The following is a 56,302-nucleotide window of genomic DNA, read 5'->3' as shown; positions in this document are numbered from 1 at the left end:
ATTCAGACGAGGCGAGCGCCGGGTCCTTTACGCCAGGATCGTCGGGAGGGCGTCCGAAAAAGGGCTCGACGACGACAGAGTCCGCGGCGGGCGCGCTCTCCTTCGTTGCCATCACAGGTGTGTCCGGTTTGGCAGGCTTGGTCTCCTTGCTCGGCTTTACCGGGGCGTCGGCCTCGATGACGAGGCTGTCGGCTTCGACCACCTTGGGCTTCGGGGCCTCGATCGTCGGCTCGGGCTGCGATGGCATTTCGGTCCTGGCTACCGGAGGAAGTGCTGCAAGCGCTCTTTCCCCTTCGGAAAGGGTGCCTTCCTCGATCGGTCCAGCCAACTGGTCGAACGGCGTCTTCCACTCAAAGGCGTCAAGGCGGCCGGTAACCGGTGAAATGGGCATCCAGCGCTCGGAGACATGACCGTCGGCCACCCAGGCTGGATCGCGCGGTGCTTTGAGCGCCTGGCCCATCCAGTGGCGGATGCGACCCTGATCGCCTGTCTCGGCTTCCTCGATATCGGCGAGCAGGAGATAGACCCGCTCGCGGGAGGCCATACGCGCTGCGGCCTCGGCCTTGGCTCGGGCCTTCTTGAAGTCCTGCGCGTCGAGCGCCGCTTCCGCGACGGCGAGCAGAGATTCGTAATTGTTGGGTTTCAAGGCCTCCAGCTTGTCGGCCTTCTTCAGTCTATCAACTGCGCTGTCGCCAAGGCGGGCGCGGACATAGGCGCGGGCAACCTCCGGATGCGGCTCAATCTTCCAGATCTGTTCGAGCGTGCTGGATGCCTTGCGCAAATTGTCCTCGCGGACATAGGCCTTGGCGGCGACGATCGCCGCCGGGACCAGATCCTTGGCGAGTTTGAGTGCCTTCAGGGCGCTGTCGCGGGCCGCCGTCGGCTCGGCTTCCAGCTGATCCTCGGCCTTGGCCGTCAAGAGTACAGCTTTCAGGCGGTCGGCCTCGTGACGCTCCAGAACATGGGCAATCTTCTGCTGGTCGAGCAGGCGGATCGCGTCATCCCAATGGCCGGCGCGGCAGCGATATTCCAGGGTCGCCTTGGCCGCCCAGGGAAGGTAGGGGGCGGCTTCGGCCGCGGTCTCGGCATATTGCCGCGCCGCCTCGTGAGCGCCGAGGCGATTGGCCTCGACATAGAGGCCGCGCAGGCCGAGTTCGCGCGTTTCCGGATCCTCCGACATTTCCTGGAAGAGGCGGCGCGCCTCGTCGTGGCGTCCCTCGATCAGCGCTGCCTGGGCGTCCAATACCCGGATCAGCGGTTCCTGGTCGGCGCGAATGAGGCTGCGGGCACGGGCGCTCATTCGGCGCGCGAGGAGGGCATTGCCGGCGCCGGCCGCGATGAGGCCAGTCGAGAGCGCCTGATATCCGCGGTCTCTCTTGCGCGCGCGGAAAAAGCGGCGGACCGAATGCGGCGAGGTCCACAGCGTGCGGAGCAGCCACCACGACAGCATGACGGCAGCAACGGTCGCCACCAGTGCGGTCACAGCGACGATGAGATCCGTCTGATAGCGCTGGCCCTCCCATTCGAGCCAGATGTCCCCCGGGCGATCGGCGACCCAGGAAAAGCCGAAACCAAGCGCGAGGATGAAGCCGAAGAAGAAGAGGATCTTGAAGATGGTTGTCATGCGTCAGCCCCCGTTTCCGGCCACGGTCTGGGAAAGGGCAGCGGAAACGCTCTCCTCGGCCTCGATCCTGTTCTTCAGCTTGGTCGCGAAGTCGGATGATGCCTGCTTGCCGTCACCGGGCAGCAAATCCCATTCGAGCGCAGCACCCTTGAGGTCACCGTTCTGGAGCTTGTTTTCGACGCGCGCGACGATCGCTTCCGGTGTGTCGCCCTCGACATTGCCGACGGGGCGGACCTTGACGAGAGAGCGGGCGCTCGACAGGAGACGGTCCGTCCATCCTTCGCCGGCAGTCGGCTGGTTGATCGCTGCGAGAATGTCATCCGCGACCTGGCCGAATTCTCGCGCAAGATGCGACCGGGAAGGGATGCCGACGCTGGCCAGAGGCGTCAAGGACGCGACAGCCGGATCTTCGGGTGAAACGCTCTTCAGGGCGTCGAGCTCAGACAGGAAGGGGCCGCCGCGATCGATGGCTGTCTTCAATCCGGCAAGGGCAATGGCGCGGGCCATTTCGACGTCGCTGCGCGGCTCTTCCAGCTTGCGCTCTGCCTCCGTCAGGCGCGAGGCACTCTGGTCCAGCGCCTGCTTGTTGCTGACGATCTCGCTGCGCAAGGATTCGATCGCCTGTTCCGCGGCGACGAGCTGTGTCTTCAAGGCTTCGACAGCTGCCGCGTCTGCGGTTGGTGCGGAACCAGTCTCGGCGACACTCGCCTCCAGTGCTGCGAGGCGCTCGGCGATGGCCGGATCGGTCGCGGCTGGCGCGGGCTGTGCCGCAAGTCGGGCGACTTCTGCCTTGAGAGTCTCGATTTCCGCCGTGTCGACTGCAGGAGCCTCAACGGTCTGCTCCGGACCCAGACCCGGCACGATACCTGCATATTGCATGCTGCCAGCCAGCGCGAGTGCCACGAGACCACCGACTATGCCGGATGCCACCAGCGTCGAAGTGGCAGGTGACTGGAGGGGCGGTTGTGCGGATGCTGGCGCCTCTGCGGCTGTCGTGTCGTCGAGCGCCTGTGGAGGCTCTTCGGTCAGGGGTGGCGTTTCCACCGCGTCTGCCTTTGGGGTCCACGGATCGGAGGGTGTGTCTGCCAAAGACTCGCTCGTGTCTGACGAGCTCGTCACCATCTCGTCCGTCACGGGTGACGAAGCAGGGGGTTCCGACTTCCGCGTTTCAGATGCGCCGGCATCGTCGAGCGTTTCGGTTTCCTTGGCAGTCAGGTCGATCGTCACCGGTTGATCCGGGGCTTTCGATCGACGGGGTGGCTTTCCGGAAACCATGGCAACCTCTTCATTTCGTGCGTGCCCTTAAACCTAGTCAGTCCTCGTGGCGAAGGAAAGGCCTGAGGTTCCATTTCACGCGGCACTGCATCACAGCAGAAGAAGGAGCAGATCCTCGCTAGGTTCCATCGGCCATTGGCTCATGCGATGAAATTTTGCAGGAAGGGCGTTTGCGATCTTCTGGCTTAGACAAAGAAAACGTGTCTTCTGCCAGTCTAGAGACCCATGCATCTTCGCGTGGATCTCGCCGAGACGCCTTGCCGTCTCTGACGAATAGACCAGAATCGCGTCCGGCATTGGCGTGAGCTGCCGGATGATCTCCTCACCTTCATGGGCGACCGGGTGCATGTGATAACATTCCCGTATGTCGAGGGAGTGGGCCGTATCGGCCAGCGCTGCTTCGAAGTCCTGGGAGCGTGGCGTGCCGGTGAGGTACAGGATCGGTGAGGCCGAAGCCTGTCCGGTTTTCACAATGAGTAATTTCGCCAGGGACCTACCGTCGCCATCGGCGACCGAAACGTTGCCGAATCCCGCTTCGCGCGCCGCCCGCGCAGTGGCGTGGCCGACCGCAAAGAGCGGCAGGGCGAGAAAGGCCTCTCTGGCTTCTTCCGGAAGTGTCTGCAGCGCGCGCATCGCCTCTGCACTGGTCACGGCGAGCGCGGGCGTGCCGGGTCGGGGCGCCCGCATCAATGCTTCAGGCCGATGGACCGCCTGCATCAGCGGCAGCAGGACCGGTACATGGCCACGGCGCTCGAGCTCGGCGGCGGTTCTGGCCGATGCCGGCTCGGGGCGCGTTACCAGAACGCGCATGGCCTAATTCCAGCTGTCGAAGAAGTCGCTGCCGGCCTTGGTTCGAACCGTACCGCCGGCCCTGGCGCCGAGCACTGCGGCTTCCGTCCTGCTTCCTTCGATCTCCACATCGTGCCAGCGGCTGCCGTCGGGGGTGAGGATCATGCCGGCAAAGCGGATCGCGTCGCCCTCCACCGTTGCAAGGCCCGCGATCGGGGTCCGGCACGAACCGTCGAGGGCGCCGAGGAAGGCGCGTTCGCAGCTGACGGCGTCAAAAGTGTCGTGGTGATTGATGGCCTCGAGCAGGTCGTTGACCCTCGCATCGCCAATCCTGCTCTCGATGCAGATCGCGCCCTGTGCCGGTGCCGGCGGAAACTCGCTGGGGTCAAGCAGTTCGGTCGGGATCTCGGGCTTGCCGAGACGGCGCAGGCCGGCATAGGCGAGCAGTGTCGCATCCACTTCACCTTCGGCGAGTTTGCGCAGGCGCGTATCGACCAGGCCGCGGAAGGTGATGACGTTGATGTCAGGGCGGATGCGGCGGATGAGGGCCTGGCGACGCAGTGAAGACGAGCCGACGGTCGCGCCGTGCGGGAGGTCTTTCAGCGTTGGTGCCGTGCGTCCGACGACCGCGTCGCGAACGTCCTCGCGGGGCAGGAAGGCGGAAAGGAAGAGGCCCTCTGGCAGCTTGGTCGGCATGTCCTTGGAAGAGTGCACGGCGAAATCGAGGTCACCCGCGAGGAGTTGCTCTTCGAGTTCCTCGGTGAACAGGCCCTTGCCGCCGATCTCGGATAGCGCACGGTCAGTGATCCGGTCGCCCTTGGTGGAGAGCACCACGATCTCGAACATGTCTTCCGGCAGGTCATGCGCCACCATGAGGCGAGCGCGTGTCTCGGAAGCCTGGGCGAGAGCGAGCGGGCTGCCCCGCGTGCCGATGCGAAAAGGTTTTGTTTGCATCCGAACTTGTCCGTTGTTACCGACAGATTTCGTAGACCGGTTTCTCGGCGACCGCAATCAATGAACAGGTTCCATGACATCCAAACTGCGTATCCTCGGCATCGAAACGAGCTGTGACGAGACGGCGGCGGCCGTCGTCACGCGGCTTCCCGACGGGTCTGCCGTCACCGAGGCTGATGTCGTCTTGAGCCAGCTCGACGAGCACAGCGCCTATGGCGGCGTGGTGCCGGAGATTGCCGCCCGCGCCCATGTCGATGCGCTGGACACGCTGATCGAGGAGGCACTGACCCGAGCCGGGATCACGCTTGCCGAGGTTGATGCCATTGCCGCCACCTCCGGCCCCGGCCTGATCGGTGGCTTGCTGGTCGGCCTTATGACCGGAAAGGCGATCGCGCGCGCGACGGACAAGCCGCTCTATGCCGTCAACCATCTCGAGGGTCATGCGCTGACGGCGCGGCTGACGGATGGCGTGCCTTTTCCCTATCTCATGCTGCTGGTCTCCGGCGGCCACACCCAGCTCGTACTGGTCAAGGGCGTCGGCAAATACGAGCGCTGGGGCACGACGATCGACGATGCGCTGGGCGAAGCCTTCGACAAGACCGCCAAGCTGCTCGGTCTGCCCTATCCCGGCGGTCCCGCCGTCGAGCGCGCGGCTGCCAAGGGAGACCCGAAGCGTTTCGCCTTTCCCCGGCCGCTCGTCGGCGAGGCGCGGCTGGATTTTTCCTTCTCGGGCCTGAAGACCGCGGTGCGCCAGGCAGCAGAGGGGATCGCGCCGGTCACCGAGCAGGATATCGCCGATATTTGCGCTTCCTTCCAGCATGCCATTTCGCGCACGCTCAGGGATCGCATCGGCCGTGGTCTCCAGCGCTTCAAGGAGACGTTTCCGGATGTCGCCGAACCTGCGCTGGTCGTGGCCGGTGGCGTCGCCGCCAACAAGGAAGTACGCCAGACGCTCGATACGCTCTGCGCCGAGCACCACTTCCGCTTCGTGGCGCCGCCGCATCACCTGTGCACCGACAATGCCGTGATGATCGCCTGGGCTGGACTTGAGCGCATGGCGCTTGGCATGCCCGCGGATGATCTGACCGTTGCACCCCGGTCGCGCTGGCCCCTTGACCAGGGCGCCAAGGCCTTGCTCGCCTATGGAAAGCGCGGGGCCAAGGCATGAGCGATAGCCAGCACATCGCCGTGATCGGTGCCGGTGCATTCGGGACGGCGCTCGCCGCCGTGGTGGCTCAGACGGGCAGGGCGCAAGCCGTGCTGATCGGACGAGACGCGTCCGTGATCGCGGATCTCGCTGCAATTCGGGTCCACGAGGGTGCATTGCCGGGGATCCGGCTGCCTGATGCGCTTGTCTTTTCCGCCCGGGCGAAGGATCTCGAGGGTGCGGATATCGTGCTCTTTGCCATGCCGTCCCAGGCGCAGGTGGCCGCGGCCGAAACCTATGGACCATATTTGAAGCCCTGTGTGCCTGTCGTCATCTGTGCCAAGGGCATCGAGAGGCAGACTTCCCGGCTCCTGACGGAGGTTCTAGAAGCGGCATTGCCTGGCCATCCGGTCGCCATGCTGTCCGGGCCCGGTTTCGCAGCTGATATCGCCAAGGGCCTGCCCACGGCCATGGCGATCGCCGCAAAGGAGCTTTCGCTCGCCGAACAGCTTGCCAAGGCGATTTCCGGCCAGACTTTCCGCCTCTATGCATCCGATGACCGGATCGGCGTCCAGCTCGGCGGCGCTTTGAAAAACGTGCTGGCGATCGCTTGCGGCATTGTCGAGGGCATGGGGCTCGGCGATTCGGCACGGGCTGCCCTGATCGCCCGTGGTCTCGCGGAAATGTCGAGGCTCGTTGATGCGATGGGTGGGCGAGGCGATACGGTCCGGGGCCTGTCTGGCCTCGGTGACCTCGTTCTGACGGCAACCAGCCATCAGTCGCGCAATCTGCGCTTCGGCATCGCGCTCGGCCAGGGCGAGCCGATCGCCGCCCAGCATGGCGCGCTGGTCGAGGGCGCCTTTGCCGCTGCCGTTGCCGCTCGCCTCGCCGAAAGTCACCAGATCGAGATGCCGATCACGCAGGCCGTTGCCGCCATCATCGATGGCAGCCTGGATATCCCCACCGCGATTACCCAACTGATGTCGCGACCGATCACCACCGAGTAGGCCCCCACTTAGAGACCCCAAGGAGAGACAAGATGCTGTTTGCCGTCATCTGCGCCGACAAGCCCGGCCACCTGAACCTTCGGATGGACACACGTCCGCCGCATGTCGAGTGGCTGAACGGGCTCAATGCCGCCGGCCAGCTCAAGATTGCGGGGCCTTTCCTTGATGCCGACGGCAAGCCATGCGGCTCGATGCTGCTGATCGCGGCCGACGATATTGAAGGTGCGAAGGCACTCGCCGCACAGGACCCCTATGCCAAGGCCGGGCTGTTCGAGACTGTCGAGATCAAGCCGTATAACTGGGTCTTCAACAATCCCGAGGCGTAAAGACAATGGCATTCTGGCTCTACAAATCCGAACCCTTCAAATGGTCCTGGGAAATGCAGAAGGCCAAGGGCGAGGCCGGCGAGGAATGGACCGGCGTGCGCAACTACCTCGCGCGCAACAACATGCGGGCGATGAAGATCGGCGACAAGGGTTTCTTCTACCACTCGAACGAGGGGCTCGAAGTCGTCGGGATCGTCGAAGTCTGCGCGCTCTCGCATCCGGATTCGACCGCCGAGGGGGACGCCCGCTGGGACTGCGTCGACATCCGCGCCGTCTGCGACATGCCGAAGCCCGTCAGCCTCAAGGACGTCAAGGCGAACGAGAAGCTCTCGAATATGGCGCTCGTCACCTCGATGCGGCTCTCGGTCCAGCCGGTGACCGAGGAGGAATATTTCGAAGTCTGCCGCATGGGCGGTCTCGACAACCCGCCGGTCTGATCTCCTCGTGAACACAGATCCCGATCGCTTCATCCGTCAAAACACGAGTGTGCTCTCGCCGCCGCATGTGCCGGAAATCCGGCTTCATCTGGCGAGCGAAGTGCATGATCTCTGGCTGAAGACCGAAGAGGATCTCGAGGCGATCGGATTGCCGCCGCCGTTCTGGGCCTTTGCCTGGGCAGGAGGGCAGGGGCTCGCGCGTTACGTGCTGGATCATCCGGAGATCGTTCGCGGAAAGCGCGTGCTGGACTTCGCCAGTGGTTCGGGGCTCGTCGCGATCGCCGCGGCTCTTGCGGGCGCGGAGGAAGTTCTGGCCGCCGATATCGATCCCTGGGCGAAAACGGCGGTGCGGCTGAATGCCGCTCTTAACACGGTCAGCGTCTCGTTCACCGGCGAAGACCTGATCGGCCGGTCAGTCGATGTCGACGTGATACTCGCCGGTGACGTGTTCTACGACAGCGATTTCGCCCGAGCTCTCGTCGCCTGGTTCGGCGTCATGGCCAAGAACGGGTGTCTCGTCCTTGTCGGCGATCCAGGCCGCAGCTATCGCCCCACGGAGCATCTGGAGGCGCTCGCGACCTATGAGGTGCCGGTTACGCGCGTGCTGGAAGACAGCGATGTCAAGAAGACGACGGTCTGGCGATTTCTCTAGTTTTTCGGGCGGATGACGCAGACACCAGCTTCGAAGGAGCAGGCCTCGTCCGGTTCTTCCGCTGAAATTTCAATGATTTTCGCCTTTGGTGCCTGATAGGTCACGACTTTCGGTCCCGGTGCCCGGTCGATGGCGAAAAACACGCCGTTACCCTTGACCCGCCGACCCGAGATGCTTCCCGCAAAGGTGCCGATGCCGGGGATGACGGAGGGGAGGCCATTGCTGCCGATGATCGGTTCGCGCCGTCCGTGATCGTGGCCATGATGATGCCCGTGATGCCGGCCATATCGTTCTCCGGCCTCGGAGATCCCGATGGGAGAGCCGAGGACGATGGCCAAAGCCGCGAGGGCGAGACGATACTTTAGCATGGGGCGACCTCCGGAACGCGGTTAACAAATCGTTAACGCAACATGCCGCAAGTGGTTGCTAAAGTCATCCACTTCCATGCTTTTTTCGTATCGGAGGTAATCGTTGCGCGAGACGCTAAAGGTCTATTCACGCGAATCGATTAAATTGAATTCGTCAAGCGAATGTGCTTGTCGTCCGGGAGTTCGAGGATTAAACGTCGCCCTGATGCAATGCACCACGAACGTAATGACGCATTGCAAACAGTATGTCCGTATGATCGGACCGCATCGAGACGCCGCGAGGTTTAGATGGCGAATGTGACTAAAAACCGGCCCCTGTCGCCGCACCTGCAAATCTACAAGCCTATTCCCACGATGATCATGTCGATCGTGCACCGCATAACCGGTGCGGCGCTCTATTTCGGCACGATCCTGATTGCGTGGTGGTTGGTGGCGGCCTCGACGGGTGCCGACTACTTCGAGTGGGTCAACTGGTTCATGGGCACCATCATCGGCCGCCTGATCCTGATCGGCTACACCTGGGCGCTGATCCATCACATGCTCGGCGGTCTACGCCACCTGATGTGGGATGTCGGCTACGGCTTCGACAAGCATTTCTCCACGAAGCTCGCCAAGGCCAACATCATCGCATCCGTCGTCCTGACGATCCTCATCTGGGTCGTTGCCTATATCATTCGCACCTGAGGCACCATTTCATGGATATGCGCACTCCGCTCGGCAAGGTCCGCGGTCTCGGCTCGGCCAAGGAAGGCACAGAGCATTTCTGGCGTCAGCGACTGACGGCCGTATCGAACATTCCGCTTCTCCTCTTCTTCGTCGGCTTTCTGGTCATGTACAACGGCGCACCGTATGCCGAGGTGGTTGGCGCATTGTCGCACCCGCTGGTCGCGGTCGTCATGGCTCTGGTCGTGCTTTCGGCTCTGATCCATATGAAGCTCGGCATGCAGGTGATCATCGAGGACTATGTTCATACCGAGATCACCAAGCTCCTGCTTCTGATGCTGAACACGTTCTTCGCGATCCTGATTGGTGGCCTCTGTCTTTTCGCCATCTTGAAGATCGCTTTCGTAGGGTAAATCAACATGGCAACCATTCATAACTTCGCCCAGACCGGCAAGGCCTACACCTATGTTGACCATTCCTACGACGTCGTGGTCGTCGGTGCCGGTGGCGCCGGTCTGCGTGCGACGCTCGGCATGGCCGAACAAGGCTTCAAGACGGCCTGCATCACCAAGGTTTTCCCGACCCGCAGCCACACGGTCGCGGCACAGGGCGGTATCGCCGCCTCGCTGAACAACATGACGCCGGACTGCTGGCAGTGGCACCTTTATGACACCGTTAAGGGTTCCGACTGGCTCGGTGACGTCGATGCCATGCAGTATCTCGCCATGGAAGCGCCGAAGGCGGTCTATGAGCTCGAACATTACGGTGTGCCGTTCTCGCGTAACGAGGAAGGCAAGATCTACCAGCGCCCGTTCGGCGGTCACATGCAGAACTACGGCGAAGGCCCGCCGGTCCAGCGCACCTGCGCTGCCGCCGACCGTACCGGGCATGCCATCCTGCACACGCTTTACGGCCAGTCGCTGCGCAACAATGCGGAATTCTTCATCGAGTATTTCGCGCTCGACCTGATCATGTCGGACGATGGCAGCCGCTGCACCGGCGTCGTTGCCTGGAACCTCGATGACGGTACGATCCATCGCTTCTCGGCAAAGATGGTCGTTCTGGCGACGGGCGGTTATGGCCGCGCCTATTTCTCGGCAACGTCAGCGCACACCTGCACCGGTGACGGCGGCGGCATGATCGCCCGCGCGGGCCTTCCACTGCAGGATATGGAATTCGTCCAGTTCCACCCGACCGGTATCTACGGCGCCGGCTGTCTGATCACCGAAGGCGCGCGCGGCGAAGGCGGTTACCTGGTCAATTCCGAAGGCGAGCGCTTTATGGAGCGTTATGCTCCCTCGGCCAAGGACCTTGCCTCGCGTGACGTCGTTTCGCGCTGCATGACGATGGAAATCCGTGAAGGCCGCGGCGTCGGCAAGAACAAGGATCACATCTTCCTGCATCTCGATCACCTTGATCCTGCCGTCTTGCACGAGCGCCTGCCGGGCATCTCGGAATCGGCGAAGATCTTCGCAGGCGTCGACGTGACCCGCGAGCCGATCCCGGTTCTGCCGACCGTTCACTACAACATGGGCGGCATTCCGACGAATTACTGGGGCGAAGTGCTGAACGCCGATTCGAACAATCCGGAACGGGTCATCCCGGGTCTGATGGCGGTCGGCGAAGCCGGTTGCGCCTCGGTGCACGGTGCGAACCGTCTCGGCTCAAACTCGCTGATTGACCTCGTCGTCTTCGGCCGTGCGGCTGCCATCCGCGCTGCGGAAGTCATCGACCGTACGTCGCCGATCCCGGCGCTCAATACTGCCGCCTGCGACAAGATCATGGATCGCTTCGACGGCACGCGCCACGCGTCCGGCCAGACGCCGACCGCGGTTCTGCGCGACAAGATGCAGCGCGCCATGCAGGACGATGCGGCAGTGTTCCGCACGCAGGAATCGCTGGAAAGCGGTTGCAAGCGCCTGTCGGCGATCTGGAAGGAACTGCCAGACATCAAGGTCACCGACCGCTCGATGATCTGGAATTCGGATCTGGTGGAGACGCTCGAACTGCATAACCTGATGGCTAACGCCATCACCACGGTCTATGGCGCGGAAGCGCGCAAGGAAAGCCGTGGCAGCCACGCCCGCGAGGATTACGTCGATGGTCCTTTCGGCGGCCGCGACGACGTGAACTGGCGCAAGCATACGCTTGCCTGGGTCAGTGAGGCTGGCGATGTGAAGCTCGACTACCGTCCTGTCCACACGGAACTCATTGCCGAAGGCATCGATCCCTACAAGATCGCGCCGAAGGCACGTGTTTATTGATTTGAGAGGAATTGGACATGGTTGAACTTGCTCTTCCCAAGAACTCTCAGGTCACCGAAGGCAAGGTCTGGCCGAAGCCGGCCGGTGCCAAGAACGTTCGGGAATACCGGGTCTATCGCTGGAGCCCGGATGATGGCGCGAACCCGCGCATCGATACCTATTACATCGATGTCGACGATTGCGGCCCGATGGTTCTTGATGGTCTCTTGTACATCAAGAATAATATCGACCCGACGCTGACGCTGCGCCGTTCCTGCCGTGAAGGCATCTGCGGTTCCTGCGCGATGAATATCGACGGCACCAATACGCTGGCCTGCACCAAGGGCATGGACGAGGTAAACGGGACGGTGAAGGTCTATCCTCTGCCGCATCTGCCGGTCGTCAAGGATCTCGTGCCGGATCTGACGAATTTCTATGCCCAGCACCGTTCGATCGAGCCCTGGCTCAAGACCGTTTCGCCTGCGCCGGCCAAGGAATGGAAGCAGAGCCACGAAGACCGCCAGAAGCTCGATGGTCTCTACGAGTGCATCCTGTGTGCCTGCTGCTCGACATCCTGTCCCAGCTACTGGTGGAACGGCGACCGTTATCTCGGTCCGGCCGTCCTGCTGCAGGCCTATCGCTGGCTGATCGACAGCCGCGACGAAGCGACGGGCGAGCGCCTCGACAACCTCGAGGATCCATTCCGCCTCTATCGCTGCCACACGATCATGAATTGCGCCCAGGCCTGCCCGAAGGGCCTGAACCCGGCCAAGGCGATCGCCGAGATCAAGAAGATGATGGTCGAGCGCCGCGCCTGAGCGACATTGTCAAAAGTTTGAGAGGCCGCCCGGGAACTGTTTCGGGCGGCCTTAATTTATCCGTATAGTGCCGGCTATGGATCCGACTCGATATGGAACTTGATTAACCCTATTCGCGTAACATATTTGTAACCCAGTTGTACGGCAGGTTGCGGCGCAGGTCGCGAGAGCGGGAGTATAATGATGAAATTCAGCCATGCAGTCACCGGAGCAGCCATCCTTCTGGCGCTCGCAGGGTGCCAGCGCACATCCTATAGCAGTATGAATTCTGCCAATAGCGCGCTTCCGCCGTTGCAAGCGCAGCCGGTGCCATCGGTACAGTCGGGTCAGCTGCCGCCTCCCGGTGCAGCGGGGTCCGCTCAGTTTCCGGCTGCGCCCGCAACGACGACCGCAGCCCTCGACCCGGCCGCCGGTGTGCCCGCGACCGCGCTCGATGTCACCAAGGAATCGATGGTCGGCAACTGGCGCGTCCAGAGTGCCGGATCGAGCTGTGACATGTTCCTGACGCTCACCAATCTCGGCAGTGGCTCGCGTGGCGGCACGCGTGGTTGCGCCGGCGAACTCACGGCGATGGGATCCTGGGAAGTGTCGGGCAAATCCGTTGTTCTCAAGGACCGCAGCGGCAATACCATCGGCAGCCTCTACAAAACTGCTGACGCCCGCTTTGACGGCAGCACCGCTTCCGGTCAGCCGGTCAGCCTGAGCCGCTGATCTACTTCTCATCCCAGCGGTGGCCCCGGTCGGGCCACCCTCCCGGCGGGACGTCATTCCATGCAGCCAGTTCCTGACTACGGGCTCAGTGTCGCCGAGCAGTTGCGCGCGATGACGGAGGCGGGGACACTTCAGCCCGACCGCTACCAGTTTGATGTCGCCGAAAAGCTCGATCGCATCCTGAAGGAAATCAAGGCCCGCAAACCCGCAGCCAAGAAGAGTGCGCTGGGCTGGATGTTCGCGCAGAGGCGAAAGCAAGAGATCCCGATCAAAGGACTTTACGTCCATGGCAGCGTCGGTCGCGGCAAGACCATGCTGATGGATCTGTTCTTCAAGCTCGCCCCTATCGAGAAAAAGCGCCGCGCCCATTTCCATGAATTCATGGCGGACGTGCATTCGCGCATTCATGCGCATCGGCAAAAGCTGAAGGCCGGAGAAACAAAGGAGGCGGATCCTGTGCCTCCGGTGGCATCGGCCCTGCGCGACGAAGCCCAGCTTTTGTGCTTCGACGAGTTCACGGTCACCGACATCGCCGATGCGATGCTCCTCGCGCGCCTTTTCACCGAACTTTTCGCGCGCGGATGCACACTGGTCGCGACCTCCAATGTCGAGCCGGACAATCTGTACCGCGATGGTCTCAATCGTGGTCTCTTTCTGCCCTTCGTCGATCTTCTCAAGAAGAACGTGCATGTGTCGACGCTCGACTCGCCGACAGATTATCGTCTTGAGAAAATGGAGGGTTTGCCAGTCTACATCGCGCCGCTCGATGATGCTCCCAAGATGATGGATATTGCCTGGCAGCGTGTGACCAAGGGTACTCCAGAGGCTCCCGCGTCGATCCAGATGAAGGGTCGGACGATCGAAATCCCTCGTGCGGCCGGGCGCTGCGCTCGTTTCGCTTTCCGCGATCTCTGCGAGAAGCCACTGGGCGCGTCCGACTATCTCGCCATTGCCAAGCGTTTCGATGTCGTCTTCGTCGAGAACATTCCCCATCTCGGGCCGGAGAAGCGCAACGAGACGAAGCGTTTCATCATTCTGATCGACACCCTCTACGATGCCAGCGTCCGGCTGTTCGCGTCGGCCGTGGCAATGCCGGAGGCTCTCCTGACGGAGAAGAAGGGTACGGAAGGCTTCGAATTCGATCGTACAGTTTCACGGCTTTTCGAGATGCGAAGCGCAGATTACCTCGAACTGCATCAGTCGAAACGTGACAAACATGACGAAGCTGTGACGTAATTTTTGACGTTTACGTAAGAATTTTATCTTCTAACCGATTGAAATTGATACACCGAAAATTATCGTTTGCGGTTTAGACCCTTTGGAGCTATGCGGTTTGTCCACAAGGGCAGGCTAACACTCGCCCTCGGCCTTGGTCGCGGATCCAAAAGGAAGTCTACAATGGCGCGCAAGAAGATCGCTCTTATCGGTTCTGGAATGATTGGTGGAACGCTGGCGCATCTCGCCAGTCTGAAGGAACTGGGCGACATCGTCCTGTTCGATATTGCCGACGGTATCCCGCAGGGTAAGGGCCTCGACATTGCGCAGTCCGGCCCGGTCGAAGGCTTCAATGCCAAGCTTTCCGGCGCGAGCGATTACGCCGCCATCGAAGGTGCTGACGTCTGCATCGTCACTGCCGGTGTTGCCCGCAAGCCCGGCATGAGCCGCGACGATTTGCTCGGCATCAACCTCAAGGTCATGGAACAGGTCGGCGCCGGCATCAAGAAGTATGCCCCGAACGCCTTCGTCATCTGCATCACCAACCCGCTCGACGCGATGGTCTGGGCTCTGCAGAAGTTCTCCGGCCTGCCGGCCAACAAGGTTGTCGGCATGGCCGGCGTACTCGACTCGGGCCGCTTCCGCCACTTCCTCTCGGAAGAATTCAACGTGTCCGTCCAGGACGTCACCGCTTTCGTTCTCGGCGGTCATGGCGACACGATGGTGCCGCTCGCTCGCTATTCGACCGTCGGCGGCATTCCGCTCACCGATCTGGTCAAGATGGGCTGGGTCACCAAGGAACGCCTCGAAGAGATCATCCAGCGCACCCGTGACGGCGGCGCCGAAATCGTCGGCCTCCTGAAGACCGGCTCGGCCTACTACGCCCCGGCCGCCTCTGCCATCGAGATGGCGGAATCCTACCTCAAGGACAAGAAGCGCGTCCTGCCTTGCGCCGCCTATCTCACCGGCCAGTACGGCGTGAAGGACATGTATGTCGGCGTGCCCGTCATCATCGGCGAAGGTGGTGTCGAGCGCATCATCGAAATCGACCTGAACAAGGCCGAGGAAGAAGCCTTCCAGAAGTCGGTTGGCGCCGTCGCCAGCCTCTGCGAAGCCTGCATCAACATCGCGCCGGCTCTCAAGTAATTGCCATTTCGCCCAAAACAGGGACACGACAATGAACATTCATGAATACCAGGCCAAGGCTCTTCTGAAGAGCTTTGGTGCACCGGTCGCCGAAGGTGTGGCGATCTTCTCTGCGGAAGAAGCCGAAGCTGCGGCAAAGCAGTTGCCGGGTCCGCTTTACGTGGTCAAGAGCCAGATCCATGCTGGTGGCCGTGGCAAGGGCAAGTTCAAGGAACTCGGCCCGGACGCCAAGGGCGGCGTACGCCTCGCCTTCTCGATCGACGAAGCCAAGTCTCACGCCAAGGAAATGTTCGGCAACACGCTGGTGACCGCCCAGACCGGCGACGCCGGCAAGCAGGTCAACCGCCTCTACATCGAAGACGGTGCCGACATCGCCCGCGAACTCTACTGCTCGCTGCTCGTCGACCGCTCCGTCGGCCAGGTCGCCTTCGTCGTCTCGACGGAAGGTGGCATGGACATCGAAGCCGTCGCCCATGACACGCCGGAAAAGATCCACACGATCGCGATCGATCCGGAAGCCGGCGTCACGGACGCAGACGTGGCTGCCATCTCTGGGGCACTCGAGCTTTCGGGTGCCGCTGCTGAAGATGCCAAGTCGCTCTTCCCGATCCTCTACAAGGCCTTTGTCGAGAAGGACATGGCGCTGCTCGAGGTTAACCCGCTGATCGTCATGAAAAATGACCATCTGCGCGTGCTCGACGCCAAGATGTCCTTCGACGGCAATGCGCTGTTCCGCCATGACGACGTCAAGGCGCTGCGCGACGAGACCGAAGAAGACGCCAAGGAAATCGAAGCTTCCAAGTGGGACCTCGCTTACGTGGCGCTCGACGGCAATATCGGCTGCATGGTCAACGGTGCCGGTCTCGCCATGGCGACGATGGACATCATCAAGCTGTACGGCAAGGAGCCGGCAAACTTCTGCGACGTCGGCGGTGGCGCCGGCAAGGAGAAGGTCGCGGCTGCCTTCAAGATCATCACGGCTGACCCGAAGGTCGAGGGCATCCTCGTCAACATCTTCGGCGGCATCATGAAGTGCGACGTTATCGCAGAAGGCGTCGTTGCCGCTGTGCAGGAAGTCGGCCTCAAGGTTCCGCTCGTTGTTCGCCTCGAGGGCACCAATGTCGAGCTCGGCAAGAAGATCCTCAACGAATCTGGTCTTGCGATCACCGCTGCTGACGACTTGGACGATGCTGCCAAGAAGATCGTCGCTGCGATCAACGCCTAATTTAAGGACCGGAAACAATGTCTATTCTCGTCAATAAAGACACCAAGGTCCTCGTTCAGGGCCTGACCGGCAAGACCGGTACCTTCCACACCGAACAAGCGCTTGCTTACTACGGCACGCAGATGGTCGGCGGTATCCACCCGAAGAAGGGTGGCGAAACCTGGACCGGCTCGAAGGGCGAAAGCCTGCCGATCTTTGCCTCGGTCGCTGAAGCCAAGGAGCGCACCGGTGCGGACGCATCGGTCATCTACGTTCCGCCGGCAGGTGCAGCTGACGCCATCATCGAGGCGATCGACGCCGAGATCCCGTTCATCACCTGCATCACCGAGGGTATCCCGGTCATGGACATGGTGCGGGTCAAGGCCCGTCTCGACAAGTCCAAGTCCCGCCTGCTCGGCCCCAACTGCCCGGGCATCATGACGCCGGAAGAATGCAAGATCGGCATCATGCCGGGCTCGATCTTCCGCAAGGGTTCGGTCGGCATTGTCTCTCGTTCCGGAACACTTACATACGAAGCTGTGTTTCAGACCTCGAACGAAGGCCTCGGCCAGACGACGGCTGTCGGTATCGGTGGCGACCCGGTCAAGGGCACCGAGTTCATCGACGTGCTCGAGATGTTCCTGGCCGATCCGGCCACGACCTCGATCATCATGATCGGCGAAATCGGCGGTGCGGCTGAAGAAGATGCAGCCCAGTTCCTGATCGACGAAGCCAAGAAGGGCCGCAAGAAGCCGATGGCTGGCTTCATCGCCGGCCGCACGGCGCCGAAGGGCCGCACCATGGGCCATGCAGGTGCTGTCGTTTCCGGCGGCAAGGGCGATGCGGAATCGAAGATCGAGGCCATGGAAGCGGCCGGGATCAAGGTTTCGCCTTCGCCGGCACGCCTCGGCAAGACGCTGGTCGAAGTCCTCAAGGGCTGAGACCTGACGAATATCAAGCCAGGCGAAGGATTGGTCCGCCAATCCTTCGCCTGGATTTCGCATCTATGAGACGATTCGCGTGTCAATGCGATCGCGAGCGGCAGGCCGGGCATCCGGCCATCAATTCAAGTCGGGAGGCGAGCAGAGACGCTCGCGAAGCACCATGGGTAGGCAAGAAGCCAACGAGCAGTTTCTGATCACGTCCTTCCTCGACGGATCGAATGCGGCCTATATCGAACAGCTTTACGCGCGCTATCAGGAGGATCCTTCTTCGGTCTCCGACGAATGGCAGGTCTTCTTCAAGGCGCTCGCCGACAATCCAGGTGATGTGAAGAAGGCGGCCTCCGGTGCCTCTTGGAAGCGCAAGAACTGGCCGATTGCCGAGGGCGGCGATCTCGTCAATGCGCTCGATGGCAATTGGGGCGCGGTCGAAAAAGTCATCGAGAAGAAGGTTCAGGCCAAAGTCGAGGCGACCGCCGCTTCGACAGGCAAGGCCGTGTCGGAAGCCGAAGTGCTGCAGGCGACGCGCGATTCTGTTCGTGCCATCATGATGATCCGCGCCTACCGCATGCGTGGTCACCTGCATGCCAATCTCGATCCGCTCGGCATTGCAGCACCTGTCGACGACTACAATGAGTTGTCGCCCGTCGCTTACGGCTTCACCGAAGCCGATTATGGCCGCAAGATCTTCATCGACAACGTGCTGGGTCTGGAATACGCCACGATCCCGCAGATGCTCGACATCCTGCAGCGCACCTATTGCTCTACGCTCGGCGTCGAGTTCATGCACATCTCCAATCCGGAAGAGAAAGCCTGGATCCAGGAGCGAATCGAAGGCCCCGGCAAGGGCGTCGAGTTCACGCCGAACGGCAAGAAGGCCATCCTGCAGAAGCTGATCGAGGCTGAAGGCTTCGAGCAGTTCATCGACGTCAAGTACAAGGGCACCAAGCGCTTCGGTCTCGACGGCGGTGAGTCTCTCATCCCTGCTCTGGAACAGATCATCAAGCGTGGCGGCCAGGAAGGTCTCGAGCAGGTCGTTCTCGGCATGGCCCATCGTGGCCGCCTGAACGTCCTGACCAATGTCATGGCAAAACCGCACCGTGCCGTGTTCCACGAGTTCAAGGGCGGTTCGTTCAAGCCCGACGAAGTCGAAGGCTCTGGCGACGTGAAGTACCACCTCGGCGCCTCCTCGGACCGTGAGTTCGATGGCAACAAGGTTCACCTGTCGCTGACGGCCAATCCTTCGCACCTCGAAATCGTCAACCCTGTCGTGATGGGCAAGGCCCGTGCGAAGCAGGACCAGCTTGCCAAGACCTGGGAAGGCGACATCATTCCGCTCAAGGAGCGCGCCAAGGTGCTGCCGCTTCTGCTGCATGGTGATGCTGCCTTCGCCGGCCAGGGCGTGGTGGCAGAAATTCTGGGTTTGTCGGGTCTGCGCGGTCACCGCGTGGCCGGCACGATGCATGTCATCATCAACAACCAGATCGGCTTCACCACCAATCCGGCCTTCTCGCGTTCGTCGCCCTATCCGTCCGACGTCGCGAAGATGATCGAAGCGCCGATCTTCCACGTCAATGGCGACGATCCGGAAGCCGTCGTTTACGCGGCGAAGGTCGCGACCGAATACCGGATGAAGTTCCACAAGCCTGTCGTCATCGACATGTTCTGCTATCGCCGCTTCGGCCATAACGAAGGCGACGAGCCGAGCTTCACTCAGCCGAAGATGTACAAGGAAATCCGCGCCCACAAGACGGTCGTCAACATCTACGGCGAGCGGCTGATCGCGGAAGGCCTGATCTCGGACGGCGAATTCGAGAAGATGAAGGCCGACTGGCGCGCCCACCTCGAGCAGGAATTCGAGGCAGGGCAGAGCTACAAGCCGAACAAGGCCGACTGGCTTGATGGCGTATGGTCGGGTCTCCGGACCGCCGACAATGCCGACGAACAGCGTCGCGGCAAGACCGCCGTGCCGATGAAGCAACTCAAGGAGATCGGCCGCAAGTTGTCGACTATTCCTGAAGGTTTCAAGGCACACCGCACGATCCAGCGCTTCATGGACAACCGGGCGCAGATGATCGAGACCGGCGAAGGTATCGACTGGGCGATGGGCGAAGCGCTTGCCTTCGGCTCGCTCTGCCTCGACGGCCACAAGATCCGCCTGTCGGGTCAGGATTGCGAACGCGGTACGTTCAGCCAACGCCATTCGGTTCTCTATGATCAGGAAACCGAAGACCGCTACATCCCGCTCGCCAATCTCGCCCCGAACCAGGCGCGCTACGAGGTCATCAACTCGATGCTCTCCGAAGAGGCCGTGCTCGGTTTCGAATACGGCTATTCGCTTGCCCGTCCGAATGCGCTGACGCTCTGGGAAGCCCAGTTCGGCGACTTCGCCAATGGTGCACAGGTCGTCTTCGACCAGTTCATCTCGTCGGGTGAACGCAAGTGGCTGCGCATGTCAGGCCTCGTCTGCCTTCTGCCGCATGGTTACGAGGGTCAGGGTCCGGAACACTCTTCCGCCCGCCTCGAGCGCTGGCTGCAGATGTGCGCCGAAGACAATATGCAGGTCGCCTATTGCACGACGCCGTCCAACTACTTCCACATCCTGCGTCGGCAGATGAAGCGCGACTTCCGCAAGCCGCTTATCATGATGACGCCGAAGTCCCTGCTGCGTCACAAGCGTGCCACGTCGAGCCTTGCTGAAATGGCTGGTGAAAGCTCGTTCCACCGTCTTCTGTGGGATGATGCCGAAGTCATCAAGGACGGCCCGATCAAGCTGCAGAAGGATGCGAAGATCCGTCGCGTCGTCATGTGTTCCGGCAAGGTCTATTACGACCTTCTGGAAGAGCGCGAAAAGCGCGGCATCGACGATGTCTATCTGCTGCGCATCGAACAGCTCTATCCGTTCCCGGCAAAGGCGCTCATCAACGAGCTCTCGCGTTTCCGCAATGCGGAGATGGTCTGGTGCCAGGAAGAGCCGAAGAACATGGGCGCCTGGTCCTTCATCGATCCGTATCTGGAATGGGTGCTGGCCCATATCGACGCCAAGTATCAGCGGGTGCGCTACACCGGCCGTCCGGCTGCCGCCTCGCCGGCAACAGGCCTGATGTCGAAGCACCTCGCCCAGCTCGAAGCCTTCCTCGAGGACGCACTGGGCGGTTGATCCGCCCAGCTCTTCGCTCGCAGACCGTAACCTTCTCTGACCAACGGAATTGAGATCATGGCCACTGAAATCCGCGTACCCACCCTCGGCGAATCCGTCAGCGAAGCCACCATTGGCACCTGGTTCAAGAAGGTCGGTGACACTGTCAAGGCTGACGAGCCGCTCGTCGAACTGGAAACCGACAAGGTCACGGTCGAAGTCCCGTCGCCGGTCTCTGGCGTGCTGACTGAAATCGTTGCCCAGAACGGTGAGACCGTTGGTCTCGGCGCGCTGCTCGGCCAAATCGCCGAAGGCGCTGCCGGTTCTGCTGGTGCCTCGGCTCCGGCTCCTGCCGCAGCACCGGCGCCCGCTGCAGCCCCGGCTCCGGCCGCAGCTGCTCCGGCTGCTCCCTCCGCCATGCCGGCTGCTCCGGCCGCCGCCAAGGTCGCGGCTGACAACAACATCTCGACGTCGGATGTCGACGGCTCGGGCAAGCGTGGCCAGGTGCTGAAGGGCGATGTTCTCGCGGCGATCGCCAAGGGGACGTCTGCCCCGGCCGCTCCTGCAGCACCGGCTGCTCCGCGTCCGGCTTCGTCGGCCGACGATGCGCCGCGTGAAGAGCGCGTCAAGATGACCCGTCTGCGCCAGACGATCGCCAAGCGCCTGAAGGACGCCCAGAATTCGGCTGCCATGCTGACCACCTACAACGAGGTGGACATGAAGGCGGTGATGGACCTGCGCAACCGTTACAAGGACATCTTCGAGAAGAAGCATGGCGTGAAGCTCGGCTTCATGGGCTTCTTCACCAAGGCCGTCACACACGCGCTGAAGGAACTGCCGGCCGTCAACGCCGAAATCGACGGCACCGACATCATCTACAAGAATTACTGCCATGTCGGCGTCGCCGTCGGCACGGACAAGGGTCTCGTCGTTCCGGTCGTGCGCGATGCCGATCAGATGTCGATCGCCGAAATCGAGAAGGATATCGGCCGCCTCGGCAAGGCTGCCCGCGATGGCCAGCTGTCGATGGCCGACATGCAGGGCGGCACCTTTACCATCTCGAACGGCGGCGTCTACGGTTCGCTGATGTCTTCGCCGATCCTGAATGCGCCGCAGTCGGGTATCCTCGGCATGCACAAGATTCAGGAGCGTCCGGTCGTCGTCGGCAGTCAGATCGTCATCCGCCCGATGATGTATCTCGCGCTCTCCTACGATCACCGCATCGTCGACGGCAAGGAAGCCGTGACCTTCCTCGTTCGCGTCAAGGAAAGCCTTGAGGATCCGGAACGCCTGGTTCTCGATCTCTAAGGAAATCTCACGATGGAGCCGGTATCCGCTTCCGCCTCTCCGATGGCCCTGCTCCTTGCCTGGAGCGTGGTCCTGCTGGTCGCGCATGTCCTCCTACAGGGCATGCTTGCGACCAGGGAGTTGGGCACGGAGTGGAATGCCGGCCCGCGAGACGACAACAAGCAGCCGGAGAGCCAACTCGCCGGCCGCGCTGCGCGGGCGTCGTCGAACTTCCGCGAAACCTACCCGGCCTTCATCGCGCTCGCGGCGGGCCTTCTCTTCACCGGGGAGACCTCCGGTTTGGGGCTGACAGGTGCAATCGTCTGGTTCGTCGGCCGCATCGTCTACTACCCCCTCTATCTGGCCGGCGTTCCCTATATCCGATCGCTCGTCTGGCTCGGATCCGTGGCCGGGCTCGGCCTGATGTTCCTCGCGCTGGCGTTTTGAGGTGAGGTATGGGCGCGTCTTCAGGGACATCGGTTCTTCTTGCCGCACTCGCGCTATCCCAGGCAGCTTCGGCCGCCGATTGCCGCATTGAGAAATCCACCTATCGCGAAGCTGAAACAGGTGTCGAACTCGTCTTTTCTGCCGCGAGCGGTGAGAACACACCGGTGAGCCATGGTTTCAGTACTGAAATCGGCAAGTTCAAGCTCGATGGCCATGTCATGCTCGATCCCGAAATCGAACGTCCCATCGGTATGCTGATGAACAATTGTCCCGAGGGCGACGTGACCGGCGCAACGATTGCTGCCTGCACCGTGTGGAAGGGTATCGTCTACGGGATCGACGAGGCGACCGGCCATGTCGATCTCCTACCGCCGGAAGGCGCCGACGCGCCCGACGCCCTCCTCCTGCCCGGCTTCGGCCCGGCCATCCTGTCGTCTGCCGTCGGCAAGGATATGGAAGGCGCTCCCTGGGATGTCTTCGAATTCAAGGGATGCGCCTCATGACCAACCGTCCCATCCTTCTCGTCACCGGCGGCAGCCGCGGCATCGGCGCTGCTGTCTGCCGCAAGGCCGCAGCTCAGGGTTATGACCTGCTCGTCAATTATCGCTCGGACAAGGCTGCCGCCGAGGCCGTTGCGTCCGATTGCCGGACGTTTGGCGCCAGGGCCGAGATCGTGCAAGGTGACACAGGCACAGAAGAGGGCGTAGCCTCGATTTTCGCGGCTGTCGACCGCCTCGGACCTCTCCACGGTCTCGTCAACAATGCCGGCGTCGTCGACGTCACGGCGCGAGTCGAGGATTTCGATCGGGCGCGGCTCGACCGGATGTTTGCCGTCAACGTGATCGGCAAGATCCGTTGCGCAACGGAAGCCGTCAAGCGCATGTCGACGAAGCATCGCGGGCAGGGTGGCGTCATCGTCAACATCTCGTCCATGGCCGCTGTCATCGGCAGTTCAGGCCAGTATGTCGATTATGCCGCCGCCAAGGCTGCGGTTGATACCTTTACTGTGGGCTTGTCCCGCGAAGTCGCGACCGAGGGCATCCGGGTCAATGCTGTCAGGCCCGGGATCATCGATACCGAAATTCATGCATCCGGCGGATTGCCGGACAGGGCGCGCGATCTGGCGCCGATCGTTCCGATGCAGCGTCCCGGAACGGCGGACGAAGTGGCCGACAGCGTTCTTTATCTCCTCTCGCCTCAGGCATCCTATGTGACGGGTGCCATCTTGAATGTCAGCGGCGGTCGGTAACCGTCGAAAACGAAGGAAGCTTCCCATGTCTTATGATGTCATCGTTATCGGCTCCGGCCCCGGCGGCTATGTCTGCGCCATCAAGGCGGCCCAGCTCGGCATGAAGGTTGCCGTCGTCGAGAAGCGCGCCACCTATGGCGGCACCTGCCTCAACATCGGCTGCATTCCGTCGAAGGCGCTGCTGCACGCGTCGGAAGTCTTCCACCATGCGGCCCATGGCATGGCCGATCTCGGCGTGGAGGTTGGTGCGCCGACGCTGAACCTCGGCAAGATGATGGCGCACAAGGACGCGACCGTGAAATCGAACGTCGAGGGCGTCGCCTTCCTGTTCAAGAAGAACAAGATCGACGGCATCCAGGGGACGGGCAAGCTCCTCGGAGCCGGCAAGGTTGAAGTCACCAACGACGCGGGCGAAGTCCAGGTTCTCGAAACCAAGAACATCGTCATCGCCACCGGCTCCGACGTCGCCGGCATTCCGGGCGTTGCGGTCGAGATCGACGAAAAGATCATCGTGTCCTCGACCGGCGGTATCGCGCTCGACAAGGTCCCGGCCAAGATGATCGTCGTCGGCGGCGGTGTCATCGGCCTCGAACTCGGCTCGGTCTGGTCGCGCCTCGGTGCAAAGGTGACCGTAGTCGAGTATCTCGACACGATCCTCGGCGGCATGGACGGCGAAGTCTCCAAGCAGTTCCAGCGCATTCTTGCCAAGCAGGGCATCGAGTTCAACCTCGGCGCCAAGGTCACCGGCGTGGTCAAGTCGGGTGAAGGCGCAAAGGTCACCTTCGAACCGGTCAAGGGCGGCGAAGCCCAGACGCTCGACGCCGACGTCGTGCTCGTCGCGACCGGCCGCAAGCCCTACACTGCAGGCCTCGGCCTCGAAGAAGCCGGCGTTGCGCTTGATAACCGTGGCCGCGTCGAGATCGACGGCCATTACCGCACCAATGTTGCCGGCATCTATGCCATCGGCGACGTGGTCAAGGGTCCGATGCTCGCCCACAAGGCGGAAGACGAGGGTGTGGCGCTTGCCGAAATCCTCGCTGGCCAGCATGGCCACGTGAACTACGAGGTCATTCCGGGCGTCGTCTACACCCAGCCGGAAGTCGCCTCTGTCGGCAAGACCGAGGAAGAGCTCAAGGCCGCAGGCGTTGCCTACAAGGTCGGCAAGTTCCCGTTCACGGCGAACGGCCGTGCCCGCGCGATGCTGGCCTCCGATGGCTTCGTCAAGGTTCTCGCTGACAAGGACACCGATCGCGTTCTGGGCGTGCACATCATCGGTCTCGGCGCTGGCGAGATGATCCACGAAGCCGCGGTACTTATGGAATTCGGCGGTTCGTCGGAAGACCTCGGCCGCACCTGCCATGCGCATCCGACCATGTCGGAAGCCGTGAAGGAAGCAGCACTCGCGACCTTCTTCAAGCCGCTGCATATGTGAGCCTGATGACCTGACATAGGTCAATTATTATATTTCGGTAAGATTGAAGGCCGTCGCTTGTGCCTAAAGCGGCGGCCTTTATCATGCGTGGTCAGTGCCTCCCTTTGTTCCTCCCGAAAGGCAAGACCATGGCCCATGTTGCGCCCGCCTCCTATTCCATCCCGCAGAAGGCCCTTCACTGGGTGATCGCCCTGCTCATCCTGTTCAATCTCATCTTCTCTGATACGATGGAGGAGGTTGCCGAAGCCTATGAACGCGGGGAGGTCCCTTCTCCCGACGACCTGTCCTTTGCCAATATCCATGCCTATGCCGGGATCGCCGTGCTCTGTCTCGGGCTTGTTCGCCTCGCGATCCGCCTCACCCGTGGTGCGCCGCCAGCACCAGCCGAGGAGCCGCCGCTCTTGCAACTCGCCGCCAAGCTTGCGCATGGCACCTTCTATGCGCTGTTCTTCCTGATCCCGTTCAGCGGCATCGGCGCCTACTACTTCGGCAACGAGACGGCAGGCTTCGTGCATGGCGGGCCGCTCAAGGTGCTGATGTGGCTTTTGATCGCAGTGCACATCTTGGCGCTTCTGATACACCAGTTCTACTGGAAGACGCCGGTGGCCACGCGCATGACGCGGGGGTGACGGCCAAGGAGGGGCTTGATGGGTATGGTTGTCGAGCAGCGTGTCACGCTTCCACATCCCAACCTCCTTGAAGCCGATTGGGCAGACAGTTACAGCGTCCGCGTTGATCGGTCCAATCTCGATCCTATGGATGTGGCCAGGGATCTTATGGGGCGGGCGCCGCCTTGGGTCGGGGTTCTTCTTAGGATCCGGAACCTGATCGTCGGCTTCTTTGGGTTGAAATCGGCTGAGCTTGAACTGACGAACCAGGACAAGATCGGCGGCTTTCCGGTCATCGGGCATGACGATCAGCATGTGCTGCTCGGTTTTGACGACCGGCATCTCGATTTCCGGATCATCGTGGCGGTCGAGCCGGACGGGGCTGGCCTCCAACACGTCTCGCTAACAACGCTGGTCAAGCGGCACAATCTGTTCGGGCGGATCTACATTCTCGTGATCACGCCCTTCCACAAGCTGATCGTGAAGACTTTCCTGCAACGCTTCGCCGCCTCGAGCGGTCTCAGCCATCGACCCGCGTAACGGTATAGCCCTGTTTCCGGAGCAGTTCGACGAGGCCTTCTTCGCCCGGCAGGTGCAGCGCGCCGACCGCGATGAATGCATTGCCCTTTTCGAGGTGTTTTTTGCTGCCTTCCGCCATCACCAGATTACGATCGCGCACGATCCGGGTCTCGAAGGCGGCATAGGCGCTCTCGTCCTCGCCGGCCTCTGTCGGGGCGACTGCCTTCAGCATGGGCATGGTCATGCCGATCTCACCCGCGAGATAAAGCTCGGTCATGGTCTCGATGACGTCCTCCATCTTGTCGCCGAGCGCGATGGTTTCGATCAGCGCCTTGAAGTGGAAATCGACCGGCAGGTCGGCCATGGCTTCAAGCTGTTCGACAAGGCTTTCGAGACCGGCCACCGGCTTGCCGGCGTTCACGGCATCCTCGGCAATCTGCTTGTCGAGGAAGGAGGCGCCGGCTGCCTTGCGCGACATTTCGCAAGCGGGCAGGGCCACGAAGCTCGCGAGGATCCAGGGCTTCATCTTGGCCACGGCGCCGAGGGCCAGACCCCGTTGTTTCAGGCCTGAAGCCAGCTTTTCCAGATCAGCCGCGCCGAGGTGGTCCTTCACGGACTTGCCGTCCGTGAACATGGTGAGTTCGGGATGCATGAGCAGCGAAGCGGCGGCCTTCTGCTCGTCGAGGATCTCGTCTGATTCGATGACGACCACATCGGCGCCAGCAGCGGCCTCCCGCGCGCCTTTCGGCATGGTAAGCACCCGGGGGTCGGTGACATGCATCGTCCCGAGCAGATGGGACGGCTTCAGGCCCTCTTTCTCGACCTTCCAGAAAATGCCCTGGCCATTCGGCACCTTGGCGGCTTCGGCGCGGATCGATGCGAGCTCATCGGGTCTGTCCTTCTCCATCTCCACGAGCAGGTTCTCACCGTGGCAGGCTATGTCCGACGCGCGGGCCTGGCTGATGGAGAGGAGACTGACGAGCAGTAGGGCGAGAACGACGAGCGGCAGTCCGCCAGCAATCCAGAGAGCGATCTCTGACATCGTAAGTCGCGGCTGGTTCGGCCGCAGCGTGAAAGGGCGGTGCGCGTTCATGTCATCTCCTGTCAGAAGTCCTGAGAATAGGAGAGATCGCCCTCACGTTCGATTAAGGATCTTGGTTAACGCGGGTGAGATCAAGGTGAAGTCAGGCGCGGGGATGGGCGCGGTCGTAGATGTCGAGGAGGCGGGCGCTGTCGACGCCAGTATAGATCTGGGTGGTCGAGAGGCTGGCATGGCCGAGCAGTTCCTGGATGGTCCTCAAGTCCCCGCCGCTGCCCAGAAGGTGTGTGGCGAAGGAATGGCGTAGGGCATGGGGTGTGGCCGAATCCGGCAGGCCGAGTGCCGAGCGCAGCTTCTGCATCTCGCGCTGGATGATCGCCGGCTGAAGCGGCCCACCACGGGCGCCGCGAAAGAGTGGGGCACCGGCCTCCAGATGATAGGGGCAGAGCTTTCGATAGGTCTCGACCGCTTCGGCCACGATCGGAAGCAGCGGTACTAGCCGGGTCTTGCCGCCCTTACCGGTCACCCTCAGGTTCGTCGCCTTTGCGTGGAAGACCTCAGGCGGCAGGCCGAGCGCTTCGGAAATGCGCAGCCCGCAGCCGTAGAGGAGCGAGAGCACTGCTGCATCACGGGCTGCGATCCAGGGCTCTTCATTCATCTGCGTATCGCGACTGACGACACTTAGGGCCTGGCGGCCGCTCAACGGTTTGGGCAGGGATTTCGGTTGCTTCGGCGAGCGGATCGCACTTGCACCCGCCGCATTGACCAGTCCCTTACGCTCCAGATGGCGCAGGAAGGAGCGCAGCCCCGCCAGATGGCGACCGAGCGTTCGCGCGCCGGCCCCGTCCTTGCGGCGATGGGCGAGGAAGCCGCGCAGGTCTGCCGGGCGCAGCGCCTCGATGTCGCGGATCTTCACAGTGCCGCCGACATGGCCCGACAGGAATTGCAGGAACTGGCGGGTATCGCGCTCATAGGCCTCCAGCGTGTTGCCAGCCAACCGACGCTCCGCGCCGAGGCTTTCCAGCCACACGGCCCGTTCGCCGAGGAGTTTTTCGTCTGCCGGGATCAATCGTGCGCCTTTTGCGTTGTTGGATGTTGGCCACCCTGTACACGATGGCGCGGGAGGGTTAACGAAGGACGAAGATCGGGGCTGTCATGATCGGATCACAAATCGCTGCCAGAACCCCTCTGGAACTCTGGCGAGGTATTTGCTGATGCGCCGTTCTCCCGTCTCGACCTTCGCGAGCGTCACCGACACCCTGTCGCTTCTTTCGCACGGCCGCCCCGGACATATCGTCGACACGCTGATTGCCGAGCGTGGGCAAAGGCTCGTCGAGCACCCGCTCTGGCCGGCCATGCGGCCCTTTCTTTACAGCGTGCTGCGTTACGACAAGGCGATCCAGTTCGCCAATGACGTCGCAAACCTACCGGGTCCGCAGGTTTTCGACTATCTGAGTGCTGCTCTCGGCCTCGATATCCAGGTCCGTCATGCTGATCGCATTCCCTCGTCCGGCGGCTTCATCCTGGTCAGCAATCATCCGACGGGTATCGCCGACGGCGTCGCGATGTACGACCTGCTGAAGGATCGTCGTCCCGACATGACCTTCTTCGCCAACCGGGATGCCGTCAGGGTCAATCCGCGACTTGCGGAAATCATCATCCCGGTCGAATGGCGCGAGGAGCACAAGTCGAAGCTCAAGGCGCGCGAAACCCTGAAGCTCACCACGCGGGCCGTGGAAGAGGGGCGCGCCACGGTACTCTTTCCCTCCGGCCGCATCGCCTATTGGGATGAAGGCAAGCTCAACGAGCGGCCCTGGAAGACCTCGGCGATCTCGCTCGCCCGCAAATACAATCTGCCGATCCTGCCGGTGAACATGAGGGCGCGCAATTCCGGCCTCTTCTACTGGTTCGCCCGCTGGTCGACCGAGCTGCGCGACATGACCGTCTTCTACGAGCTTCTCAACAAGCGCGGCGGTCGTTTCGATTTCACCGTCGGCAATCTGATTCCGGTCGAGGCTCTCGACGGTGATCCCGCCGAGGTGACGAAGGCGCTGGAAGACTTCACGGTCCACCGGCTGCCGGCCGATCCCGACCGCAGTTTCTGCTGATCTCGCCCCTTACATAAAGCCTGTTTTCTTTCCGATCCTCAGGGGGCAAGTTGCAGCCCGATGAAGGACGATTCGAAAAGCCTGTTCGGAGAACTGTTCGAGACACCGCGCCGCAAGGTGGTGCCGGTGATCGTGCCCATGCCAGCACCAACCGCCTATAGCTACGCGGTGCCCGATGGGCTGACGGTCGAGCCGGGGGCCATCGTGCAGGTGCCGCTCGGGCCGCGCCAAGTGATCGGTGTGGTCTGGGATGGCGGCGAGGACGGCAAAGTCGATCCCAAGAAGCTTCGGGAAATCACCAAGGTCTTCGATTGCCCGCCGCTCGACAAGGATATGCGGACCTTTCTCGACTGGGTCGCCACCTACACGCTGTCTCCGCCGGGTTACGTGGCGCGCATGGCGCTTCGTGCGCCGGCGGCCCTGGATCCGGAGCCGATGATCGAGGGGTTGCGTTATGCGGGCTACAAGCCGGAGCGCCTGACCCCCGCGCGGCAAAAGGTGCTGGAACTCGCGTCGGATGGTCTGTCCTGGACCAAGAGCGGGTTGGCCCATGCCAGCGGCGTCTCAACGAGCGTCATCGACGGTCTCGTCAAACAGGGCGTGTTCGAACAGGTCTTCCTGCCGCCACCACCCCTGGTCGCGGCCCCTGATCCTGACTATGCGGAGCACCGGCTGGCTGGCCCGCAGAAGGAGGCGGCCGAGGAGATCCTGGACAGCCTGCGCAAGGGCGGCTTCGCCGTTTCCCTGATCGACGGCGTGACGGGTTCGGGCAAGACGGAGGTCTATTTCGAGGCGATCGCCGAGACTTTGAAGCAGGGGAAGCAGGTGCTGATCCTGCTGCCGGAAATCGCGCTTACCGCCAACTTCCTCGAGCGATTCCAGGATCGCTTCGGTTCCAAGCCCGGGGAGTGGCATTCGGATCTCGCGACGCGAACGCGTGAAAAGGTCTGGCGTCAGGTGGCGATCGGCGAGATCCGCGTGGTTGCCGGCGCACGCTCGGCGCTCTTCCTGCCCTTCGAGAACCTCGGCCTCATTATTGTCGACGAAGAGCATGATCCCGCCTTCAAGCAGGAAGACCGCGTCTTCTATAATGCGCGGGACATGGCGGTGGTCAGGGCGCGCATCGCTGGCTTTCCGGTCGTGCTGGTCTCGGCCACGCCGTCCGTCGAGAGCCAGGTCAACTGCATCGCCGGCCGCTACACCCGCATTCATCTGCCGACACGCTTTGCCGATGCCGCGATGCCGGACCTGCATCTCATCGACATGCGGCGTGCTCCACCGGAGCGAGGGGGCTTCCTCTCGCCGATTCTGCTGCGCTCCGTCGGCAAGGCCGTGGAGCGGGGAGAGCAGGCTCTGCTTTTCCTCAATCGACGAGGTTACGCACCGCTCACGCTCTGCCGGGTCTGTGGCCACCGCTTCCAGTGCCCGCAATGTTCGAGTTGGCTCGTGGAGCATCGCTTCCGAGGTCAGATCCAGTGCCACCAGTGCGGCTATCACGAGCCGACGCCGAATGCCTGCCCCGAATGTGGGACGCTCGATCATCTCGTCGCCTGCGGGCCGGGGGTGGAGCGCATCGCGGAAGAGGTGGAAAAACACTTCCCCGAGGCGCGCACGCTGGTGCTGTCCTCGGATATCGGCGGCGTGAAGCGATTGCGACTTGAGCTCGAGGCGATCGCCAATGGCGAGGCAGACATCGTGATCGGCACGCAGCTCGTCGCGAAGGGTCATAACTTCCCGCTGATGACGCTGGTCGGCATCATCGATGCCGATATCGGTCTGTCAAACGGCGACCCCCGGGCTGCCGAACGGACCTTCCAGTTGCTCTCGCAGGTGACGGGCCGTGCCGGCCGCACCGGGCGCAAGAGCCTAGGCCTCCTGCAGACTTTCCAGCCGCTGCATCCCGTCATGCAGGCGATCGTCTCGGGTGATGCGGCCGCTTTCTATGAACGCGAGATCACCGAGCGGGAGCGGGCGCAATTGCCGCCATTTGGTCGGCTTGTCTCGATCATCGTTTCCGCTGATACACGTGCGGAGGCAGAAGGGCATGCGAGAGCGCTCCGCCAGGCCGCGCCGCAGGAAAGCGGGATCATGATCCTCGGACCCGCCGAGGCGCCGCTCGCCCTGATCCGCGGCCGGCACCGCTTCCGACTGCTGGTGCACGGGCGCCGCAACAGCGACATGCAGGCCTTCGTGCGCAGCATGCTGGAGCGTGGCCCGAAAGAGCGGCGCTCGATCCAGGTGCAGGTCGATGTCGATCCGCAGAGCTTCCTTTGAGGCCTAAAACCCTGAAAGTGTCGCGTTGCCCGAAGATTAGGACGCAAAGCCCATACCGCGCCCACCTATTTCGTGCCATAAGCCGCCCGATTTCTTTCATCGCGGGTTGATCCATGGAATTCTATTTTCCCACCGAACTCGGCGAGCAGCTGGCCTTCCTGTCCGCGGCTGCTGCAGCGCTCATCGGATGCTTCGTGCTCTTCGCTCCCGGGCTCACCCTGAAGGCGCTTGGCCTGACCGTTGGCGACGGCCGGCCGGAAGGTCTGGGGGCTGCGCGTTCGGTCGGTGGGCTCATCGTCGGCTTTGCCGGAACGGCACTCCTGCTCGCCCAGCCGACCGTCTATCTCGCCTTCGGAGCAGCCGTTGCGCTGTCTGCATTTGCCCGCATTCTCTCCATCATGTCTGATCATGGCGGCTCATGGCGCAACCTTCTCCTTCTGGTTGTGCAGGCGGTGGTGGCTTCCCTCTCGCTCGCCTATGTCTTTGGTCTGACATGAAGATCGGTCAGGAATTGGATCTTCTAACAATCCCGCCAATTTGACGCAGTTTCGGACAAAAAACGCCCCAAGGCCTTGCTCTCAAGGAGCAAACCGTTAATACGCGTGTTGCGAGTCTAGACCTGCTATGCTAGACGAACCGCGAAATTCGGAAAACGCAAGTGCAACATGCTTGTGTTTTTGGGGAAAAACAAAACGATATCAGGAGCTTGAGAGGCCTTTTTCGAGGTGTCCGGCATCCTGGATCAAGATCAGGGAATTTTTTGCCCGTGGCAGACGCATCCCAAGTGATTTCAGGCGTGGCGGAGCGTTACGCATCGTCGCTTTTCGAGCTCGCGCTCGAAGGCGGTGTGGTTGACGCCGTCGCTGCCGATCTCAACCGTTTCCAGGCGATGATCGACGAGAGCGATGATCTGAAGCGTCTGGTGCGGTCGCCCGTCTTCACAGCCGAAGACCAGGTCAAGGCCATCAGTGCAATCGGCGATAAGGCCGGTTTCAATGCGCTGATGCTGAACTTCCTGAAGGTCGTCGCAAGCAATCGCCGCCTGTTTGCCGTTACCGGCATGGTGGCTGCCTATCGCCTGATTGTCGCCCGTCATAAGGGTGAAATGACGGCTGACGTCACCTCTGCTCACGCCCTCACGGCCGAGCAGGAAACCGAACTGAAAGCGGCGCTGAGGAGTGTCACCGGCAAGGAAGTCTCGATCTCCGTTACGGTCGATCCCTCCCTGCTCGGCGGCCTGATCGTCAAGGTCGGCTCGCGCCAGATCGACACGTCTCTTCGCACCAAACTTTCCACCCTTAAGCTTGCACTGAAAGAGGTTGGCTGATGGATATCCGCGCCGCGGAAATTTCCGCAATTCTGAAAGATCAAATCAAGGACTTCGGCAAAGAGGCGGAAGTCTCGGAAGTTGGCCAGGTTCTGTCCGTCGGTGACGGTATCGCCCGCGTTTACGGCCTCGACAACGTCCAGGCCGGCGAAATGGTGGAGTTTCCGGGCGGCATCCGCGGCATGGCGCTCAACCTTGAAGCCGACAATGTTGGTGTGGTTCTCTTCGGTGCCGACCGTGGCATCAAGGAAGGCGACATCGTCAAGCGGACCGGCGCCATCGTCGACGTTCCGGTTGGTCCGGAACTGCTCGGCCGCGTCGTTGACGCGCTCGGCAACCCGATCGACGGCAAGGGCCCGATCAACGCAACTCGCCGTTCGCGCGTCGACGTGAAGGCTCCGGGCATCATCCCGCGCAAGTCGGTTCATGAGCCGATGTCGACCGGCCTCAAGGCCATCGACGCGCTGATCCCGGTCGGTCGTGGCCAGCGCGAGCTGGTTATCGGTGACCGTCAGACCGGCAAGACCGCCATCATTCTGGACGCCTTCCTCAACCAGAAGGCTGTGCACGACAATGGTCCCGAGAACGAAAAGCTGTACTGCGTCTACGTGGCTATCGGCCAGAAGCGTTCGACTGTTGCCCAGTTCGTCAAGGTTCTCGAAGAACGCGGCGCGCTGCAGTATTCGATCATCATTGCTGCAACGGCTTCCGATCCGGCTCCGATGCAGTACCTGGCACCGTTCGCCGGTTGCGCCATGGGTGAATACTTCCGCGACAACGGCATGCATGCCCTGATCGCCTATGACGACCTGTCCAAGCAGGCTGTCGCTTACCGTCAGATGTCGCTTCTGCTGCGCCGTCCGCCGGGCCGCGAAGCATACCCGGGCGACGTTTTCTACCTGCATTCTCGTCTGCTTGAGCGCGCTGCCAAGATGGGCGACGCTGCTGGCGCCGGCTCGCTGACCGCTCTGCCGGTCATCGAAACCCAGGGTAACGACGTTTCGGCCTTCATTCCGACGAACGTGATCTCGATCACCGACGGCCAGATCTTCCTCGAAACCGACCTGTTCTACCAGGGCATCCGTCCGGCCGTTAACGTCGGTCTGTCTGTTTCGCGCGTCGGTTCTGCCGCGCAGATCAAGGCGATGAAGCAGGTTGCTGGCTCGATCAAGGGCGAGCTCGCCCAGTATCGCGAAATGGCCGCCTTCGCCCAGTTCGGTTCCGACCTTGACGCCGCCACCCAGCGCCTGCTGAACCGTGGTGCCCGTCTGACGGAACTCCTGAAGCAGCCGCAGTTCTCTCCGCTCAAGACGGAAGAGCAGGTCGCGGTTATCTTCGCTGGCGTGAACGGCTACCTGGACAAGATCCCGGTTTCCGACGTTGGCAAGTTCGAGCAGGGCTTCCTCGCCTACCTCCGTTCGGAAGGCAAGGCGATCCTCGACTCGATCCGCACCGATAAGGCGATCAGCGACGACACCAAGGGCAAGCTCAAGGCCGCCCTCGACAGCTTCGTGAAGAACTTCGCCTAATTCAGGCTCAAGCCAAGGACGGATAACGGATGCCTTCACTTAAGGATCTGAAAAACCGGATCGCCTCCGTCAAGGCGACGCAGAAGATCACCAAGGCGATGAAGATGGTCGCCGCGGCGAAGCTGCGTCGTGCACAGGAAGCGGCCGAGGCTGCCCGCCCGTACTCGCAGCGCATGGGTGTCGTCCTGGCCAACATCGCGCAGGCCGTGGGTTCGGACGACAGCGCACCGCGCCTGATGACGGGCACCGGCAAGGACGACGTGCATTTGCTCGTCGTCTGCACGGCCGAACGTGGTCTGTGTGGCGGTTTCAACTCGTCGATCGCGCGTTTCGCCCGTGACCATGCGCGGAAGCTCCTGGCGCAGGGCAAGACGGTCAAGATCTTCTGCGTCGGCAAGAAGGGTTATGACAGTCTGCGTCGTGAATTCGCCGGCATGATCGTCGAGCGTGCGGATCTGCGCGAAGTGAAGCGTATCGGCTTCACCAATGCGGATGCGATCGGTCGCAAGGTCATCGGCATGTTCGATCGCGGCGAGTTCGATGTCTGCACGCTGTTCTATTCCGAGTTCAAGTCGGTGATCAGCCAGATCCCGACCGCTCAGCAGATCATCCCGGCCGCTCCGGCCGAGGCTGCTCCGCAGGGTGGCGCGTCTGCGCTCTACGAATACGAGCCGGATGCGGCCGGGATCCTCGAAGATCTCATCCCGCGCAATATCTCGGTTCAGATTTTCCGGGCCCTGCTCGAAAACGTCGCTGGTGAAATGGGCGCCAAGATGAGCGCCATGGACAATGCGACGCGCAATGCCGGTGAGATGATCAACAAATTGACGCTTTCGTACAACCGCCAGCGTCAGGCGCAGATCACCAAGGAACTCATTGAAATCATTTCGGGCGCGGAAGCGCTCTGAGGTTAAGGAAAGAGGGTAAGATAAATGGCTAAGGCAGCTACCCCCAAGTCTAAGGCGGTGAAGTCCGCAGCCGGTGCTCTCGGCAAGGTCACGCAGGTCATCGGCGCCGTCGTCGACGTCGCATTCGAAGGCGAACTGCCCCCGATCCTGAATGCGCTGGAAACCGACAACGGCGGCAACCGCCTCGTTCTCGAAGTCGCGCAGCACCTCGGCGAAAACCAGGTCCGCACGATCGCCATGGACTCGACCGAAGGTCTCGTCCGCGGCCAGCCGGTCACCGACACGGGCGCTCCGATCACCGTTCCGGTCGGTCCGGAAACGCTCGGCCGCATCATGAACGTCATCGGCGAGCCGGTTGACGAAGCCGGTCCGCTGGTCACCGAAGGTCGTCGCGCCATCCACCAGGAAGCGCCGTCCTACGTCGAGCAGTCGACGGAATCGCAGATCCTCGTCACCGGCATCAAGGTCGTCGACCTGCTCGCACCTTACGCAAAGGGCGGCAAGATCGGCCTGTTCGGCGGCGCCGGCGTTGGCAAGACCGTTCTGATCATGGAACTGATCAACAACGTCGCGAAGGCACACGGCGGTTACTCCGTGTTTGCAGGCGTGGGTGAACGTACCCGCGAAGGCAACGACCTTTACCACGAAATGATCGAATCGGGCGTCAACAAGCATGGCGGCGGCGAAGGCTCCAAGGCTGCGCTCGTTTACGGCCAGATGAACGAACCGCCGGGCGCCCGCGCTCGCGTCGCTCTGACCGGTCTGACGATCGCTGAAGACTTCCGCGACAAGGGCCAGGACGTTCTGTTCTTCGTCGACAACATCTTCCGCTTCACCCAGGCAGGTTCGGAAGTGTCCGCTCTGCTCGGCCGTATTCCGTCGGCCGTTGGTTATCAGCCGACGCTTGCCACCGACATGGGCCAGATGCAGGAACGCATCACGACCACGACCAAGGGCTCGATCACCTCGGTTCAGGCCATCTACGTTCCCGCCGACGACTTGACCGACCCGGCTCCGGCCACCTCGTTCGCCCATCTGGACGCAACGACCGTTCTGTCGCGCTCGATCGCCGAAAAGGGTATTTACCCGGCCGTTGACCCGCTCGACTCCACGTCGCGCATGTTGGACCCGATGGTTGTCGGTGAAGAGCACTACGAAGTGGCCCGTCGCGTTCAGACGACACTGCAGCGTTACAAGTCGCTGCAGGACATCATCGCCATCCTCGGCATGGACGAACTGTCCGAAGAGGACAAGGTGACGGTTGCCCGCGCCCGTAAGATCGAGCGCTTCCTCAGCCAGCCGTTCTTCGTCGCCGAAATCTTCACCGGTTCGCCGGGCAAGCTGGTTGCGCTCGAAGACACGATCAAGGGCTTCAAGGGCCTGGTCAATGGCGAATACGACCACCTTCCGGAAGCCGCCTTCTACATGGTCGGCTCGATGGAAGAAGCGATCGAAAAGGCCAAGCGCCTGGCTGCCGAAGCCGCCTAAGTACAGGGAATGCCGGCACGCGGGATCACCCGCGCGCCGCTCCATCCTTCATCAGAGAAGTGAACGACCATGGCCGACAATTTCAACTTTGAGCTCGTTTCGCCCGAGCGTCTTCTGCTCTCCGAACAGGTGATCGAAGTCGTCATTCCGGCAACGGAAGGCGAAATGACCGTCATGGCCAATCATGCGCCGACCATGACGACGATCAAGCCGGGCGTGGTGACCGTGAAGCTCGCCTCCGGTCAGGTTACCAAATACGTGGTCTTCGGTGGTTTCGCCGACGTCCTGCCGACGGGCTGCACGCTGCTGGCCGAGTCCGCTGTTCCCCTTTCGGAGATCGCGCCTGACACGCTGACCAAGCGGATCGACGAAGCCCGCAAGGAGCTGGAAGGCGTCGAGCATCACGAACACCGCACCAAGCTCGAGCAGTATCTCTCTGAGCTCACCAACCTGAACGGCGTCCTCGTCGCTGCCTGATTGGCTGATCACGAATTGCGTAATTAAAGCCGGGCCCTTGGGTCCGGCTTTTTTCATGCCCTGACGTCAGGCGGAAGCAGCGTCTTCCAGGATCATTGCCGCACCCTTTTCCGCGACCATCATCGTCGGTGCATTGATGTTGCCAGCCGTGATGTTGGGGAAGATCGAGGCATCGACGATGCGCAGGCCCGGCACGCCATGCACCTTCAGGCGCGCATTGACCACGGTCTCGAGGGGATCGGTGCCCATCGCGCAGGTCCCGCACAGGTGATAGATAGAGCCGCTGTTGAGACGAAAATAGTCGAGCAGCTTGGCATCCGTATCCGCAGCCTTTGACGGGGAGACCTCTTCCTCTACCCATCCGGCGAGCGCGTTCGCATCTGCAATCCGGCGCATGAGTCGGCTACCCTGCAAGACCTCCTCCACATCGCGATCTGTCGAAAGATAGTTCGGCCGGATCAATGGAGCGTCCGCTGCATCAGGCGAGGCGATCGTGATCGTGCCCTTACTCGTCGGCCGACAGGGATTAAAGGCGATCAAAAAGCCTGGATAGGGTTCCGGCGTCAGTCCCGCACGCGGATTGTCCGGAATGCGGTAGGACAGCGGGTTGAAGTAGACTTGGATATTGGGCCGCGCCTCCTCGGGCGACCCGCGAAAGAAGCCGCCGGCCTGGTTGACGCTCATCGCGAAGGGGCCGCTGCGTTTCAGGAGCCAGGTCAGTCCGAAGCGGGCCTGGCCGATGAGGCTTGCGAACTCGCCGTTCAGCGTCGGCTGTTTCGAGCGGTAATAGAAGCTGGCGCAGAGATGATCCTGCAGATTTTTGCCAACGGCCGGCAAATGTTTGCGGGTCTCGATTCCATGGCCAAACAGCGCGGACCCATCCCCGAAACCGGAGAGTTGCATGAGTTTCGGTGTATCGACGGCGCCGGCAGCGAGGATGACCTCCCGACGGGCAGTAAAGCTGCGCAAACGGCCATGCTGCATCACTTCCACGCCGGCGACCCTGCCATCCTGATCCACCAGCAGGCGGCGCGCATGGGCTTGGAGCTCGATGGTGAGGTTCGGTCGCTTCAGGGCGGGGCGCAGATATTCCGCGCTGGAATGGGAGCGCTGGCCGCGCCTTGTGTTGACGTCGTAGACGCCGGCGCCCTCGATAGTCGAGCCGTTGAAATCTTCGTTGAGCGGAATGCGCAGTTCGTCACAGGCGGCGAGGAAGGCGTCACTGCAGGCATGTGTTGATCCGCGCATTGGCGTCACCTGGATCGGTCCACTTCCGCCATGCCAGGTGCTCTCTCCTCGGGCATGGGTTTCCAGCTTGCGGAAGTAGGGCAGCACGTCGTCAAAGCCCCAGCCGGGATTTCCGGCGGTCCGCCAGTCGTCGAAGTCCTCTGCGGCACCCCGCACGAAAACCATGGCGTTGATCGAGCCGGAGCCGCCCTGCACCTTGCCGCGCGGGGCATAAATGCGGCGGCCGCCGAGGTTTGCCTCCGGTTCGGTGCGGTACATCCAGTTGACCTTGGGATTGTAGTAGCTCTTGGCGTAGCCGACCGGGATCTTGAACCAGAAGGACTTGTCTTCTCCGCCTGCCTCGATGAGCAGCACGGAATGGCGCCCGCTTTCGCTCAGGCGACTTGCCACGATGCAGCCTGCCGAGCCTGCACCGACCACGATGAAATCGAAGATCATCGGGTGTCCCTCAGCCCTTGGCCGGCATGAAGTCTTTCACGTCGGCATGCTCCGCTGCCATCTGCAAGTGCAGCCTGTCGCCGGTATAGGGCGTGTGCCTCGCGATGACGTCGTGGTTCAATTCGATGCCAAGCCCCGGTTCGCGCGAAGGAATGAGATAGCCGTCGTCGAAGCCGATCTTCGTCTTCAGCACCTCGGCATGGAAGCCGCCGAAATCCATGATCGCCTCATGGATGAGGAAGTTCGGACAGGTCGCTGCCAGCTGGATCGAGGCGGCTGCCCCGACCGGGCCGTTATAGAGGTGCGGCGCGATCTGCGCATAAAAGGCCTCGGCCATCCCGGCGATCTTCTTCGCCTCCAGCAAGCCGCCGACGCGAGCGACATTCATCTGCAGGATGGAGGCAGAGCCATGCTGCAATACTCTCTGGAATTCATACTTTGTCGTTAGCCGCTCGCCCGTCGAGACGGGGATCGATGTGGCGCGCGCGACTTCCGCCATGGCGGCTTCCTGGCCGGGCGGTACCGGCTCCTCGAACCAGAGCGGATCATACTTTTCGAGCCGCTTGGCGAGACGGATCGCCGACGACGGCACCATCTGGCCGTGGGTTCCGAAGAGGATGTCGGCGCGGTTGCCGATCGCATCGCGGATCTTCCGGCAAAACTCTTCGCAACGATCCATGACGGGAAGCGAGAGCTGGTGACCGGAATAATTGGTGTAGGGGCCCGCCGGATCGAATTTCAGCCCGGTAAAGCCGGCCTCGACCATGCGGATCGCCTCTTCGGCGGCGAGATCCGGATCGTTGTAGTCGTATTCGCCTGATGCGTTTTTCGGGTAGAGATAGGTATAGGCGCGCAGCTTGTCATGGACCGGGCCGCCGAGCAGATCGGCCACCGGCCGTCCCGCCGCCTTGCCGATGATGTCCCAGCAGGCGATTTCGAGACCGGAGATGATCCCGACCATGGTCGGGTCGGGTCGTTGTGTAAAGCCGCTCGAATAGGCCGCACGCCAGAAGCGTTCGATCTGGTGCGGATCGTGACCCTCCAGATAGCGGGTGAAGACGTCTTCGACCAGGACGGCGATGCCGGAGGGGTGGAAGGCGGTCGAATAGATTTCGCCGACGCCCTTTATGCCGCAGGCCGTCTCCAGCTCGACGAAGATCCAGTACATGCCGCCGATCTGCGGCGCGGGCGTTGCGACAACGTGTGTCTTGAGCGAAGCGACTTTCATGGATGCCCCCTTGGTGCCGCGATATGGTCAGTGCTTGAGGATGACGAGGCGCGTCTGGGTAAATTCCAGCATGCCGTGCTTGCCGTCGTCGCCGCCGAGGCCGGAGCGCTTCCAGCCGGCGTGGTAGCCCTGGTAGGGGTCGGCCGGGAAGCGGTTGATGTAGAGCTCGCCCGCCTCGATCTCGTTCGCGGCCTTCATCACCTTGCGGTAGTTCTCGGTAAAGACGACCGAGGCGAGGCCGAACTGGTGGTCGCTCGCCATGGCAAGCGCCTCGTCGAAATCGGTATAGGGGATGACGGCGAGGACCGGTCCGAAGACCTCCTCCTGGACGATCTCCATGTCCTGGCGGCAGTCGGAGAGCAGTGTTGGCGGATAGAAATAGCCATCATCAGGTGGCAGGAAGCCGCCCGTCTCGATGACGGCGCCATCGGCCTTGGCCCGTTCCACCATGTGATGGACGCGCAGACGGGCTGCGGCATTGGCCAGCGGTCCCATGCGGGTCGGATCCTCGGCGCGATCGCCATAATGGCGGCGCTCGAAGGCGTCCTTGAGCTTGGCGAGAAGCGTTCCATGCACGGAGGCATGCACGTAAAGCCGCTCGACGGAGGTGCAGACCTGGCCGCAATGGGCCGTCTTGGCGGCGAGCACGCTTTTCGTCACCACATCGAGATCGGTATCCGGTTCCACGATCACGGGCGTCTTGCCGCCGAGTTCCAGCGAGGGCTTTGCGATATTGGCCTTGCAGTAGTCCAGAACCGTCTGGCCTGCGGCTACGCTGCCGGTCAGGGTGATCATCCCGACTTCGCGGCGGGTGGACATGACCTGGGCCACCTCATGGCTCATGGCCATGATGCTGACGAGGCCTGCGGGAAGATCTGCCTCCTTGATCGCTTCAGCAAAGACGAAGGCCGAAGTCGGCGTGTTGTTGCTGGGACGGACGACCACGGCATTGCCGGTGATCAGGGCCGGCGCAATCTTGCGCACCAGCGTGTAGATCGGGAAGTTGAAGGGGATCAGGCAGGCGACGACGCCGATCGGTGCCCGCTTCAGCATCAGCGTCTCATCCGGCGTGTCGCTCTCGATCACCTCGCCCTCGACCCGGCGTGCCCATTCGGCATGGTAGCGCATCAACTCAACACCGTAGCCGGTTTCGGCCACGGCATCGTCAAGGCTCTTGCCGGATTCCAGCGCCAGGGCCGCACCGATCTTCTGCTGATGCCTTTCGACGGCGTCGGCGAGCCTGCGCAGCGCATTGCCCCGCTCAATGGCCGGCAGACGGCCCCAGGGTTTCTGGGCAACAGCGGCAGCGTCCACCGCCTCGATGACATCGGCTTCCGTTGCCGAGGTGACCGATGCAAAAACCCGACCATTGGCGGGGTTTTTCACCTCGATCGTCTGGCGTGGCCCCGTCTCGCGAAACGATCCGGCAATGAAGTTCTGGAAGGTGGACATGGCAGGCGCTCCGGCAACGGACAGTACCTCCAAGTAGGAAGCCGGCCCTCCTGCTTCGCAAGCGACTTATTGTCGGGGTGAGCATTCCAAAAAGGAATGTTTCAGGCGTTCGCCTGTCTGAGTGCCGGCATCGAGCCTGTGCCGATTTCATGGCTCAGCCAGCGCCTGAGCGCCTCGACATGCGGGGATAGCGATCTGTCAGTGCGGGTCACGAGCCAGTAGGATTCGTGGCCCTCGACTTCGACATCCAATACCTGTTTGAGCGCGCCCGTCTGCATCAGCGGCGCGACCATCGATCTGTCCGCCACCGCGACCCCCAGCCCATTGCAGGCCGCTTCGATAACGAGATCGAGCAGGTCGAATTCCAGTCCGCCTTGCGTGTCGGTCTCGGTGAGGCCTGCCGCATCCAGCCAGCGTTGCCAGGTGAGATAACGCTGATCCGCAGAAGCCAGGACATGCAGGAAAGTGAAGCAGGAGAGGTCGATCGCCTCGCCGTCCCGCAGGCCTTCCATGAGATGGGGAGCGCAGACGGCGATATGGCGTTCGGTGAAGAGACGTTCCGAGCGCAGGCTCGGCCACTCGCCGTCCCCGAAGCGGATGGCGCAGTCCAGCATGCCGCGTTCCGAAAGGTTGTCTTCGAGATCGGTGGTGATGCTCAGGTCAACGTCCGGCAGGAAGGCCCTGAGGCTCATCAGGCGCGGCATCAGCCAGCGCTTGGCAAAGGTCGGTGGCACGTTGATCCGGAGACGGCGGAGATTGCTCTTTTCGCGGATGTTCCGAACGGTCATCTCGACGGTGTGGAAGGCGTGCTGCAGCGAGGCGAGCAGTTCGGCGCCCGAGGCGGTCAGCTCCAGGTGATGATGCCTGCGGATGACGAGTGTTTCGCCGAGCTGTTCCTCAAGATTGCGCACCTGGCGGCTGACCGCGCTTTGGGTCAGGTTCAGCAATTCCGCGGCGCGGGTGAAGCTTCGGGTCTGACCGACCACCTCGAAAACCTTCATGGCGGATAGGGCCGGCAGCCGTCTCATGTTCCCTCAATTCCCCTCATTCAGAGTTTCCGACATTAAATCAGAGGGCATAGGCCTGCGCCATGCAGTTCCGACGCGAATGTGTCATGCTTTTCGATATAGCTGGTTGGTGGCGCTGGACGGCCGGTGACACAAGGGTCAAGTCAGTTGCACTTGCGGAGGAATTCACCATGAAAGTCGGCATCGTGGGTGCGGGAATGGTCGGCAGCACGGCGGGATATGCGCTGGCGCTGATGGGGCTTGCAAGCGAGATCGTGCTGATCGACCGCAATGATGCGCTGGCCGTCGCTCAAGCCGAGGATATCGCCCATGCGGTGCCGTTCATGTCGTCGACCGTGGTGAATGCCGGTCAGTACCGGGATCTGGAGGGGGCCGGCGTCGTCATCCTCGCGGCCGGTGTCAGCCAGAAGCCGGGCGAAACGCGCCTTGAGCTTCTCGAACGGAATGCCGCCGTCTTCCGCGCCGTTTTGGCCGAAGTCTTGCCTGTTGTGCCGGATGCAATCCTGCTGATTGCCTCCAATCCTGTCGATATCATGACCCAGATCACCACCCGTCTGTCCGGTATCGATCCGTCTCGCGTCATCGGCTCGGGCACCATTCTCGACACTGCGCGTTTCCGCAGCCTCGTGGGTCGGCATCTCGGGATCTCGCCGCAATCGGTGCATGCCTATGTACTCGGCGAACACGGCGACAGCGAAGTCCTGGCCTGGACCAGTGCGCGGGCCGGCTCCGTCCCGCTCTCCTCGTTTGCGGCGCAGGTCGGCTCGCCGCTTACGGACGAGGTCCGGGCTCAGATCGACGACGGCGTTCGCAATGCTGCCTACAAGATCATCAAAGGCAAGGGATCAACATATTACGGCATCGGTGCCGGGCTCGCCCGCATCGTCAAAGCGATCGCCAGTGATCAGCGAGATGTGCTCTCCGTCTCCATCACGACCTCGGAGGTTGCGGGTGTGCGGGACGTCGCGCTGTCCATCCCCCGTGTAATCGGTGCCGATGGTGTTCTCGCCGACCTGTTTCCAGATCTCGACGACGAGGAATATGCCGCGTTGAACCGCAGCGCGTCGCTTTTGAAGGAACGCGCGGACGCCATTCCTTTGTAGGTCGGGCAACCTATATGATAGGAAGACCGCAGGGGTCAGATTGCGGCTCCCGTCGGACATGCGCCACACAATCGCTGGATATCGCCATGAAGGAAACGCCCCTGACATCCGAGACCCTGGACGACTTCCTCTCGAAGGCGCGCGAAGCTAGCGGATTGTTGAAGGCGCTTTCGCATGAAACGCGCCTCCTGATGCTCTGCATGCTCTGCCAGGGCGAGAAGACCGTCGGCGAGATCGAACAGTTTCTCGGGATTCAGCAGGCAGTCGTCTCCCAGCAACTGGCGCGGCTGAGAGGCGACCAGGTGGTGCAGACCCGCCGCGAGGGGCGGCAGATCTACTACCGTATCGCTGATCCGCAACTCGCCGAACTGATCTCCGTCCTCTACAAGATGTATTGCAGTCCTAAGGCCGCGAACACGAGCGAAGCAGAGGCTCTCGCCGAGGCCTAGCAGCGCGGTGATGATCGAAAAGCGGGCGGGGACATGATCGACAAGTTGGAATTTTTCATCGCGCTCGCCCGCCAGCAGCATTTCGGCCGCGCGGCGGAAGAGTGTGGTGTGACACAGCCGACGCTATCGGCCGGCATCCGTCAACTCGAAGAACAGCTCGGCGTCATGCTCGTGCAGCGCGGATCACGTTTCCTGGGGCTCACGCCGGAAGGCCAGCGGGTACTCGAATGGTCGAGGCGTATCGTCGCCGATACCCGGACCATGCGCGAGGAGATGCGGGCTGCGCGCACGGGTCTTGCGGGCCATATGCGGATTGCGGTGATCCCCACGGCCCTTGCCATGGTGCGCAAGCTGACCGAGCCCTTTCAGAAACGCCACCCTGACGTCACCTTCACCATTCTCTCGCGCAATTCACTGCAGGTTCTCAGCATGCTGGAGGATCTGGAGATCGATGCTGGCATAACCTATCTCGACAACGAGCCTCTCGGGCGCGTGACAAGTGTGCCGCTCTATTCCGAGCGCTATCATCTGATCAGCGCCGCGGGATCTCCACTTTCCGATCGCGAAACCGTCACCTGGAAAGAGGTTGCTGATATCAAGTTATGTCTCTTGACGCCCGACATGCAGAACAGGCGGATCATCAATCTTCACATGTCTGAGGTCGGAGTCACTCCAAAACTGATGCTGGAGTCGAATTCGATGATCGTTCTCTTTTCCCATATCCGCACGGGTCAGTGCGCCTCGATCATGCCGCGTAATGTCGCGGAATCATTCGGTTTTCCGGAAGAAATCCGGATGATCCCGATCACCGAGCCACTTGCAGAGCATTCGGTCGGCCTCGTGGCTGCCTATCGTGAACCGCATACTCCTTTGGTATCAGCCCTTCTGCATGAAGCCCGCGCCCGCGCAACAGCACGAGACTTTGATAGAAATCTTCTATCGTCCGACGGAAGTGCAATATTGACCTGATCGGTCCAACCCACCCATTCTTGACACGACGCAAGTGCAACGGGACTGCGGCAAGCGGTTACGCCGCGCATGGATCCGCTGCAGAAGGTCGTTTGATACGCACGGACCTGGCTGCGTCGGTTTGGGAGGACTGACAATGAACATTCGGGCGATGGTCGATGACGAGGTCTCTCGGATATCCGAGATCATTGATCACTGTCGATCCATGGAAGGGCCGATGCTGCCGATCCTGCACAAGGTGCAGGAGGAGTTCGGTTTCATTCCGGAGTCTGCCAAGCAAATCATTGCCAATGCGCTCAATCTGTCGCGCGCCGAAGTGCATGGCGTCGTCAGCTTCTATCACGATTTTCGCGCTCAACCGGCCGGGCGGCATGTGCTGAAACTCTGTCGGGCCGAGGCTTGCCAGTCGATGGGTGGCGAGCCTCTTGCGGACAGGATCAAGGCAGAACTCGGCATCGACTGGCACGAGACGACATCCGATGGCGCCGTGACGCTGGAACCCGTCTATTGTCTCGGGCTCTGCGCCCAGGCGCCAGCCGCCATGCTAGACGGCGACCTTCATGCGCGTATCGACGAACACTGTCTTGCCGACATTCTGGCGGAGGTGCGCACATGAGCGTCACCGTCTTCGTTCCCCGCGATGCAGCGGCATTGGCTGTTGGCGCAGACAAGGTGGCCTCTGCCATCGAGCGTGAAGCCACAGCCCGCGGCCAGGATGTCACTATCGTCCGTAACGGCTCGCGTGGAATGCTCTGGCTGGAAGTGCTTGTCGAAGTCCGCACGGAGCACGGGCGCATCGCCTATGGCCCGGTCAAGCCGTCGGACGTCGCCTCGCTTTTCGATGCCGGTTTCCTGACAGGTGGAACCCATCACCTCGGCCATGGCCTTACCCATGACATCCCCTTTCTCAAGGGTCAGACGCGCCTCACCTTTGCCCGCTGCGGCGTGACGTACCCTCTCTCTCTGGATGACTACCGCCACTACGAGGGCCTCAAGGGGCTCGCCAATGCCATCGCCATGGCGCCGGCCGAGGTCGTGAAGCAGGTCACCGATAGCGGCCTGCGCGGCCGCGGTGGCGCAGGTTTCCCGACCGGCATCAAGTGGAAGACGGTCGCGGATGCCGCGGCCGACCAGAAATACATCGTCTGCAATGCCGACGAAGGCGACAGCGGCACCTTCGCCGATCGGATGATCATGGAAGGCGATCCCTTCGTTCTGATCGAAGGCATGGCGATTGCCGGCATCGCGGTCGGCGCCACCAAGGGTTATGTCTACACCCGCTCCGAATATCCGCATGCCATCGCCGTAATGGAAGAGGCGATCGCGATTGCCCGGCGCGAGGGGATCCTCGGTGCATCGGTCATGGGCTCGCCTTATGCCTTCGACATGGAAGTGCGCATGGGCGCCGGCGCCTATGTCTGCGGCGAAGAAACCTCGCTGCTGAATTCCCTGGAAGGCAAGCGCGGCATCGTGCGGGCGAAGCCCCCGCTTCCGGCACTCCAGGGCCTGTTCGGCAAGCCGACGGTCGTCAACAACGTTATGTCGCTCGCCTCCATCCCCGTCATCATGGACCGCGGCGCGCAGTTCTACCGGGACTTCGGCGTCGGCCGCTCGCATGGCACGATCCCGATCCAGCTTGCCGGCAATCTCAAGCATGGCGGCCTCTACGAGACTGCCTTCGGCCTGCCGCTTGGCCAGCTGATCAATGAGATCGGCGGCGGCACGATTTCGGGCCGTCCGGTCAAGGCCGTTCAGGTCGGCGGTCCGCTGGGCGCCTATTTCCCGCCTTCGCTGTTCGACACGATCTTCGACTACGAGGCCTTCACCGCCGCCGGCGGACTGATCGGCCATGCCGGCGTCGTCCTGTTCGACGATACGGCCGACATGCTGAAGCAGGCGCGTTTCGCGATGGAATTCTGCGCGATCGAAAGCTGCGGCAAGTGCACGCCTTGCCGCATCGGATCGACGCGTGGTGTCGAGACGGTCGACAAAATCGCCCAAGGCATCGAGCCGGAAAAGAACAAGGTGCTGCTGGAGGATCTCTGCAACACCATGAAGTTCGGCTCGCTGTGCGCGCTCGGTGGTTTCACGCCGTATCCGGTCATGAGTGCCCTGACGCATTTCCCTGAGGATTTCGCACCAACCCCGGTCAGGGAGGCAGCGGAATGAGCGATGCAGCAAAGGTCAAGGGCCCTGCCTCCTACTTCCCGTCGATCGAAAAGACCTATGGAAAGCCTATCCAGCACTGGCAGGACATCGTTCGCCAGCAGCAGGGCAAGACGCATATGCAGATCGTCGCCCTTCTGAAGTCGGACCATGGCCTTGGCCATGGTCATGCCAATGCCATCGTCGCGGCGACGCTCGCCGAGACGAAACCCTGAAGCAGAACTGAACACAGGCCGCGCGGCACGTATCGCAGCGGACAGAATGATCCGGAGGTTTCATGCCCCTCGTTCCAGAAGTCGACTACGGTACGCCCGCCTCCCGCTCCGAAAACATGGTGACACTCACCATCGACGGGCGCGCGATTACGGTGCCCGAGGGAACCTCGATCATGCGCGCCTCGATGGAGGCCGGCATCCAGGTGCCGAAACTCTGCGCCACCGACATGGTCGATGCCTTCGGCTCCTGCCGTCTCTGTCTGATTGAGGTCGAGGGCCGCAACGGCACTCCGGCCTCCTGCACGACGCCGGTCGCGCCGGGCCTCGTCGTGCATACGCAGACGGAACGTCTGAAGGCCATCCGCAAGGGCGTGATGGAGCTCTACATCTCCGACCATCCGCTCGACTGTCTCACCTGTGCCGCCAATGGCGACTGCGAACTCCAGGACATGGCCGGTGCCGTCGGGCTGCGCGATGTGCGTTACGGTTATGAAGGCGAGAACCATGTGAAGGCGCGTTCCACTGAAGGCGGAATGAATGCGCAGTGGATGCCGAAGGACGAGAGCAATCCCTACTTCACCTATGATCCGTCGAAATGCATCGTCTGCTCGCGCTGCGTGCGCGCCTGCGAAGAGGTGCAGGGTACGTTTGCACTGACCATCGAGGGTCGCGGCTTCGACAGCCGCGTGTCGCCCGGTGCGCATGAAGCCTTTCTGTCCTCGGAATGCGTCTCCTGCGGCGCCTGCGTCCAGGCCTGTCCGACCGCCACGCTCACGGAGAAGTCTGTCATCGCCATCGGCCAGCCGGAACATTCGGCCGTCACCACCTGCGCCTATTGCGGCGTCGGCTGTTCGTTCAAGGCCGAGATGCGCGGCGAAGAGCTGGTGCGCATGGTGCCGTGGAAGGACGGGCAGGCCAATCGCGGCCATTCCTGTGTCAAGGGTCGGTTCGCCTATGGTTACGCAAGCCACAAGGACCGCATCCTAAACCCGATGATCCGCGAGAAGATCTCCGATCCCTGGCGCGAAGTGACCTGGGAAGAGGCCTATGCCTACGTCGCTTCCGAATTCCGCCGAATCCAGTACCAGTATGGCCGGGAAGCCATCGGCGGCATCACCTCGTCGCGCTGCACGAATGAAGAGACCTATCTCGTCCAGAAGCTGATCCGCGCCGGCTTCGGTAACAACAATGTCGACACCTGTGCCCGTGTCTGCCATTCGCCGACCGGCTACGGCCTCGGCCAGGCATTCGGCACGTCAGCCGGCACGCAGAATTTCGACAGCGTCGAGCACTCCGACGTCGTCGTTGTCATCGGCGCCAACCCGACCGACGGCCACCCGGTCTTCGGCTCTCGCCTGAAAAAGCGCCTTCGCGAGGGCGCCAAGCTGATCGTGATTGATCCGCGTCGCATCGACTTGGTACGCACGCCGCATGTTGAAGCCGCCTTCCATCTGCCGCTGAAGCCCGGCACCAATGTCGCTGTCATGACGGCCCTTGCCCATGTCATCGTCACAGAAGGCCTGTTCGACGAACGCTTCATCCGCGAACGCTGCGACTGGTCCGAATTCGAGGATTGGGCAGCCTTCGTCTCGGAATCGGAGCACTCTCCGGAAGAGACGCAAAAGTTCACCGGTGTGCCAGCAGCCGAACTGCGCGGTGCCGCCCGCCTGTTCGCCACCGGTGGCAATGGCGCCATCTATTATGGCCTCGGTGTCACCGAACACAGCCAGGGCTCGACCACCGTCATGGCGATCGCGAACCTCGCTATGGTCACCGGCAATATCGGCAGGCCCGGCGTCGGCGTGAACCCGCTGCGCGGGCAGAACAATGTCCAGGGCTCCTGCGACATGGGCTCCTTCCCGCATGAGCTGCCGGGCTATCGTCACGTCTCCGACGATGCGACGCGCGAGACTTTCGAAAAGCTCTGGGGTGTCGAACTCAGCAACGAGCCGGGCCTGCGCATCCCTAACATGCTGGACGCGGCCGTCGATGGCTCCTTCAAGGGCATCTACATCCAGGGCGAGGACATCCTGCAGTCTGACCCGGATACCAAACATGTCTCGGCGGGCCTTGCTGCCATGGAATGCGTGGTCGTGCACGATCTCTTTCTCAACGAGACGGCGAACTATGCCCATGTCTTCCTGCCGGGCTCGACCTTCCTGGAAAAGGACGGCACCTTCACCAATGCCGAGCGCCGCATCAACCGCGTGCGCAAGGTGATGAGCCCGAAAAACGGCTATGCCGACTGGGAAGTCACGCAGAACCTCGCCCAGGCCATGGGGCTTTCCTGGAGTTACACCCATCCGTCGCAGATCATGGACGAGATCGCCGCGACCACGCCAAGCTTTGCCGGTGTCTCCTACGACTACCTCGAGAAGATGGGCTCTGTGCAGTGGCCTTGCAACGAGTCGTTCCCTGTGGGATCGCCGATCATGCATGTCGACGGCTTCGTGCGTGGCAAGGGTAAGTTCATCCGCACGGAGTATGTCGCGACCGACGAACGCACCGGCCCGCGCTTCCCACTGCTGCTGACGACCGGCCGTATCCTTTCCCAGTACAATGTCGGAGCGCAGACTCGGCGTACCGAGAATGTCGTCTGGCACCAGGAGGATCTTCTTGAAATCCATCCGCACGATGCCGAACAGCGTGGCGTCAAGGACGGGGACTGGATCAAGCTCGCCAGCCGCGCGGGCGACACGACGCTCAGGGCGTTGATCACGGATCGTGTGGCGCCGGGTGTCGTCTACACGACCTTCCATCATCCGAACACGCAGGCCAACGTCATCACCACCGACTTCTCCGACTGGGCGACCAATTGCCCGGAGTACAAGGTTACTGCCGTGCAGGTCTCGCCGTCGAACGGTCCGACCGAATGGCAGGAGGAGTATGAGGAACTGAGCCGCCGTTCGCGGCGGATCACCGGCAAGCTGGAAGCGGCGGAATGAGCGATCTGATCGGCTCCACGGCACGCATGGTCGGCGGGCTCAAGGCGAGCCGGGGGCTCGTTTCGAGCAGCAGCCGGCTCGTGCCCGAAGAGGTGCCGATCGCCTTCTCCTATGCCGGCTCCACCCATGCCGTGATGATGGCGACGCCTGCCGATCTCGAGGATTTCGCCGTTGGCTTCTCGCTCGCCGAGGGCATCATCGAGCGTGCCGACGAGGTCGTCGCGATCGAGGCCATAGAGGCCGGCGAGGGGATCGACGTACAGGTGACGCTGAAAGACATGACGGCGGAAGCGCTGATCGCTCGACGCCGACGCATGGCAGGGCCTGTCGGTTGCGGTCTTTGCGGCATCGAGTCGATCGAGCAGGCCACTCGTGCGGTGCGTTCGGTGGGATCAGACCATGTCCGCCTAACCGCACGCGAGATCGCCGATGCCACGTCGATGCTGGCGGCTGCCCAGGATCTCAATCGCCAGACCCGCGCCGTTCATGCCGCCGGCTTCTACTGCCCCCATGAGGGACTGGTTGCCATCCGAGAAGACGTCGGGCGTCACAACGCGCTCGACAAGCTCGCCGGCGCGGTTCTGCTCGGTGGCTGGACTGCCAGCCTCGGCGCGGTTGTCGTCACCAGCCGGCTCTCCGTCGAGATGGTGCAAAAGACGGCGGCTCTCGGGGTCCCGATCTTGATTGCGATCTCCGCACCGACGGCGCTCGCCATTCGCACCGCGACAGCAGCAGGCATCACTCTGATCGGGATTGCCCGCGACGAAGATTTCGAGATCTTTACCCGGCCGGATCGGGTGGCTGAAGGAGTACCGATGCATGTCTGAGACCAGCACCGACGCAAAGCTCGTCCGAATGGCCAACCAGATCGCCACGTTTTTCCTGTCGCAGCCGGAGGCTGTCCGGGTGGACGGCGTTGCCACGCATATCAACAAGTTCTGGGAAACCCGAATGCGCCGTCGCTTCTTCGATATGATCGATGAGCCGGATGCCGGATTCCTGCCGCTGGTCGTCGAGGCTTCGGCCCGGATCAAGCGTCCTGGAGAGCCGGATTCCGCAGCTGTGGGCGTCGGCCAAGAGACCGCCGATGGTGCCCCAGGCGGTAAAGGCGTGGCTGCCGGCGAATCCCTGTCCGAGCCCAGCATCCCTGAGGCGACTGCCTAAATTTCATTTCTTCGAGGGGCAGACCCCCGGTCCCGTTGGTTTTCAGGAGGAGGACGTACTTAAATGACTACTTCAGATGTTAGCGCTGACATGCCGGGCGACGTCGGCATTCTCGACAAGGAAAGAATTATCGCTAAACCGGGGTTCAATCGCTGGCTGGTTCCCCCGGCAGCGCTTGCCATCCACCTGTGTATCGGCATGGCCTATGGTTTCAGCGTGTTCTGGCTTCCGCTCAGCCGGGCGATCGCCAATCCGGATCCGAGCTGCTCGGAGCTCACGCTGATCGGCGCGCTTTTCACCACGGCCTGTAACTGGCGCGTGGCGGATCTGGGCTGGATCTATACGCTCTTCTTCGTCTTTCTCGGTTGCTCCGCCGCCATCTGGGGCGGTTGGCTGGAACGGGTCGGTCCGCGCAAGGCGGCCTTTGTTTCGGCCTGCTGCTGGTGTGGCGGCATTCTCCTCGCAGCGGTCGGCGTGATGACCCATCAACTCTGGCTGATGTGGCTCGGTGCCGGCGTCATCGGCGGCATTGGTCTCGGTCTCGGTTATATCTCGCCAGTCTCGACGCTTATCAAGTGGTTCCCTGATCGTCGTGGCATGGCGACCGGCATGGCGATCATGGGCTTCGGTGGAGGTGCAATGATCGGTGCGCCGCTGGCCAATCTGCTGATGAATGTGTTCAAGACGGATGTGACTGTCGGCGTCTGGCAGACCTTCGTCGTCATGGCGCTCGGCTACTTCGTCTTCATGATGGGGGGCGCCTTCGGCTATCGCATTCCGCCGGCCGGCTGGCGCCCGGAAGGCTGGACGGCGCCTGCCTCCAAGAGCACGATGATCACCACGCGTCACGTGCATCTGCGGGACGCGCACAAGACGCCGCAATTCTGGCTGATCTGGGCGGTCCTCTGCCTCAACGTTTCGGCCGGTATCGGGGTCATCGGCGTCGCTTCGCCCATGCTGCAGGAAATCTTCGCCGGGTCGCTGATCGGCCTGCCGGATCTGACCTTCTCGCAGCTCGATACTGCCCAGAAAGCCCAGATCGCAGCCATTGCTGCGGGCTTCACCGGCCTACTGTCGCTGTTCAACATCGGCGGGCGCTTCTTCTGGGCCTCGATGTCCGACAAGATCGGGCGCAAGAACACTTACTTTTGCTTCTTCATCCTCGGCATCATTCTCTATGCCGCGGCACCCACGCTTGCAGGCCTCGGCTCGAAGGCGATGTTCGTGCTCGCCTTCGGCATCATCCTGTCGATGTATGGCGGGGGCTTCGCGACGATCCCGGCCTATCTCGCCGATATATTCGGAACGCAGTTCGTCGGCGCCATTCATGGGCGGTTGCTGACGGCCTGGGCGACAGCCGGCATCGTCGGTCCTGTTGTGGTCAACTATATCCGCGAAGCGCAGATCACGGCGGGCGTGGCACCGGGACCGGAACTCTACACCGGCACCATGTATATCCTGGCCGGCATGCTGGCGATCGGTCTTGTTGCCAATGCCTTCGTGAAACCCCTGGCGGACAAGTGGTTCATGTCTGATGAGGAAGTGGCAGCGCTCCAGGCAAAGACAGCGGCAGCCGCTGCAGGACCGTCGGGCTCCTTCGGCATCGGCAAGGGTGGCCTCGATACCAAGGCAGCATTGGCCTGGGCCGTGGTCGGTCTTCCGCTTCTTTGGGGCGTCTGGATCACGCTGCGCAACAGCCTCGCGATCTTTGGCTGAGCCGGAACTGCCAAGCAATCGAATTGAGCGAGAGGCGGCTTTCGGGTCGCCTCTCTGCGTAGGAGGATCTGCTCCTCAGTTGAGCCAGAGATGAATGAGGGCGGCTTCCGGCGTTTGCGTCCCGCCGTTTTCGACGCCCGTGCCCCAGAAACCGGCACCGGCCGCATAGGCACCGGGTGACAGACCACCCGCTTCGCATTGGCTGACGGCACGCAGGGCCTTGCCTGATTTCACCGCATCCGAAAGGACCTGGAGGATTTCCGCATCGTTCATCGCGGTTCCGGCGCCGAAGATGCGCAACACGGCACCATCGAGGGTGTCGAGCATCGCCCTCAATGCCTCGGCGGGAATGCCTGGAGACAGCGTGAGAATGGCAAGCTTCCGTTCCTCGAACATCCGCCGTTTCGGTGCGCCGGGCGTGGCCTGCGGCTGGGACCGGAAGGCATCGGCATCGTGGCTGTGATGCTTGACGAGGCCATCTGCGGCCAGAAGCTTGCCGGCGAAGGCGAGGAAGACACCGGGCTCTTGGCTTGCTATGGCCGAGATCGCAAGGTCGAGATTGGTTTCGGCATCGCCCCCGTGACCCAGCGGCAGCATCGAGCCGCAGAGGATCACGCGGCGGTTCTCGCCGGCCAGTGCCTGGCTCAATGCAGCGCCGGAAAAGGCCATGGTATCCGTGCCATGGGTGATGATGACGGCGGCGTCCGGATGGCTTCGGATCGTGTCCAGCATCCTGTTCCAGTGGATGGGGCCGACATCGGCGCTGTCGAGCAATGGATCGAAGACCTCTGCCCTGAGATCCGTGCCCGTCGGCAGCCTTGCGGCGATCGCGTCCTCGACGAGCCCTTTCCGCGGCGCCAGTCCCTCGGGCGTCTCGACCATTCCGATCGTGCCGCCAGTGTGGATCAAAAGCAGTTTCATCGTCTCGACCTCCCAGATGCCCTGCGGTCTGGTAGGCCAGGGCGCAGCGGAGATCAACCGGGTCCTTCAACGCGAAAAGGCAGCGCCTTGAAGCGCTGCCCTTCAAGAATTGAGTGGCCGTTGCGTGATCAGGCGGCCAGATCTTCCAGATCGCTGCCCTTGAACATCTTGGCGAGGTTCAGGAAGCAAATCATGCCGTTCTCGTTGGCGATGATGCCTTCCGAGAAGGTCTTGTCGAAGGAGGCCGAGACTTCCGGAACCGGCTGAACCTGGCTCGACGGGATCGTCAGGATGTCCGAGACGCGGTCGACCAGCATGCCGATGACCATGTTGTGGACTTCGGCGACGACGATGGCCGAACGCTCGTTGGCAACCGTGCTCTTCATGCCGAGCTTGTAAGCGAGGTCAATGATCGGGATGACCGAGCCGCGCAAGTTCATGACACCGATGACGTCTGCCGGTGCATGCGGGATCGGCGTGGACGGTGCCCAGCCGCGGATTTCGCGGATGGTCGTCGTCTTCACGCAGAATTCCTGATCATGAAGCCGGAAGGCGATGATCTCGAGGGTCTCACTGCCGAAGCTGGTGGAGCTGATAGTTGCCATTAGAAATCTTCCCAACCTTCTTGAACCTTAGCGGCAGCTGCGCCACCTGCGGCGCGAGCGACGCTCGCCATGAGCTTGCGTGCGGGCGATGCAACGGGTGAAGCATCGGGTCGCGCTGTGATCACTTTATGTGAAGAGTGTTGCCCAATTCTAAACTGCGCCACGAGTTCACGCAGGGATGCGGCCTGTTTTGCCAGCCTGTGGCTGGCAGCGGTGGATTCCTCGACCATTGCGGCGTTCTGCTGCGTGTTCTGGTCCATGGCGTTGACGGCCTTGTTGATCTCGATCAGCCCCGTGGCCTGTTCGCGGGAGGCTTCGACGATCGCCACGACGTTACGGTTTATGTCCTGGACTTCCGTGACGATCTGCTCAAGCGCCGTGCCGGTCTCGCCGACGAGCTGCACGCCGGTCTTGACCTGATTCGACGAGGTGTTGATCAGGGCCTTGATTTCCTTTGCCGCCTTGGCGGAGCGTTGGGCCAGTTCGCGCACCTCTTGTGCCACGACAGCAAAGCCCTTGCCAGCCTCGCCCGCACGGGCGGCCTCGACGCCGGCATTCAGGGCGAGCAGGTTGGTCTGGAAGGCAATGTCGTCGATGACGCCGATGATATTGGAGATTTCCTTCGAGGAGTTTTCGATCTGGTCCATTGCTTCGATCGCGTTCTTCACGACCCTGCCCGATCTTTCGGCGCCTTCCTTGGTCCGCGCCACCATCTGTCCGGCCTCGTTTGCCCGCTTCGAGCTGTCGGCGACGGTCTGGGTAATCTGCTCGAGTGCCGCTGCCGTTTCCTCGACGGCTGCTGCCTGCTGCTCGGTGCGCTTGGCGAGGCTGTCGGAGGCTTCGCGGATCTGCGACGAGCCGGATGCTATGGCATCCGTGTTGCAACTGACATTCTGCATGGCGGCTGCGACGCGTGCCATGGCCGCGTTGAAGTCTACGCGTATCTTTTCCAGCGAAGGGATGAACGGCTTGTCGATCGTCGCCGTCAGATCACCGTCGGCGAGCGCCGTGAGCCCTCTTGCGATCTCGTCTACGGCATTCACGCGACCGGTGATGTCGGTCGCATACTTCACGACCTTGAAGACACGGCCGCTGGCATCAAAGATTGGATTGTATGAGGCCTGGATCCACACCACCTTGCCGCCCTTGCCGATGCGCTTGAACTCCTGGGCGACGAACTGACCGGCGGCCAGGGTCTTCCAGAAATCGCGATAGGCTTCGGATCGCGCATAGTCGGGTTCGCAAAACATCGAATGGTGTTTTCCGGTGATCTCGCCGAGCGTGTAACCAAGGGTGGAAAGGAA

General features: G+C 62.0%; 54 protein-coding genes (2 of these 54 cut by a window edge). 40 read left to right on the top strand and 14 right to left on the bottom strand.

Going from position 1 to position 56,302, the window contains the following annotated elements:
- From E9677_RS19840 to hemC, 4 genes are all read right to left on the bottom strand, one after another.
- Positions 1 to 1,624, bottom strand: partial view of a heme biosynthesis protein HemY gene (locus E9677_RS19840; protein WP_136559796.1) — the 5' portion only. The gene continues 26 nt to the left of window position 1, outside the view; only the first 1,624 of its 1,650 coding nucleotides appear in the window; its start codon is at positions 1,622 to 1,624; its stop codon lies off the left edge, out of view.
- 3 nt (positions 1,625 to 1,627) lie between these two features.
- Entirely contained in the window at positions 1,628 to 2,851 is a 1,224-nt protein-coding gene (locus tag E9677_RS19835) for a mitofilin family membrane protein (RefSeq protein ID WP_328591183.1), read from the bottom strand.
- 138 nt (positions 2,852 to 2,989) lie between these two features.
- Positions 2,990 to 3,709, bottom strand: coding sequence for a uroporphyrinogen-III synthase (locus E9677_RS19830; protein WP_136559794.1), 720 nt, complete (start codon positions 3,707 to 3,709; stop codon positions 2,990 to 2,992).
- A 3-nt stretch (positions 3,710 to 3,712) separates the two neighbouring features.
- The gene (gene hemC / locus E9677_RS19825; protein WP_136559793.1) at positions 3,713 to 4,642 is read right to left on the bottom strand and encodes a hydroxymethylbilane synthase; all 930 of its coding nucleotides are present in this window, start codon (positions 4,640 to 4,642) and stop codon (positions 3,713 to 3,715) included.
- A gap of 73 nt (positions 4,643 to 4,715) precedes the next feature.
- On the opposite strand from hemC, the gene tsaD reads away from it, so the two are divergent.
- Genes tsaD through E9677_RS19800 form a run of 5 tightly spaced genes read left to right on the top strand, consistent with a single transcriptional unit; the run spans position 4,716 to position 8,211 of the window.
- Positions 4,716 to 5,810 (top strand): tRNA (adenosine(37)-N6)-threonylcarbamoyltransferase complex transferase subunit TsaD, encoded by a 1,095-nt coding sequence (gene tsaD / locus E9677_RS19820; protein WP_136559792.1) that lies wholly within the window; start codon positions 4,716 to 4,718, stop codon positions 5,808 to 5,810.
- Positions 5,807 to 6,796, top strand: a complete 990-nt coding sequence (locus E9677_RS19815) for an NAD(P)H-dependent glycerol-3-phosphate dehydrogenase (RefSeq protein WP_136559791.1) — start codon at positions 5,807 to 5,809, stop codon at positions 6,794 to 6,796. The genes tsaD and E9677_RS19815 overlap by 4 nt, the downstream gene beginning before the upstream one ends.
- A 32-nt stretch (positions 6,797 to 6,828) precedes the next feature.
- Positions 6,829 to 7,122: a YciI-like protein gene (locus tag E9677_RS19810; RefSeq protein ID WP_136559790.1), complete on the top strand. Its 294-nt coding sequence runs from the start codon at positions 6,829 to 6,831 to the stop codon at positions 7,120 to 7,122.
- 5 nt (positions 7,123 to 7,127) lie between these two features.
- A complete protein-coding gene (locus tag E9677_RS19805; protein WP_136559789.1) occupies positions 7,128 to 7,559 on the top strand; it encodes an EVE domain-containing protein in 432 nt (143 codons plus the stop codon).
- Between the two features lie 7 nt (positions 7,560 to 7,566).
- Positions 7,567 to 8,211, top strand: a complete 645-nt coding sequence (locus E9677_RS19800) for a class I SAM-dependent methyltransferase (protein WP_136559788.1) — start codon at positions 7,567 to 7,569, stop codon at positions 8,209 to 8,211.
- On the opposite strand, the gene E9677_RS19795 is transcribed toward E9677_RS19800, so the two are convergent.
- Complete coding sequence (locus tag E9677_RS19795) at positions 8,208 to 8,579, bottom strand: hypothetical protein (protein ID WP_136559787.1); 372 nt, start codon at positions 8,577 to 8,579, stop codon at positions 8,208 to 8,210. The genes E9677_RS19800 and E9677_RS19795 overlap by 4 nt on opposite strands.
- Positions 8,580 to 8,867: 288 nt before the next feature.
- Here E9677_RS19795 and sdhC point away from each other — a divergent pair, with 288 nt between their 5' ends.
- The 17 genes from sdhC to E9677_RS19710 all read left to right on the top strand — a co-directional run bounded on the left by sdhC (position 8,868) and on the right by E9677_RS19710 (position 26,222).
- A complete protein-coding gene (gene sdhC / locus E9677_RS19790) occupies positions 8,868 to 9,263 on the top strand; it encodes a succinate dehydrogenase, cytochrome b556 subunit (protein WP_136559786.1) in 396 nt (131 codons plus the stop codon).
- 11 nt (positions 9,264 to 9,274) lie between these two features.
- Complete coding sequence (gene sdhD, locus E9677_RS19785; protein ID WP_136559785.1) at positions 9,275 to 9,655, top strand: succinate dehydrogenase, hydrophobic membrane anchor protein; 381 nt, start codon at positions 9,275 to 9,277, stop codon at positions 9,653 to 9,655.
- A 6-nt stretch (positions 9,656 to 9,661) separates the two neighbouring features.
- Positions 9,662 to 11,506: a succinate dehydrogenase flavoprotein subunit gene (gene sdhA / locus E9677_RS19780; protein ID WP_136559784.1), complete on the top strand. Its 1,845-nt coding sequence runs from the start codon at positions 9,662 to 9,664 to the stop codon at positions 11,504 to 11,506.
- A gap of 17 nt (positions 11,507 to 11,523) precedes the next feature.
- A complete protein-coding gene (locus E9677_RS19775) occupies positions 11,524 to 12,303 on the top strand; it encodes a succinate dehydrogenase iron-sulfur subunit (protein WP_102020997.1) in 780 nt (259 codons plus the stop codon).
- 183 nt (positions 12,304 to 12,486) lie between these two features.
- On the top strand, positions 12,487 to 13,014 hold the full coding sequence (locus tag E9677_RS19770; protein ID WP_136559783.1) for a protease inhibitor Inh/omp19 family protein: 528 nt from the start codon (positions 12,487 to 12,489) through the stop codon (positions 13,012 to 13,014).
- 60 nt (positions 13,015 to 13,074) lie between these two features.
- Positions 13,075 to 14,250, top strand: a complete 1,176-nt coding sequence (gene zapE, locus E9677_RS19765; protein WP_136559782.1) for a cell division protein ZapE — start codon at positions 13,075 to 13,077, stop codon at positions 14,248 to 14,250.
- 162 nt (positions 14,251 to 14,412) lie between these two features.
- Positions 14,413 to 15,375, top strand: coding sequence for a malate dehydrogenase (gene mdh, locus E9677_RS19760; RefSeq protein ID WP_110791164.1), 963 nt, complete (start codon positions 14,413 to 14,415; stop codon positions 15,373 to 15,375).
- A gap of 31 nt (positions 15,376 to 15,406) precedes the next feature.
- Complete coding sequence (gene sucC / locus E9677_RS19755; protein WP_136559781.1) at positions 15,407 to 16,600, top strand: ADP-forming succinate--CoA ligase subunit beta; 1,194 nt, start codon at positions 15,407 to 15,409, stop codon at positions 16,598 to 16,600.
- 17 nt (positions 16,601 to 16,617) lie between these two features.
- The gene (gene sucD, locus E9677_RS19750; RefSeq protein WP_136559780.1) at positions 16,618 to 17,520 is read left to right on the top strand and encodes a succinate--CoA ligase subunit alpha; all 903 of its coding nucleotides are present in this window, start codon (positions 16,618 to 16,620) and stop codon (positions 17,518 to 17,520) included.
- A gap of 163 nt (positions 17,521 to 17,683) precedes the next feature.
- Positions 17,684 to 20,680, top strand: a complete 2,997-nt coding sequence (locus tag E9677_RS19745; RefSeq protein ID WP_136559779.1) for a 2-oxoglutarate dehydrogenase E1 component — start codon at positions 17,684 to 17,686, stop codon at positions 20,678 to 20,680.
- Positions 20,681 to 20,737: 57 nt separating this feature from the next.
- Positions 20,738 to 21,967: a 2-oxoglutarate dehydrogenase complex dihydrolipoyllysine-residue succinyltransferase gene (odhB, locus tag E9677_RS19740; RefSeq protein ID WP_136559778.1), complete on the top strand. Its 1,230-nt coding sequence runs from the start codon at positions 20,738 to 20,740 to the stop codon at positions 21,965 to 21,967.
- Between the two features lie 12 nt (positions 21,968 to 21,979).
- Positions 21,980 to 22,393, top strand: a complete 414-nt coding sequence (locus E9677_RS19735) for an MAPEG family protein (protein WP_136559777.1) — start codon at positions 21,980 to 21,982, stop codon at positions 22,391 to 22,393.
- 8 nt (positions 22,394 to 22,401) lie between these two features.
- On the top strand, positions 22,402 to 22,896 hold the full coding sequence (locus E9677_RS19730; protein WP_136559776.1) for a hypothetical protein: 495 nt from the start codon (positions 22,402 to 22,404) through the stop codon (positions 22,894 to 22,896).
- On the top strand, positions 22,893 to 23,642 hold the full coding sequence (locus E9677_RS19725) for an SDR family oxidoreductase (protein WP_136559775.1): 750 nt from the start codon (positions 22,893 to 22,895) through the stop codon (positions 23,640 to 23,642). The genes E9677_RS19730 and E9677_RS19725 overlap by 4 nt, the downstream gene beginning before the upstream one ends.
- A 25-nt stretch (positions 23,643 to 23,667) precedes the next feature.
- Positions 23,668 to 25,074 carry a dihydrolipoyl dehydrogenase gene (gene lpdA / locus E9677_RS19720; protein ID WP_136559774.1) on the top strand — a complete coding sequence of 469 codons (1,407 nt, stop codon included), beginning with the start codon at positions 23,668 to 23,670 and terminating at the stop codon, positions 25,072 to 25,074.
- Positions 25,075 to 25,202: 128 nt separating this feature from the next.
- Positions 25,203 to 25,703: a cytochrome b gene (locus tag E9677_RS19715; RefSeq protein ID WP_136559773.1), complete on the top strand. Its 501-nt coding sequence runs from the start codon at positions 25,203 to 25,205 to the stop codon at positions 25,701 to 25,703.
- An 18-nt stretch (positions 25,704 to 25,721) separates the two neighbouring features.
- The gene (locus E9677_RS19710; protein ID WP_136559772.1) at positions 25,722 to 26,222 is read left to right on the top strand and encodes a DUF2867 domain-containing protein; all 501 of its coding nucleotides are present in this window, start codon (positions 25,722 to 25,724) and stop codon (positions 26,220 to 26,222) included.
- On the opposite strand, the gene E9677_RS19705 is transcribed toward E9677_RS19710, so the two are convergent.
- Together E9677_RS19705 and E9677_RS19700 are read right to left on the bottom strand one after the other, a co-directional pair.
- Positions 26,203 to 27,294 (bottom strand): TraB/GumN family protein, encoded by a 1,092-nt coding sequence (locus E9677_RS19705; protein ID WP_136559771.1) that lies wholly within the window; start codon positions 27,292 to 27,294, stop codon positions 26,203 to 26,205. The genes E9677_RS19710 and E9677_RS19705 overlap by 20 nt on opposite strands.
- A gap of 91 nt (positions 27,295 to 27,385) precedes the next feature.
- A complete protein-coding gene (locus tag E9677_RS19700) occupies positions 27,386 to 28,309 on the bottom strand; it encodes a tyrosine recombinase XerC (RefSeq protein WP_136559770.1) in 924 nt (307 codons plus the stop codon).
- Between the two features lie 142 nt (positions 28,310 to 28,451).
- On the opposite strand from E9677_RS19700, the gene E9677_RS19695 reads away from it, so the two are divergent.
- The 8 genes from E9677_RS19695 (at position 28,452) to E9677_RS19660 (ending at position 37,351) form a co-directional block, all read left to right on the top strand.
- Positions 28,452 to 29,348, top strand: a complete 897-nt coding sequence (locus E9677_RS19695; RefSeq protein ID WP_408014759.1) for a GNAT family N-acetyltransferase — start codon at positions 28,452 to 28,454, stop codon at positions 29,346 to 29,348.
- A gap of 60 nt (positions 29,349 to 29,408) precedes the next feature.
- Entirely contained in the window at positions 29,409 to 31,622 is a 2,214-nt protein-coding gene (locus E9677_RS19690) for a primosomal protein N' (protein WP_136559768.1), read from the top strand.
- Between the two features lie 113 nt (positions 31,623 to 31,735).
- Complete coding sequence (locus E9677_RS19685; protein ID WP_136559767.1) at positions 31,736 to 32,119, top strand: AGROH133_08824 family phage infection protein; 384 nt, start codon at positions 31,736 to 31,738, stop codon at positions 32,117 to 32,119.
- A gap of 263 nt (positions 32,120 to 32,382) precedes the next feature.
- Positions 32,383 to 32,949, top strand: coding sequence for a F0F1 ATP synthase subunit delta (locus tag E9677_RS19680; protein ID WP_136559766.1), 567 nt, complete (start codon positions 32,383 to 32,385; stop codon positions 32,947 to 32,949).
- On the top strand, positions 32,949 to 34,478 hold the full coding sequence (gene atpA, locus E9677_RS19675) for a F0F1 ATP synthase subunit alpha (protein WP_136559765.1): 1,530 nt from the start codon (positions 32,949 to 32,951) through the stop codon (positions 34,476 to 34,478). The genes E9677_RS19680 and atpA overlap by 1 nt, the downstream gene beginning before the upstream one ends.
- 29 nt (positions 34,479 to 34,507) lie before the next feature.
- On the top strand, positions 34,508 to 35,386 hold the full coding sequence (locus E9677_RS19670; protein WP_136559764.1) for a F0F1 ATP synthase subunit gamma: 879 nt from the start codon (positions 34,508 to 34,510) through the stop codon (positions 35,384 to 35,386).
- A 24-nt stretch (positions 35,387 to 35,410) separates the two neighbouring features.
- Positions 35,411 to 36,874 (top strand): F0F1 ATP synthase subunit beta, encoded by a 1,464-nt coding sequence (gene atpD, locus E9677_RS19665; RefSeq protein ID WP_136559763.1) that lies wholly within the window; start codon positions 35,411 to 35,413, stop codon positions 36,872 to 36,874.
- A gap of 69 nt (positions 36,875 to 36,943) precedes the next feature.
- Positions 36,944 to 37,351, top strand: coding sequence for a F0F1 ATP synthase subunit epsilon (locus E9677_RS19660; RefSeq protein ID WP_136559762.1), 408 nt, complete (start codon positions 36,944 to 36,946; stop codon positions 37,349 to 37,351).
- A gap of 66 nt (positions 37,352 to 37,417) precedes the next feature.
- Here the strand turns inward: E9677_RS19660 and E9677_RS19655 are convergent, their stop codons facing one another.
- The 4 genes from E9677_RS19655 to E9677_RS19640 form a co-directional block, all read right to left on the bottom strand.
- Complete coding sequence (locus tag E9677_RS19655; RefSeq protein WP_136559761.1) at positions 37,418 to 39,037, bottom strand: GMC family oxidoreductase; 1,620 nt, start codon at positions 39,035 to 39,037, stop codon at positions 37,418 to 37,420.
- Between the two features lie 10 nt (positions 39,038 to 39,047).
- Positions 39,048 to 40,265, bottom strand: a complete 1,218-nt coding sequence (locus E9677_RS19650) for a mandelate racemase/muconate lactonizing enzyme family protein (RefSeq protein ID WP_136559760.1) — start codon at positions 40,263 to 40,265, stop codon at positions 39,048 to 39,050.
- A gap of 27 nt (positions 40,266 to 40,292) precedes the next feature.
- Entirely contained in the window at positions 40,293 to 41,717 is a 1,425-nt protein-coding gene (gene aldA / locus E9677_RS19645; RefSeq protein ID WP_136559759.1) for an aldehyde dehydrogenase, read from the bottom strand.
- A gap of 101 nt (positions 41,718 to 41,818) precedes the next feature.
- Entirely contained in the window at positions 41,819 to 42,745 is a 927-nt protein-coding gene (locus E9677_RS19640; RefSeq protein WP_235883041.1) for a LysR substrate-binding domain-containing protein, read from the bottom strand.
- A 170-nt stretch (positions 42,746 to 42,915) separates the two neighbouring features.
- Here E9677_RS19640 and E9677_RS19635 point away from each other — a divergent pair, with 170 nt between their 5' ends.
- The 10 genes from E9677_RS19635 to E9677_RS19590 all read left to right on the top strand — a co-directional run bounded on the left by E9677_RS19635 (position 42,916) and on the right by E9677_RS19590 (position 53,472).
- Complete coding sequence (locus E9677_RS19635) at positions 42,916 to 43,848, top strand: L-lactate dehydrogenase (protein ID WP_136559758.1); 933 nt, start codon at positions 42,916 to 42,918, stop codon at positions 43,846 to 43,848.
- Positions 43,849 to 43,934: 86 nt separating this feature from the next.
- On the top strand, positions 43,935 to 44,297 hold the full coding sequence (locus tag E9677_RS19630; protein WP_136559757.1) for an ArsR/SmtB family transcription factor: 363 nt from the start codon (positions 43,935 to 43,937) through the stop codon (positions 44,295 to 44,297).
- Positions 44,298 to 44,330: 33 nt separating this feature from the next.
- Positions 44,331 to 45,266, top strand: a complete 936-nt coding sequence (locus E9677_RS19625) for a LysR family transcriptional regulator (protein ID WP_136559756.1) — start codon at positions 44,331 to 44,333, stop codon at positions 45,264 to 45,266.
- Between the two features lie 136 nt (positions 45,267 to 45,402).
- Complete coding sequence (locus E9677_RS19620) at positions 45,403 to 45,882, top strand: formate dehydrogenase subunit gamma (protein WP_136559755.1); 480 nt, start codon at positions 45,403 to 45,405, stop codon at positions 45,880 to 45,882.
- The gene (locus tag E9677_RS19615) at positions 45,879 to 47,435 is read left to right on the top strand and encodes a formate dehydrogenase beta subunit (RefSeq protein ID WP_136559754.1); all 1,557 of its coding nucleotides are present in this window, start codon (positions 45,879 to 45,881) and stop codon (positions 47,433 to 47,435) included. The genes E9677_RS19620 and E9677_RS19615 overlap by 4 nt, the downstream gene beginning before the upstream one ends.
- Positions 47,432 to 47,647 carry a DUF4287 domain-containing protein gene (locus E9677_RS19610; protein WP_136559753.1) on the top strand — a complete coding sequence of 72 codons (216 nt, stop codon included), beginning with the start codon at positions 47,432 to 47,434 and terminating at the stop codon, positions 47,645 to 47,647. The genes E9677_RS19615 and E9677_RS19610 overlap by 4 nt, the downstream gene beginning before the upstream one ends.
- A gap of 62 nt (positions 47,648 to 47,709) precedes the next feature.
- Entirely contained in the window at positions 47,710 to 50,592 is a 2,883-nt protein-coding gene (fdhF, locus tag E9677_RS19605; protein WP_136559752.1) for a formate dehydrogenase subunit alpha, read from the top strand.
- A 26-nt stretch (positions 50,593 to 50,618) separates the two neighbouring features.
- Positions 50,619 to 51,419: a formate dehydrogenase accessory sulfurtransferase FdhD gene (fdhD, locus tag E9677_RS19600; protein WP_408014758.1), complete on the top strand. Its 801-nt coding sequence runs from the start codon at positions 50,619 to 50,621 to the stop codon at positions 51,417 to 51,419.
- Positions 51,412 to 51,756 carry a formate dehydrogenase subunit delta gene (locus E9677_RS19595; RefSeq protein ID WP_136559750.1) on the top strand — a complete coding sequence of 115 codons (345 nt, stop codon included), beginning with the start codon at positions 51,412 to 51,414 and terminating at the stop codon, positions 51,754 to 51,756. The genes fdhD and E9677_RS19595 overlap by 8 nt, the downstream gene beginning before the upstream one ends.
- Before the next feature lie 63 nt (positions 51,757 to 51,819).
- Positions 51,820 to 53,472, top strand: a complete 1,653-nt coding sequence (locus tag E9677_RS19590; protein ID WP_136559749.1) for an OFA family MFS transporter — start codon at positions 51,820 to 51,822, stop codon at positions 53,470 to 53,472.
- A 75-nt stretch (positions 53,473 to 53,547) separates the two neighbouring features.
- On the opposite strand, the gene E9677_RS19585 is transcribed toward E9677_RS19590, so the two are convergent.
- From E9677_RS19585 to E9677_RS19575, 3 genes are all read right to left on the bottom strand, one after another.
- Positions 53,548 to 54,393: an asparaginase domain-containing protein gene (locus tag E9677_RS19585; protein ID WP_136559748.1), complete on the bottom strand. Its 846-nt coding sequence runs from the start codon at positions 54,391 to 54,393 to the stop codon at positions 53,548 to 53,550.
- A 128-nt stretch (positions 54,394 to 54,521) separates the two neighbouring features.
- Positions 54,522 to 54,998 (bottom strand): chemotaxis protein CheW, encoded by a 477-nt coding sequence (locus tag E9677_RS19580; protein ID WP_006724495.1) that lies wholly within the window; start codon positions 54,996 to 54,998, stop codon positions 54,522 to 54,524.
- Positions 54,998 to 56,302, bottom strand: partial view of a methyl-accepting chemotaxis protein gene (locus E9677_RS19575; protein WP_136559747.1) — the 3' portion only. It continues 480 nt past the right edge of the window; the window shows 1,305 of its 1,785 coding nt (coding positions 481-1,785); the start codon falls outside the window, past its right edge; its stop codon occupies positions 54,998 to 55,000. Before E9677_RS19575 ends, E9677_RS19580 begins: the two co-directional genes overlap by 1 nt.

The sequence above is a fragment of the Peteryoungia rhizophila genome, assembly GCF_004912145.1.
Classification (GTDB): domain Bacteria; phylum Pseudomonadota; class Alphaproteobacteria; order Rhizobiales; family Rhizobiaceae; genus Allorhizobium; species Allorhizobium rhizophilum.
The sequence above is the reverse complement of the archived record's forward strand: the minus strand, read 5'-3'. Positions and strand labels throughout refer to the sequence as shown.

Excerpts from the sequence above, each read along its gene's own strand:
- sucD (WP_136559780.1), top strand. The coding sequence starts at position 16,618 with ATGTCTATTCTCGTCAATAAAGACACCAAGGTCCTCGTTCAGGGCCTG.
- E9677_RS19585 (WP_136559748.1), bottom strand. The coding sequence starts at position 54,393 with ATGAAACTGCTTTTGATCCACACTGGCGGCACGATCGGAATGGTCGAG.
- E9677_RS19620 (WP_136559755.1), top strand. The coding sequence starts at position 45,403 with ATGAACATTCGGGCGATGGTCGATGACGAGGTCTCTCGGATATCCGAG.
- sdhD (WP_136559785.1), top strand. The coding sequence starts at position 9,275 with ATGGATATGCGCACTCCGCTCGGCAAGGTCCGCGGTCTCGGCTCGGCC.
- odhB (WP_136559778.1), top strand. The coding sequence starts at position 20,738 with ATGGCCACTGAAATCCGCGTACCCACCCTCGGCGAATCCGTCAGCGAA.
- fdhF (WP_136559752.1), top strand. The coding sequence starts at position 47,710 with ATGCCCCTCGTTCCAGAAGTCGACTACGGTACGCCCGCCTCCCGCTCC.
- mdh (WP_110791164.1), top strand. The coding sequence starts at position 14,413 with ATGGCGCGCAAGAAGATCGCTCTTATCGGTTCTGGAATGATTGGTGGA.
- E9677_RS19685 (WP_136559767.1), top strand. The coding sequence starts at position 31,736 with ATGGAATTCTATTTTCCCACCGAACTCGGCGAGCAGCTGGCCTTCCTG.
- E9677_RS19830 (WP_136559794.1), bottom strand. The coding sequence starts at position 3,709 with ATGCGCGTTCTGGTAACGCGCCCCGAGCCGGCATCGGCCAGAACCGCC.
- E9677_RS19610 (WP_136559753.1), top strand. The coding sequence starts at position 47,432 with ATGAGCGATGCAGCAAAGGTCAAGGGCCCTGCCTCCTACTTCCCGTCG.
- E9677_RS19710 (WP_136559772.1), top strand. The coding sequence starts at position 25,722 with ATGGGTATGGTTGTCGAGCAGCGTGTCACGCTTCCACATCCCAACCTC.
- E9677_RS19725 (WP_136559775.1), top strand. The coding sequence starts at position 22,893 with ATGACCAACCGTCCCATCCTTCTCGTCACCGGCGGCAGCCGCGGCATC.
- E9677_RS19775 (WP_102020997.1), top strand. The coding sequence starts at position 11,524 with ATGGTTGAACTTGCTCTTCCCAAGAACTCTCAGGTCACCGAAGGCAAG.
- E9677_RS19640 (WP_235883041.1), bottom strand. The coding sequence starts at position 42,745 with ATGAGACGGCTGCCGGCCCTATCCGCCATGAAGGTTTTCGAGGTGGTC.
- E9677_RS19770 (WP_136559783.1), top strand. The coding sequence starts at position 12,487 with ATGAAATTCAGCCATGCAGTCACCGGAGCAGCCATCCTTCTGGCGCTC.
- E9677_RS19705 (WP_136559771.1), bottom strand. The coding sequence starts at position 27,294 with ATGAACGCGCACCGCCCTTTCACGCTGCGGCCGAACCAGCCGCGACTT.
- aldA (WP_136559759.1), bottom strand. The coding sequence starts at position 41,717 with ATGTCCACCTTCCAGAACTTCATTGCCGGATCGTTTCGCGAGACGGGG.
- atpD (WP_136559763.1), top strand. The coding sequence starts at position 35,411 with ATGGCTAAGGCAGCTACCCCCAAGTCTAAGGCGGTGAAGTCCGCAGCC.
- E9677_RS19815 (WP_136559791.1), top strand. The coding sequence starts at position 5,807 with ATGAGCGATAGCCAGCACATCGCCGTGATCGGTGCCGGTGCATTCGGG.
- lpdA (WP_136559774.1), top strand. The coding sequence starts at position 23,668 with ATGTCTTATGATGTCATCGTTATCGGCTCCGGCCCCGGCGGCTATGTC.
- E9677_RS19795 (WP_136559787.1), bottom strand. The coding sequence starts at position 8,579 with ATGCTAAAGTATCGTCTCGCCCTCGCGGCTTTGGCCATCGTCCTCGGC.
- tsaD (WP_136559792.1), top strand. The coding sequence starts at position 4,716 with ATGACATCCAAACTGCGTATCCTCGGCATCGAAACGAGCTGTGACGAG.
- E9677_RS19655 (WP_136559761.1), bottom strand. The coding sequence starts at position 39,037 with ATGATCTTCGATTTCATCGTGGTCGGTGCAGGCTCGGCAGGCTGCATC.
- fdhD (WP_408014758.1), top strand. The coding sequence starts at position 50,619 with ATGGTCGGCGGGCTCAAGGCGAGCCGGGGGCTCGTTTCGAGCAGCAGC.
- E9677_RS19650 (WP_136559760.1), bottom strand. The coding sequence starts at position 40,265 with ATGAAAGTCGCTTCGCTCAAGACACACGTTGTCGCAACGCCCGCGCCG.
- E9677_RS19615 (WP_136559754.1), top strand. The coding sequence starts at position 45,879 with ATGAGCGTCACCGTCTTCGTTCCCCGCGATGCAGCGGCATTGGCTGTT.
- sucC (WP_136559781.1), top strand. The coding sequence starts at position 15,407 with ATGAACATTCATGAATACCAGGCCAAGGCTCTTCTGAAGAGCTTTGGT.
- E9677_RS19805 (WP_136559789.1), top strand. The coding sequence starts at position 7,128 with ATGGCATTCTGGCTCTACAAATCCGAACCCTTCAAATGGTCCTGGGAA.
- sdhA (WP_136559784.1), top strand. The coding sequence starts at position 9,662 with ATGGCAACCATTCATAACTTCGCCCAGACCGGCAAGGCCTACACCTAT.
- hemC (WP_136559793.1), bottom strand. The coding sequence starts at position 4,642 with ATGCAAACAAAACCTTTTCGCATCGGCACGCGGGGCAGCCCGCTCGCT.
- atpA (WP_136559765.1), top strand. The coding sequence starts at position 32,949 with ATGGATATCCGCGCCGCGGAAATTTCCGCAATTCTGAAAGATCAAATC.
- E9677_RS19590 (WP_136559749.1), top strand. The coding sequence starts at position 51,820 with ATGACTACTTCAGATGTTAGCGCTGACATGCCGGGCGACGTCGGCATT.
- E9677_RS19580 (WP_006724495.1), bottom strand. The coding sequence starts at position 54,998 with ATGGCAACTATCAGCTCCACCAGCTTCGGCAGTGAGACCCTCGAGATC.
- E9677_RS19730 (WP_136559776.1), top strand. The coding sequence starts at position 22,402 with ATGGGCGCGTCTTCAGGGACATCGGTTCTTCTTGCCGCACTCGCGCTA.
- E9677_RS19625 (WP_136559756.1), top strand. The coding sequence starts at position 44,331 with ATGATCGACAAGTTGGAATTTTTCATCGCGCTCGCCCGCCAGCAGCAT.
- E9677_RS19810 (WP_136559790.1), top strand. The coding sequence starts at position 6,829 with ATGCTGTTTGCCGTCATCTGCGCCGACAAGCCCGGCCACCTGAACCTT.
- zapE (WP_136559782.1), top strand. The coding sequence starts at position 13,075 with ATGCAGCCAGTTCCTGACTACGGGCTCAGTGTCGCCGAGCAGTTGCGC.
- E9677_RS19670 (WP_136559764.1), top strand. The coding sequence starts at position 34,508 with ATGCCTTCACTTAAGGATCTGAAAAACCGGATCGCCTCCGTCAAGGCG.
- E9677_RS19735 (WP_136559777.1), top strand. The coding sequence starts at position 21,980 with ATGGAGCCGGTATCCGCTTCCGCCTCTCCGATGGCCCTGCTCCTTGCC.
- E9677_RS19690 (WP_136559768.1), top strand. The coding sequence starts at position 29,409 with ATGAAGGACGATTCGAAAAGCCTGTTCGGAGAACTGTTCGAGACACCG.
- sdhC (WP_136559786.1), top strand. The coding sequence starts at position 8,868 with ATGGCGAATGTGACTAAAAACCGGCCCCTGTCGCCGCACCTGCAAATC.
- E9677_RS19660 (WP_136559762.1), top strand. The coding sequence starts at position 36,944 with ATGGCCGACAATTTCAACTTTGAGCTCGTTTCGCCCGAGCGTCTTCTG.
- E9677_RS19635 (WP_136559758.1), top strand. The coding sequence starts at position 42,916 with ATGAAAGTCGGCATCGTGGGTGCGGGAATGGTCGGCAGCACGGCGGGA.
- E9677_RS19595 (WP_136559750.1), top strand. The coding sequence starts at position 51,412 with ATGTCTGAGACCAGCACCGACGCAAAGCTCGTCCGAATGGCCAACCAG.
- E9677_RS19630 (WP_136559757.1), top strand. The coding sequence starts at position 43,935 with ATGAAGGAAACGCCCCTGACATCCGAGACCCTGGACGACTTCCTCTCG.
- E9677_RS19745 (WP_136559779.1), top strand. The coding sequence starts at position 17,684 with ATGGGTAGGCAAGAAGCCAACGAGCAGTTTCTGATCACGTCCTTCCTC.
- E9677_RS19715 (WP_136559773.1), top strand. The coding sequence starts at position 25,203 with ATGGCCCATGTTGCGCCCGCCTCCTATTCCATCCCGCAGAAGGCCCTT.